The organism is Nocardiopsis ganjiahuensis DSM 45031, from assembly GCF_000341085.1.
Taxonomy (GTDB): Bacteria; Actinomycetota; Actinomycetes; order Streptosporangiales; family Streptosporangiaceae; genus Nocardiopsis; species Nocardiopsis ganjiahuensis.
In genome coordinates this window covers 1-57,671 of the sequence record NZ_ANBA01000004.1, presented here as the reverse complement: position 1 = coordinate 57,671, position 57,671 = coordinate 1, and the positions used below count along the sequence as shown (strand labels likewise).

General features: G+C 68.7%; 48 protein-coding genes and 1 pseudogene (1 of these 49 running past the window's edge). 26 read left to right on the top strand and 23 right to left on the bottom strand.

The annotated features are described in order from the left end of the window. The 3 genes from D458_RS0105015 to D458_RS0105005 all read right to left on the bottom strand — a co-directional run. On the bottom strand, positions 1-101 hold the beginning of the coding sequence (locus D458_RS0105015; protein ID WP_017585632.1) for a DUF6518 family protein. It extends 571 nt beyond the left edge of the window; the window shows 101 of its 672 coding nt (coding positions 1-101); the start codon lies at positions 99-101; its stop codon lies off the left edge, out of view. Between the two features lie 65 nt (positions 102-166). Continuing rightward, positions 167-1,663, bottom strand: coding sequence for a DUF7059 domain-containing protein (locus tag D458_RS0105010; RefSeq protein ID WP_017585631.1), 1,497 nt, complete (start codon positions 1,661-1,663; stop codon positions 167-169). Positions 1,664-1,713: 50 nt separating this feature from the next. Further along, positions 1,714-2,001: a DUF2530 domain-containing protein gene (locus tag D458_RS0105005; RefSeq protein WP_017585630.1), complete on the bottom strand. Its 288-nt coding sequence runs from the start codon at positions 1,999-2,001 to the stop codon at positions 1,714-1,716. Between the two features lie 220 nt (positions 2,002-2,221). Between D458_RS0105005 and D458_RS0105000 the strand changes: the two genes are divergently transcribed. Both D458_RS0105000 and D458_RS0104995 read left to right on the top strand, forming a co-directional pair. Then, positions 2,222-3,673, top strand: coding sequence for an NCS2 family permease (locus D458_RS0105000; RefSeq protein WP_017585629.1), 1,452 nt, complete (start codon positions 2,222-2,224; stop codon positions 3,671-3,673). Positions 3,674-3,842: 169 nt separating this feature from the next. Next, positions 3,843-5,279 carry an MFS transporter gene (locus D458_RS0104995; protein WP_017585628.1) on the top strand — a complete coding sequence of 479 codons (1,437 nt, stop codon included), beginning with the start codon at positions 3,843-3,845 and terminating at the stop codon, positions 5,277-5,279. Here D458_RS0104995 and D458_RS37355 read toward each other — a convergent pair. Continuing rightward, a pseudogene (locus D458_RS37355) lies at positions 5,193-5,804 on the bottom strand (sulfite exporter TauE/SafE family protein); the annotation flags it as partial. The gene D458_RS0104995 and the pseudogene D458_RS37355 sit on opposite strands and share 87 nt — an antisense overlap. Before the next feature lie 121 nt (positions 5,805-5,925). Here D458_RS37355 and thpR point away from each other — a divergent pair. The 4 genes from thpR (at position 5,926) to D458_RS0104965 (ending at position 8,792) form a co-directional block, all read left to right on the top strand. Then, positions 5,926-6,519: an RNA 2',3'-cyclic phosphodiesterase gene (thpR, locus tag D458_RS0104985; protein ID WP_017585626.1), complete on the top strand. Its 594-nt coding sequence runs from the start codon at positions 5,926-5,928 to the stop codon at positions 6,517-6,519. 208 nt (positions 6,520-6,727) lie between these two features. Beyond that, a complete protein-coding gene (locus D458_RS0104975) occupies positions 6,728-7,945 on the top strand; it encodes an MFS transporter (RefSeq protein WP_040702191.1) in 1,218 nt (405 codons plus the stop codon). Positions 7,946-8,015: 70 nt separating this feature from the next. Further along, positions 8,016-8,369: a MerR family transcriptional regulator gene (locus tag D458_RS0104970; protein ID WP_017585623.1), complete on the top strand. Its 354-nt coding sequence runs from the start codon at positions 8,016-8,018 to the stop codon at positions 8,367-8,369. Between the two features lie 36 nt (positions 8,370-8,405). Continuing rightward, complete coding sequence (locus D458_RS0104965) at positions 8,406-8,792, top strand: PPOX class F420-dependent oxidoreductase (RefSeq protein ID WP_017585622.1); 387 nt, start codon at positions 8,406-8,408, stop codon at positions 8,790-8,792. 5 nt (positions 8,793-8,797) lie between these two features. On the opposite strand, the gene D458_RS0104960 is transcribed toward D458_RS0104965, so the two are convergent. Then, complete coding sequence (locus D458_RS0104960) at positions 8,798-9,523, bottom strand: 3-keto-5-aminohexanoate cleavage protein (RefSeq protein WP_017585621.1); 726 nt, start codon at positions 9,521-9,523, stop codon at positions 8,798-8,800. Positions 9,524-9,614: 91 nt separating this feature from the next. Here D458_RS0104960 and D458_RS0104955 point away from each other — a divergent pair, with 91 nt between their 5' ends. The 3 genes from D458_RS0104955 (at position 9,615) to D458_RS34740 (ending at position 15,406) form a co-directional block, all read left to right on the top strand. Further along, positions 9,615-10,694: a hypothetical protein gene (locus D458_RS0104955; protein WP_017585620.1), complete on the top strand. Its 1,080-nt coding sequence runs from the start codon at positions 9,615-9,617 to the stop codon at positions 10,692-10,694. A gap of 2,227 nt (positions 10,695-12,921) precedes the next feature. Next, positions 12,922-13,701 carry a MinD/ParA family ATP-binding protein gene (locus D458_RS0104950; protein WP_017585619.1) on the top strand — a complete coding sequence of 260 codons (780 nt, stop codon included), beginning with the start codon at positions 12,922-12,924 and terminating at the stop codon, positions 13,699-13,701. Between the two features lie 73 nt (positions 13,702-13,774). Continuing rightward, on the top strand, positions 13,775-15,406 hold the full coding sequence (locus D458_RS34740; RefSeq protein ID WP_017585618.1) for a hypothetical protein: 1,632 nt from the start codon (positions 13,775-13,777) through the stop codon (positions 15,404-15,406). 52 nt (positions 15,407-15,458) lie between these two features. Here the strand turns inward: D458_RS34740 and D458_RS0104940 are convergent, their stop codons facing one another. From D458_RS0104940 to D458_RS36680, 9 genes are all read right to left on the bottom strand, one after another. Then, the gene (locus D458_RS0104940; RefSeq protein WP_017585617.1) at positions 15,459-15,821 is read right to left on the bottom strand and encodes a DUF4913 domain-containing protein; all 363 of its coding nucleotides are present in this window, start codon (positions 15,819-15,821) and stop codon (positions 15,459-15,461) included. A gap of 33 nt (positions 15,822-15,854) precedes the next feature. Further along, positions 15,855-16,961, bottom strand: a complete 1,107-nt coding sequence (locus D458_RS0104935; RefSeq protein WP_017585616.1) for a hypothetical protein — start codon at positions 16,959-16,961, stop codon at positions 15,855-15,857. 253 nt (positions 16,962-17,214) lie between these two features. Then, complete coding sequence (locus D458_RS0104930) at positions 17,215-18,924, bottom strand: type IV secretory system conjugative DNA transfer family protein (RefSeq protein ID WP_026119006.1); 1,710 nt, start codon at positions 18,922-18,924, stop codon at positions 17,215-17,217. Then, the gene (locus tag D458_RS32955) at positions 18,921-20,390 is read right to left on the bottom strand and encodes an ATP/GTP-binding protein (RefSeq protein WP_239647888.1); all 1,470 of its coding nucleotides are present in this window, start codon (positions 20,388-20,390) and stop codon (positions 18,921-18,923) included. The genes D458_RS0104930 and D458_RS32955 overlap by 4 nt, the downstream gene beginning before the upstream one ends. A 128-nt stretch (positions 20,391-20,518) precedes the next feature. Continuing rightward, complete coding sequence (locus D458_RS0104920; RefSeq protein ID WP_017585613.1) at positions 20,519-22,021, bottom strand: SCO6880 family protein; 1,503 nt, start codon at positions 22,019-22,021, stop codon at positions 20,519-20,521. Further along, positions 22,005-23,645 (bottom strand): hypothetical protein, encoded by a 1,641-nt coding sequence (locus D458_RS37845; protein WP_275042276.1) that lies wholly within the window; start codon positions 23,643-23,645, stop codon positions 22,005-22,007. The genes D458_RS0104920 and D458_RS37845 overlap by 17 nt, the downstream gene beginning before the upstream one ends. Beyond that, a complete protein-coding gene (locus D458_RS0104910; RefSeq protein WP_017585611.1) occupies positions 23,645-24,433 on the bottom strand; it encodes a hypothetical protein in 789 nt (262 codons plus the stop codon). Before D458_RS0104910 ends, D458_RS37845 begins: the two co-directional genes overlap by 1 nt. 35 nt (positions 24,434-24,468) lie before the next feature. After that, complete coding sequence (locus D458_RS0104905) at positions 24,469-24,768, bottom strand: hypothetical protein (protein WP_017585610.1); 300 nt, start codon at positions 24,766-24,768, stop codon at positions 24,469-24,471. A 24-nt stretch (positions 24,769-24,792) separates the two neighbouring features. Beyond that, a complete protein-coding gene (locus D458_RS36680) occupies positions 24,793-25,416 on the bottom strand; it encodes a DUF6668 family protein (RefSeq protein WP_063825702.1) in 624 nt (207 codons plus the stop codon). Positions 25,417-25,754: 338 nt separating this feature from the next. Here D458_RS36680 and D458_RS0104895 point away from each other — a divergent pair, with 338 nt between their 5' ends. The 3 genes from D458_RS0104895 (at position 25,755) to D458_RS36215 (ending at position 29,030) form a co-directional block, all read left to right on the top strand. Beyond that, entirely contained in the window at positions 25,755-26,945 is a 1,191-nt protein-coding gene (locus tag D458_RS0104895) for a lytic transglycosylase domain-containing protein (protein ID WP_017585608.1), read from the top strand. Between the two features lie 221 nt (positions 26,946-27,166). Beyond that, positions 27,167-27,832, top strand: a complete 666-nt coding sequence (locus D458_RS36220) for a hypothetical protein (protein WP_152521051.1) — start codon at positions 27,167-27,169, stop codon at positions 27,830-27,832. Between the two features lie 16 nt (positions 27,833-27,848). Beyond that, on the top strand, positions 27,849-29,030 hold the full coding sequence (locus tag D458_RS36215; RefSeq protein ID WP_152521050.1) for a hypothetical protein: 1,182 nt from the start codon (positions 27,849-27,851) through the stop codon (positions 29,028-29,030). A gap of 42 nt (positions 29,031-29,072) precedes the next feature. Here the strand turns inward: D458_RS36215 and D458_RS0104890 are convergent, their stop codons facing one another. Beyond that, positions 29,073-30,080: a glycerophosphodiester phosphodiesterase family protein gene (locus D458_RS0104890; protein WP_017585607.1), complete on the bottom strand. Its 1,008-nt coding sequence runs from the start codon at positions 30,078-30,080 to the stop codon at positions 29,073-29,075. A 406-nt stretch (positions 30,081-30,486) separates the two neighbouring features. Between D458_RS0104890 and D458_RS0104885 the strand changes: the two genes are divergently transcribed. Continuing rightward, positions 30,487-30,759 (top strand): hypothetical protein, encoded by a 273-nt coding sequence (locus D458_RS0104885; protein WP_017585606.1) that lies wholly within the window; start codon positions 30,487-30,489, stop codon positions 30,757-30,759. 60 nt (positions 30,760-30,819) lie between these two features. Beyond that, positions 30,820-31,440, top strand: a complete 621-nt coding sequence (locus D458_RS34730; protein WP_160168040.1) for a hypothetical protein — start codon at positions 30,820-30,822, stop codon at positions 31,438-31,440. A 70-nt stretch (positions 31,441-31,510) separates the two neighbouring features. Here the strand turns inward: D458_RS34730 and serC are convergent, their stop codons facing one another. Continuing rightward, entirely contained in the window at positions 31,511-32,632 is a 1,122-nt protein-coding gene (gene serC, locus D458_RS0104875; RefSeq protein WP_017585604.1) for a phosphoserine transaminase, read from the bottom strand. Between the two features lie 226 nt (positions 32,633-32,858). Here serC and D458_RS0104870 point away from each other — a divergent pair, with 226 nt between their 5' ends. Then, complete coding sequence (locus tag D458_RS0104870) at positions 32,859-36,566, top strand: ABC transporter substrate-binding protein (RefSeq protein ID WP_020480265.1); 3,708 nt, start codon at positions 32,859-32,861, stop codon at positions 36,564-36,566. A 12-nt stretch (positions 36,567-36,578) separates the two neighbouring features. After that, positions 36,579-37,229, top strand: a complete 651-nt coding sequence (pdxH, locus tag D458_RS0104865; RefSeq protein WP_026119004.1) for a pyridoxamine 5'-phosphate oxidase — start codon at positions 36,579-36,581, stop codon at positions 37,227-37,229. 63 nt (positions 37,230-37,292) lie between these two features. On the opposite strand, the gene D458_RS0104860 is transcribed toward pdxH, so the two are convergent. Next, positions 37,293-37,826 (bottom strand): hypothetical protein, encoded by a 534-nt coding sequence (locus tag D458_RS0104860; RefSeq protein ID WP_152521048.1) that lies wholly within the window; start codon positions 37,824-37,826, stop codon positions 37,293-37,295. Between the two features lie 378 nt (positions 37,827-38,204). Between D458_RS0104860 and D458_RS0104855 the strand changes: the two genes are divergently transcribed. From D458_RS0104855 to D458_RS0104830, 6 genes are all read left to right on the top strand, one after another. Then, positions 38,205-38,903, top strand: coding sequence for a metal-dependent transcriptional regulator (locus tag D458_RS0104855; RefSeq protein WP_017585601.1), 699 nt, complete (start codon positions 38,205-38,207; stop codon positions 38,901-38,903). A gap of 152 nt (positions 38,904-39,055) precedes the next feature. Next, positions 39,056-41,344, top strand: coding sequence for a SpoIIE family protein phosphatase (locus D458_RS0104850; protein WP_017585600.1), 2,289 nt, complete (start codon positions 39,056-39,058; stop codon positions 41,342-41,344). 106 nt (positions 41,345-41,450) lie between these two features. Next, positions 41,451-42,344 carry an ABC transporter substrate-binding protein gene (locus tag D458_RS0104845; RefSeq protein WP_017585599.1) on the top strand — a complete coding sequence of 298 codons (894 nt, stop codon included), beginning with the start codon at positions 41,451-41,453 and terminating at the stop codon, positions 42,342-42,344. Beyond that, complete coding sequence (locus D458_RS0104840; protein ID WP_017585598.1) at positions 42,341-43,201, top strand: amino acid ABC transporter permease; 861 nt, start codon at positions 42,341-42,343, stop codon at positions 43,199-43,201. The genes D458_RS0104845 and D458_RS0104840 overlap by 4 nt, the downstream gene beginning before the upstream one ends. Positions 43,202-43,221: 20 nt before the next feature. Beyond that, positions 43,222-44,010, top strand: coding sequence for an amino acid ABC transporter ATP-binding protein (locus D458_RS0104835; protein WP_051049592.1), 789 nt, complete (start codon positions 43,222-43,224; stop codon positions 44,008-44,010). A gap of 245 nt (positions 44,011-44,255) precedes the next feature. Further along, positions 44,256-45,026 (top strand): NPP1 family protein, encoded by a 771-nt coding sequence (locus D458_RS0104830; protein WP_017585596.1) that lies wholly within the window; start codon positions 44,256-44,258, stop codon positions 45,024-45,026. 227 nt (positions 45,027-45,253) lie between these two features. Here the strand turns inward: D458_RS0104830 and D458_RS36895 are convergent, their stop codons facing one another. Further along, the gene (locus D458_RS36895; protein ID WP_017585595.1) at positions 45,254-45,421 is read right to left on the bottom strand and encodes a hypothetical protein; all 168 of its coding nucleotides are present in this window, start codon (positions 45,419-45,421) and stop codon (positions 45,254-45,256) included. Between the two features lie 81 nt (positions 45,422-45,502). Further along, complete coding sequence (locus D458_RS0104820) at positions 45,503-46,645, bottom strand: acyl-CoA dehydrogenase family protein (protein ID WP_026119002.1); 1,143 nt, start codon at positions 46,643-46,645, stop codon at positions 45,503-45,505. Positions 46,646-46,882: 237 nt separating this feature from the next. Between D458_RS0104820 and D458_RS0104815 the strand changes: the two genes are divergently transcribed. Next, the gene (locus tag D458_RS0104815) at positions 46,883-48,925 is read left to right on the top strand and encodes an MDR family MFS transporter (protein WP_017585593.1); all 2,043 of its coding nucleotides are present in this window, start codon (positions 46,883-46,885) and stop codon (positions 48,923-48,925) included. A 151-nt stretch (positions 48,926-49,076) separates the two neighbouring features. On the opposite strand, the gene D458_RS0104810 is transcribed toward D458_RS0104815, so the two are convergent. Next, on the bottom strand, positions 49,077-49,724 hold the full coding sequence (locus D458_RS0104810) for a DUF6928 family protein (protein WP_017585592.1): 648 nt from the start codon (positions 49,722-49,724) through the stop codon (positions 49,077-49,079). Positions 49,725-49,911: 187 nt separating this feature from the next. Between D458_RS0104810 and D458_RS0104805 the strand changes: the two genes are divergently transcribed. From D458_RS0104805 to D458_RS0104800, 3 genes are all read left to right on the top strand, one after another. Beyond that, complete coding sequence (locus tag D458_RS0104805; RefSeq protein ID WP_017585591.1) at positions 49,912-51,054, top strand: acetyl-CoA C-acetyltransferase; 1,143 nt, start codon at positions 49,912-49,914, stop codon at positions 51,052-51,054. Between the two features lie 113 nt (positions 51,055-51,167). After that, the gene (locus tag D458_RS35250; RefSeq protein WP_083936238.1) at positions 51,168-51,476 is read left to right on the top strand and encodes a toxin-antitoxin system HicB family antitoxin; all 309 of its coding nucleotides are present in this window, start codon (positions 51,168-51,170) and stop codon (positions 51,474-51,476) included. Between the two features lie 10 nt (positions 51,477-51,486). Further along, the gene (locus D458_RS0104800; RefSeq protein WP_239647887.1) at positions 51,487-51,996 is read left to right on the top strand and encodes a type II toxin-antitoxin system VapC family toxin; all 510 of its coding nucleotides are present in this window, start codon (positions 51,487-51,489) and stop codon (positions 51,994-51,996) included. Positions 51,997-52,000: 4 nt separating this feature from the next. Here the strand turns inward: D458_RS0104800 and D458_RS0104795 are convergent, their stop codons facing one another. The 3 genes from D458_RS0104795 to D458_RS0104785 all read right to left on the bottom strand — a co-directional run bounded on the left by D458_RS0104795 (position 52,001) and on the right by D458_RS0104785 (position 57,628). After that, on the bottom strand, positions 52,001-53,233 hold the full coding sequence (locus D458_RS0104795) for a winged helix-turn-helix domain-containing protein (RefSeq protein WP_026119001.1): 1,233 nt from the start codon (positions 53,231-53,233) through the stop codon (positions 52,001-52,003). An 87-nt stretch (positions 53,234-53,320) separates the two neighbouring features. Continuing rightward, complete coding sequence (locus D458_RS0104790) at positions 53,321-55,261, bottom strand: acyl-CoA dehydrogenase family protein (RefSeq protein WP_017585588.1); 1,941 nt, start codon at positions 55,259-55,261, stop codon at positions 53,321-53,323. Positions 55,262-55,642: 381 nt separating this feature from the next. After that, positions 55,643-57,628, bottom strand: a complete 1,986-nt coding sequence (locus D458_RS0104785; protein WP_017585587.1) for a zinc ribbon domain-containing protein — start codon at positions 57,626-57,628, stop codon at positions 55,643-55,645. Positions 57,629-57,671 lie beyond the last annotated feature (43 nt).

The following is a 57,671-nucleotide window of genomic DNA, read 5'->3' as shown; positions in this document are numbered from 1 at the left end:
CCCACCCCCACGGAGGCGCCCAGGTGGACCCAGGGTGAGCGGCCCCGGCTCGGATCCTCCTCGGGCCCGCCGGCGGGACGGACGGTCGGCTCGGTGGACACGGTAGGACTCCTCGGTGGCGGCGCTGTTCTCCTCGGCTATCGCCGCAGTGGGCCGAGGGGGTTCGCTAGCGCGCGACGCGGAAGAACCCCTCGGAGATCAGGGTGCGCAGGGCCTCCGGGGTGCGTTCGCGGATCATGACCGGGTCCTCGCCCATGAGTTCGGCGATGGCGTCCAGCAGCGGGCCGACCGGCATGGTGCCGTCGCAGACACTGGCCAGGGCCGCCTCCACGGTGCCGATGCGGGCCACCCGGCGCAGCCCTTCGCGCTGGCGCAGCACGATCTTCTCCGGGTCGGGCGCCCCGGGCACGGCCACGCGCTCCTCGACCACGTTCGGCGCCAGCGCCACGTGGGCGGCCAGCAGCGCGGCGTCGGTGAGGCGGTGGGCGGTCATCGCCCCGTCCACCACGTCCGGCAGGTAGGGGCCGACCGGCTGCTGGACGTCGTGCCGCAGCTCCTCCACCTTCACGGTGGCGTCCTGGGCGACGTCGTTGCGCAGGCTGATCCAGCCGAAGCCGATGCCCCTGATGCCCTCACGGTCGAAGTAGTCCAACCAGGCGTCGTAGCGCCGGTTGTACTCGGGGGTGCCGTGCTCGCAGGAGTCGCGCAGCCACAGCTCCACGTACTCGGCGGGGTCCTGGACGTCGCGCTGCACGACCCAGCCGGAGCAGCCGGTGCCGGTGATCCAGCCGCCGACCCGGTCCTCCCAGTCGTCGCTGTCGGTGTGCGTCCAGTTGGCGAGGAACTGCCCCCAGCCGCCCTCGGTGAGGTAGGTGGGCGCCTGCCGGACCAGTTCGGCGCACACGGTGTCGCCGGGCAGGTCGGACTCACGGTAGGTGTAGCGGGCCGCCTCGGGGGTGATGACGAACGGCGGGTTGGACACGATCAGGTCGAAGCGCTCACCCTTGACCGGCTCGAACAGCGAACCCTGGGCCAGCCGCGCGTCCGTGACCCCGGACAGCGCCAGGCTGATTCCGGCCAGGTGCACGGCGCGCGGGTTGAGGTCGGTGGCGACCACCTCGCGGGCCCGCGAGGCCAGGTGCAGGGCCTGCACGCCGCAGCCCGTGCCGAGGTCCAGGGCGCGCTCGAAGGGCCCGTCGACGATCAGCCGGGAGAGGTTGGCGGAGGCGCCGCCCGCACCGACCACGTGGTCGTGGCCGGGGACGGCCCCGCTGCCGGGGCGCACCTTGGGGTCGGAGACGACGAACCCGGGGCGGTCGTCCTCCAGTTCCCAGGGGCCCAGGTGGACGAGGGCGCGCACGACGGGGCCGTCGGCGCCCTCCTCGACGGTGACCAGCCCGGCCTCGGCGAGTTCGTCGACGGGGAGGATGGATCGGGCCGCCCGTGCCGGAATGGGGGTCTGGAGCCACCAAAGGCGCAGGAGCAGTCCGAGGCGTTCCTCCCCGCCCGTGGCGCGGAGTGCGGGCACGAGCTGCTCGCGGGCCAGGGCTTTGGCTGCGGCGTCGCCGAGTCGGTCGCGCACCCCGGACACCGTGTAGTCGGCGTCGATGAGGATGCCGCGGAGGCGGTCGGCGAGTCCGCGCGGGAATTCTGTCTCAGACACCCGCCCATTATCGGTCAGGTGACGAAGTGCCCCGGTGTGGCGGGGCCGACTCAGCGGGTCCCGGGGTCGGGGACACCCCGGCCGGCGGTCCGGTCGGCGGCGCGATCCGCCGCCTCGTCGCGCTTGCGGAACAGGTACGGGATGTAGAGGAAACCGAAGACGCCGAGGGCGATCCCGGTCACACACACGCCGATCCACCACTGTTCCGACGCGGGCAGGCCGTCTCCCATGGCGAGGAGCACCACGAGCGCGATCGCCCACGCGACCGTGCCGATGGCGGCCGGGACTCGGTAGTCGCTCTCGTGGACTTCGGGGTCTGGCTGGCGAGGTTTGGGCACGGATCCAGGCTATCCGGTGGTCCGTCGGCGGGGGGAGCGGCTGGTGTCGCCCGTGGTCAGGGGCGGGATGCGTTGGTCACATCCGACCGAAGGATCATCCCACCACATGGTGTTTTCTATGAAGCGAACGTGAAACACGTGACTGTTGTTGTACGAAGATGCAACTAATCTGGCGCAGAATCCTTGTTGTCCAGTAACACGACCAGGTCAGGCTGACGACGTGAACGCATCAAAATCCTCCCCCACTGATCAGTCCAGGCAGCCCAAGGGCGCCCTGGACCGCTTCTTCCGCATCTCCGAGCGCGGCTCCACCGTCGGCACGGAGATCCGCGGCGGCATGGCGACCTTCTTCGCCATGGCCTACATCGTCGTCCTCAACCCGCTGATCATCGGTACCGCCGAGGATGTCAACGGTGAGACCCTGGGCATCCCCGGCGTCGCCGCGATGACAGCCCTGGTCGCAGCCCTCTCCTGTGTCCTCATGGGCGTGGTCAGCCGTTACCCGTTCGCCATCGCGGCGGGTATGGGCCTGAACGCCGTCGTCGCCTACGGCATCGCGCCGCTGATGTCCTGGGCCGACGTCTTCCTGCTGATCATCATCGAGGGCGTCCTGCTCCTCATCCTGGTGCTGACCGGCTTCCGTACCGCGGTCTTCTCCGCCATCCCGCCCGGCCTGAAGGTCGCCATCGCCGTCGGTGTCGGCCTCTTCCTGGCCTTCATCGGCCTGGTCAACGCGGGCTTCGTGCAGGCCGGCGAGGGCACCCCGGTCCAGCTCGGCAACGGCGGCCTCAACGGCTGGCCGATCCTGATCTTCGTCGTCGGCCTGCTCCTGAGCATCGCCCTCTACGTGCGCAACGTGCGCGGTGCGCTCCTCATCGGCATCGTGGTCACCACCGTGATCGCGATCGTGGTCGAGACCCTTCTGGGCGACGGCGGAGAGGGCCTCGGCTGGGGCCTGACCGTCCCGAGCCTTCCCACGAGCCTGGGCGACGTGGTCGCGGTGCCCGACATCTCGCTCCTGGGCCTGTTCGCCGAGGGCGGTCTCTCCGGACGCTTCGCGGACGTCGGTGTCGCCACCGTCGTGATGCTGGCCTTCACGCTGCTCCTGGCCGACTTCTTCGACACCATGGGGACCATGGTGGGTGTCGCCCAGCAGGGCGGCCTCGCTGACGAGGACGGCAACATCGAGGGCAGCCGCGGAGTCCTGGCCGCCGACGCCATCGGTACCGTCCTGGGCGGTGTGGGCTCGGCCTCCGTGGCGACTGTCTACGCCGAGTCCGCCGCCGGTGTCGGTGAGGGCGCCCGGACGGGTATCGCCCCGATCGTCACCGGAGCGATGTTCGTGGTGGCGACCCTGTTCACCCCGCTGGTCACCCTGGTGCCCTTCGAGGCGGCCACCCCGGTGCTGGTCATCGTCGGTTTCATGATGATGACCCAGGTGACCAACATCGACTTCAAGGACCCGGCCATCGGCATCGGCTCCTTCCTGGCGATCATCATGATGCCGTTCACCTACTCGATCGCGAACGGGATCGGGTTCGGCCTGCTCGCCTACGCCTTCGTCATGCTGGTCACGGGGCGGGCCCGCCGGGTCCACCCCCTCCTCTGGCTGATCTCGGTGGTCTTCCTGATCCACTTCGCCGAGGCGCCGATCTACGCGCTGATCGGCTGATCCCTCCCCGCCACGGCGGTTGACACCCCGCTCGCGGGGAATGCGCGGCACGGTGAACGGCGTTGGCTCAGATGATGAGTCAACGCCGTTTACTTCTCCGTCTCCGTAGCCACGTTCCGGTGGCCGTTTCAGTCCTTCCCCGGTACCCACTCCCCACGGGGAGGGACTGATGCGCCGTATCGCGATGTTCCGTTCCCTGGCCGTCCGCAACTACCGGATCTACGCCCTCGGCCAGCTGATCTCCAACCCCGGCACCTGGATGCAGCGCATCGCCCAGGACTGGCTGGTCCTCCAGCTCAGCGGCGGCAGCGGCATCGCGCTGGGGATGACCACCGCGCTCCAGTTCCTGCCCATGCTCTTCTTCGGGCTCTGGGGCGGCGCCATGGTCGACCGCTTCGACAAACGCAAGCTGCTGATCCTCACCCAGGCCGGCATGGGCGTGCTCGCCGTCGCCCTGGGCGTCCTGGCCACACTCGGCGCCGCCGAGGTCTGGCACGTCTACGTGTTCGCCTTCGGCCTGGGCATGATCACCGTGCTCGACAACCCGGGACGCCAGGCGTTCGTCCCGGAGATGGTCGACCGGGACCTGCTCCCCAACGCGATCGCCCTGAACAGCGCCAGCTTCCAGCTGGGCCGGGTCACCGGTCCCGCCATCGCCGGCCTGCTCATCGGCCTGATCGGCAGCGGGCCCGTGTTCATGATCAACGGGCTCTCGTTCGCCTTCACGATCGCCGCGCTGCTGATGGTCCGCACCGCCGACCTCAACCCCACCGAACGCATGCCGCGCGGCAAGGGGCAGATCCGGGCGGGGCTGAGCTACATCGGGGGCAGGCGCGACCTGGTGCTGCTCCTGGTCCTCGCGGGATCGGTGCAGTTCTTCGGCGCCAACGGGCAGAACCAGATCGCCCTCATGGTCAACAACGTGTTCGAGGCCGGCGCCGAGGCCTTCGGAGTGGCGGCCGCGGCGCTCGCGGTGGGCGCGCTGATCGGCGCCCTGCTGGCCGCGCGGCGCGACCGCCCGCGCCTCAAACTGGTGCTGATCGGCTCGATGGGGTTCGGCGTCACCCAGCTCCTGGCGGGGCTGATGCCGGGCTACGTGGCGTTCGTACTGGTCCTGGTCCCGATGGGCGTGCTCTTCATGACCTTCGTGACCACGCTCAACGCCACCTTCCAGATGAGCGTCGATCCGCAGATGCGCGGCCGTGTGATGAGCATGTTCCTGCTGGTGTTCATGGGCGTGGCCCCGATCGGCGCCCCGGTGGTGGGCCTGATCGCCGACGCCTTCGGACCGCAGGCCAGCCTGTTCACGGGCGGCGCGGTGACCGTCGTGGTGGTCAGCGTGCTCTCCGTGCTGCTGATGCGCACCAAGGGTGTCGCTGTCCGCGACCTCCTGCCCCGGCGGTGGCGCAGGGCCGAGACCGCTCCGGCGGGTTCAGGCCGTGACCACGCGGGTGACCACGGAGACGGAGCTGACCGCCAGCAGCACCAGCACGGCGCGGCGGAACAGCTCGGCGTCGAGCCTGAGGAAGAGGCGTTCACCGACGAGGGTCCCGATCAGCAGGGCCGGGGCGCCGAGCAGCAGCAGAACGCCGATCTGCGGGGTTAGCTGCTCCCCGGCCCCGAACCCCACCAGCGTCGCCACGCTCGTCGCGGAGAACGTCACGGCGAGTGTGGCCCGCTGGACCCGGGGTTCCAGCTCGGCCAGCCTCGACCCCTGGAGTCCGGCCACCATGAGCGGGCCGTCGATGGCGGTCGAGGCGAACGCCGCGCCCGAGAGCGCACTCATCCCGGCGACCGCGTACATCCCGCCGGGGACGCGGACGCGCCGCCACACCAGGACCGTGCCGAGGACCACCGTGACCGCGATCAGTACCAGCAGGGTCTGCTCGGACAGGACGTTGAGCGCCCACAGACCGAAGGGCACCCCGGACAGGGCGCACACGAGCAGCAGCGGGGCGGCCCTCCGGTCCACGTGCGCCCGGTCCCGCAGCGCGACCCACAGGTTCAGCGGAACCGCCAGGGTCGCCGAGACCACCACGGCCGTCACCGGGTCCAGGAGCAGCGCCAGCGGTGGCACGGCGACGAGGGAGAACCCGAACCCCGCGGTGATCCGGACCAGGGCGGCCAGCACCAGGACCGCGAACACGCAGACGAGAAGGGACACGGAGGCGGCTCACAGGGCGAAGGCGGGAAGGGACCCGGTGACACTAACGGTTCCGACGCCTGTCGGGTACCGGAGAAAGGATGACCCCATGAGTCTGTTCGTCGCGATCCGGCCGTCCGAGGGGGTCCGCGACCGGTTGGCGGAGTCGGTACGCGCCGCCCGCCCCACGGCGCGGGGACTGCGCTGGACCCGACCGGAGGAGTGGCACCTCACGCTGGTCTTCCTCGGCGGGGCCGGGGCGCGGCTCCCCGAACTCTCCGCCGCGCTGGAGCGTGCGCTGGACGGGCACCCCGCACCGGACCTGGTCCTCGGCAACTGGGGCACCTTCCCCCGGCGCTCCGGTCCGGGGCCGCACCGGGCCTCGGTGCTGTGGGTCGGCGCGGCCGGGGACGGACTCCACGACCTCGCCGACGCCCTGGCCGCTGCCGCACGCGGTGCGGGGGTGCCCGTCCCGTCACGCCCCTTCGTGCCGCACGTCACCCTGGCCCGCGCCCGGCCGCCCCGGGACGTCGCCGACACCCTCCGCGTACTCGGCTCCGCGCCCTCCGCGGGCTGGCGGGCCGACCGTGTCCACCTCATGGAGAGCGGTGCCTCGGGGCGGGACCGCTACCGGACCGTCCGGACCTGGGGACTACCCTGGGGTAGCGAATCCCAACGAGACCCGGAGCGGGGCACGTCATGAGCATGCTCACCAACAACCGCAAGCAGCGCTGGCTGCTGCCAGTGGTGCTCGGCTCGATCATGCTCATCGTGGTCCTGGGCGCCCTCCTGGGCTGATCGGCGCCTTCGCGCCCGCGTCTCCCGCGCGACCGTCCTCGCACCCTCCGCGCGTCCGCCCCCGCGGTCCCGGTTTGACCCTGACACCGGTGTCAGGCTTCTACCGTGCCGCCATGTCCACTCACACGCTCCGCTCGGGCTGGCTGGTGTGCCTGGCCCTGACCGCCTTCGCCGTCGGGACCGACGACCTCGTCATCGCCGGGCTCCTCCCGGTCATCGCCCGCGACCTCGACGTCGGCGTCGCCGCCGCCGGCCAGCTCGTCACCGCCTTCTCCCTCACCTACGCCGTCGCGGCCCCGCCGTTGGCCGTGGCCACCGCGCGGGTGCCCCGTCGCACCCTCCTCCTCTGCGGACTCGCGCTGTTCGCCCTCACCAACCTGCTCACCGCCCTCGTGCCCACCTACGCCCTCCTGATGGCGATGCGGGTGATCGCCGCGCTGATCGCCGCCGCCCTCACCCCGGCCGCCTTCTCCATGGCGGCCGGGCTCGCCCCGCCCGGCCGGACCGGGCGCGCGGTCGGGGCGGTCGCGGCCGGGCTGACCGTCGCCCTCTTCCTCGGCGTGCCGATCGGAGCACTCCTGGGAGCCGCCTTCGGCTGGCGCTCGGCCTTCGTCGCCGTGGCGCTGCTGACCTGCGCGGTTCTCGCCGCCTCGGCCCTGCGCCTGCCCCAGCTCCCCGGGGCGCCGGACACCGGCGTCCGCGAGCAGCTGCGCCACCTGGGCCGACCGGCCGTCCTGATGTGCGTCACCGGCACGGTGGCGGGCGCCACCTGCGGTTTCATGACCTACACCTATGTCGCCCCGATCACCCGCGACCTCACCGGTGCCGGCGGGGCCGCCCTCGCCCCGCTGATCGCCGTGGTGGGCGCCGCCGGGGCCGTGGGCACCCTCCTGTGCGGCCGGGCCACCGACCGCTGGGGCGCCGACCGCGTCCTGATCGCCGCCTTCGCGGGGATGGTCGGGACCAGCCTGCTCCTGGCCGTGCTCGGGTACCTGGGCGGCGGAACCGCGCCGGTGTGGGTTCTGGGCTGTGTGCTGGCACTGTGGGGTTTCGCGGCCTGGGGCTTCGCCGCCCCGATGAACGCCCGCATCCTCCACCTGGCGGGGGACGGGGGCACCGAGGCCCTGGCCCTGAACACCGGCGGGCTGTACGTGGGCACGGCGCTGGCGGGTGCCGCTGGCGGCGCGGTCGTCGCCGGGTACGGAGGAGCCGGTGTGCCGGTCGCGGCCACCGCGGTCGGTCTGGCGGCCCTCGTGTTCATGGCGTTCTCGGTCCGGTGGTTCCCCGCCTCCGCGCCGTCGGCGCGGGAGAGCCGCGCCGACGCGGCCTGAGCGGCGGTTCGTAGGATGTGGAAGGGGTCCGGGCCACCGGAACGCACCCCCCATCGAGGACGGAGTCGGTATGCGGATCGGAGAACTCGCCGAACGCACGGGCGCCAGCCCGCGGTCCCTGCGGTACTACGAACAACGCGGCCTGCTCGCCTCCGAGCGGGCGGCCAACGGCTACCGCGAGTACGGGACGGAGGCCGTCGAGCGGGTGCGCAACATCCGGCTCCTCCTCGAGTCCGGGCTGACCTCCGAGGACATCCAGGAGCTGCGGAACTGCCTCGAACTCGACCTCGTCCGCGAGCCCGAGTGCGCGGAGGCGGTCGCCCTCTACGAACAGCGCCTCCAGGCGGTCCGGGAACGCATCGACGCGCTCACCGCCACCGAGCGGCGGCTCGAACGCCACCTGGCCGAAAGCGCCGAGGCGTAGAATCGCCGCACGTTCAGCCATCCCCAGGGAGCGAACATGAGCGTTTTCAGCGGCCCCGAACTCGCCTACCTCAGCGGGGGCGAGCGCAGGCTCGCCCGGGTGGCCACCGTCGGACCCGACGGCGACATCCACGTCACACCCGTCGGCTGGTCCCTCGCCGACGACGACACGGTCGTGGAGATCAGCGGCCACTCCTTCGAGCGCACCAAGAAGTTCCGCGACGTCCGGCGCACCGGGCGCGCCTCCCTGGTCATCGACGACGTCCTGCCGCCCTGGCAGCCGCGCGGCATCGAGATCCGGGGCCGGGCCGAAGCCGTCGAGGGGGACAACCCCCGTATCCGCGTCCATCCGAAGCGCATCGTCAGCTGGGGCATGGAAGCGGACGGCGAACCCGTGCCGCGCAGCGCCCGCGACGTCGGGTAGGACCGTCAGGCGGCCGCGGAGGCCAGGGTGACCGCGTGCTCCACGAGCGCCGCGTTGTCGTGCGCCTCCGTGCCGTCGGGCAGCCGCATCGTGTCCTCCAACCCGATCCGGATGTCCAGCCCGTCCTCCAGGGCCTGCTCCAGCATCGGCCAGGCCGTCGCGTCCGCGCCGTGCAGCATGCGCGGGACCCTCACCCCGGCCCGGTTCAGCACGGTGGTGATCGCCGCCGTGTTGCGCAGGGCGTCCTCCACCGACACCTGGGTCGGCTCCACCAGAACCGACGCCACCTCCACCCGGGTGGCGGCCAGGATGCGGGCCGCGTCCACCGTCCACACCCCCGCCTCCACCTCCACCCGGCGGTCGCCCAGCAGATGGACCAGGTCCACCGACCCCGCCTCGTGCAGGTTCACCGACACCGAGTCGGGCAACAGCGGCGAGGCCCATCTCTGCACGAGGTCGTAGCGACGCCAGGGGTCGGACTCCGCCGACAGGGAGGTGGTCAGCGACACCGGCACGTCGGGTCCGTCCGAGCGCATCCGCTCCATCAGCGCCGCCACCACCTGGGGTTCCAGGGACTCCGCGCCCCGGGAGTCGCGCGGGTGTATGTGGAGGCCGGTGGCGCCCGCGGCCACCACGGCGTGGGCATCGGTGACGAGTTGGTCGACGGACACGGGCAGGGCTGGGTGCGCACCCGGTCGGCGATCACCGTTGAGACAGGCGACGATCCTCATGGGCATCTCCTTACGGCGCTCTGTAAGCCGAATGTGCCCGCTCGCACCCGGGTGCAAGCCCCCCGGTGCTCCCCCTGGCAGGATGGCGGGCATGAGAAGAGCTCTGGCCCTCGCCGCGGCCGCCCTGTTCGCGCTCGGTCCGGCGGTACCCGCCACGGCGGCCCCCGTGGACCCCGAGGACGGGACGGGGGGATTCGACTACCCGCGCGGGAGCGAGGGCCCCGAGGGTTCGGAGATCGCCTTCGAGTTCCAGGACGACCGCATCTCCGAGTCCAGCGGGCTGGCGCCCTCGCTGAGGCACGAGGGCGTGTGGTGGACGCACAACGACAGCGGCGACCACCTGGCCGAGGTGTACGCGGTGAACGAGGAGGGCGAGACGCTCGCGACCGTCACCCTGAACGTGGAGCGCCGCGACTGGGAGGCGGTCAGCGTCGCCCAGGGACCCGAAGGCGAACCCGCGGTGTTCGTCGGCGACATCGGCGACAACTTCGGCGGCGGCTGGCCGAACGTCCGCGTCTACCACTTCACCGAACCCGAGGTCCTGGGCGACCTGGTCCTGGACCCGTCGGTGCTCACCTTCACCTACGAGGACGGGGGCCGCGACGCCGAGGGGATGATGATCGACCCGCGCGACGGCCGCCTGTACGTGGTGTCCAAGGAGTTCGCGGGCAGTGTGTACGCCGCCCCCGAGAACCTGGACCCGGACGGCGAGAACGTCCTGAGCAGGGTTGACTCCGCGCCGTTGTTCTCCACCGACGCCGCGTTCAGCCCGGACGGGACCCGCTACGCCATCCGCACCTACTGGGGCGTGACCCTCTACGACGCCACCGACGGGGTGCCGGGCGCCTCGGTGGGCTCCTTCGACCTGCCGGAGATGGACCAGGGCGAGTCGGTGGCCTTCACCCCGGACGGCACCGCTCTGATGGCCGGGACCGAGGGCATGAACTCCCGGGTCTGGAGGATCCCGCTGGAGGGCGACCAGCGCCCCGACGCCGCGGCCGAGACCGGTGACGAGAGCGCGGACGAGGAGGGCGCGGACGCCTCCCCGGTCGTGGACAGGGAGGACGCCGAGGAGGGAAGCTCCTTCGGCGCCACACCGCTCATCCTGGGCGGCATCGCCGTCGCCGCCGTCCTGATCGGCGGCATCGTCCTCCTGGTCCGCCGCACCTGACCGCCCCCGGGAGCCCGAACCAGCAGACCTCCCGGTGCGTCCCACCCCGGTGATCCGGGCGGCGGCCGCCCGGCGGCTAAGGGCAGGTGGGCTGGTGACCGCGCCTCGCGAGACAGCGGCACTCCGGAACACGGACGGGTGTTGCCCCGGAGATCTCTCCGATCCTTCCCCCTGGCGGCCCTGGCAGCGGCAGCCGTGGCCCTGGCGGTGGCGGTCGGGACCGCGGAGGGCGGCCGGTTCGTCCACCTCGAACACCGGGAGAAGCCGGAGAACACGCCGTCCACGCCGTCCTCGAAGAAGGCCTCGTGCTCGGCGCAGGCGCGGGGAACAGGAGAAGGAACGCTCTGTGGTCAGGATTCTCCCAGCTCGTACGGACCTCGATCCGCACATCGAAGATCAGTGCTGCGTACAGGCCATCGCTCTCCCGGTCAACGCGCGGTGCCCTCTTCCTCCAGGTGATGGCCCAGAGAAACGTCCTGAACCACTTGTTGGCCATATGGGGGTGTTGTCCCTGCTCCGTGCGCATAGGGATAGAAAAAGCAGCCGTGTGCGCCGACGAGTGATTTATCGAATATGTGGCGAACCAACTACCGTGCAGGACGGTCACAGTAGTGCGACCGTGTGCTCAGGAGCCACCTGAGTGGCACGGCGGGCTCTCTGTGGAGCTTTGCGCCCCGACGCGTGAATCCAGAGCACTGCCCTTCGGATGGACCTGTGTAGTTGCGCTCACCCGAGGAGAGAGGTCATGAGAACAGATCACGGACAGGTGCCGGATTTTCCGAGGATTACCGCAGAGATCGTCGACGACACACGGGCCAGGGTGATGGTCAACGGTGTGGCGCACGCTGTGTCCCACGAGGATGTTTCCAAACTGAGGGTCGAAGTCGTGGCCGTGATCGCGGATACCGCGAGGAAACTGAAGCGCCCTGTTCGCGCTCGAACAATCGACGCCTCGGGTGAGTGGCCCCTGATCGTCTACGAAGACGGGGCTGTCGAGAGCGATACGTCCGTTGAACTGCCCAAACAGAAGAAAGAGAAGCCGGCCAAGAAGACCCAGAGGGTTGAGCCGACCTCTGATTCCAAGCCCCAGAAGAAGCGCCGCTTTCGCCTGAGAGGGGGAGGCAGGACCGCGTCGGAGGGCATCAGCGAGTCCACCGGTGGAGTACTTCCATCTGAGTCGCACTCACCAGCCGCCGCCGACCCTCACGAGGCTTTCGACCGGCCGCAGGGAACGGTGGGTCACCTTCCTGAACCCCAGGGAACAGTAGGCCAGGGCCCCGAACCCCAGTCCCGGCCTCCGGCACCGTTCACGAGGTCTCCGGAGCCGGTCTCCTCGGCGGGGGAGGGAAACGACCGGGCCGAACCGGAGACGAACGCGCCACGGCCCGAGGCCGATGCGGCGCCAGCTCCCCAGATCCCTGTCGGCGGGACCGCCCCTGGAGCCGAACCCTCCGGACCGTCATCCGGACCGCTGACGGCCGCGTTGCCTGCGGACGAGAAGCCCTCGGTGAAGAGCCCGGCGCCTTCGGTGGCGGAGGGCGGACCCAGTGTCGAGCCGAGCCCGGGCCAGGCAGCCGGACAGGTGTCGGTGGAGGCCGTTCAACCGGAGCCCGAACGGATCGAGCGCACGGAGGACGAGATCGTAGACGTCTCTTCGAGTCTGGGGGAATCCTTCGGGCCGCTCACGGAGGCGAGGACTCCTCCTGACACTCCTTCGAAGGAGGCCGTTCCTGGGCCCCGAGCCGCTCGTGCTGACCATGCTCCTCCCAACTCCGCCCCCGTCCCTGGGCTGGGTTCGCTGCATGGACAACCGGTGTCTCCTCCCGGGGGCCCCGGTTCCGACAGCTCCGGAGGAGGTCCGTCGGCAGGAAGGTCCGCTGTGCCCGGGGTGCCGCCGGGGCCCTCCGCTCACCCGGGTTTCGCAGACGCTCCACCGCGACAGCGCCCCGCAGCGTCCTCTGAGCCTGCTGCGCCGGCCAGCCCTGACGGTATGCCGCCGACGTCGGGTATCAGTCCAGCGGAAGCCGTGAACGCCTGGCAGAGCGCAATGAACGAGCTCAACAGGGAACGGGTGCCCACCGGGCCGCAGCCCACGGCCGGGGCGGCGAATACCGCGACCGGTCCACTCGTGTCGTTGAGGCCCCGTTCGGGTGGGCTTCGTCGCTTCCTGCCCGGACTCGGAGACAAAGCCCAGCGAGCCGGTGACCAGCTCAGCCACGCTGACTTCATGAGCGGCATCCAGATCCCGCTCCCCGTGCACCGCAGGATCACCGTACTCAGCCTCAAGGGGGGTGTCGGCAAGACCACCGCCTCCGTACTGCTCGGATCCTTCCTCGCCTCCGCCAGGGAGAGCAGGGTGGTCGTTGTGGACGCCAACCCCGACCGGGGCACGTTGCGTGATCGGATCCTGCTTCAGAACAAGCAGACCCTGCATGACCTGAGCTCCCGAGCCGAGCAGATCGGCAGCTACACCGAACTCCGTCAGTACGTGTCCGTGAATGATGCCAGGCTGCACGCCCTGGTCGCCCCAGCGGTGCCCACCACGCATGGTGGCATCGACGAGAAGCGTTACCGCGCGGTGGCGGACCTCCTGGGCAGGTACTACGACCTTGTCCTCAACGACTGCGGAACCGGCCTGTACCGGCCCGGAATGTCCGAAGTGCTGGGGATGACGGATCAGGTGATCGTCGTGCTCGAACCCTCCCTGGACTCGGTGAGATCAGCCGAATCGACCTTCTCCTGGTTGGCGCAGAACGGATATCAGGATCTGGCGAACCGGGCGATCGTCGTCATCACCCGCGTGGATCGCAAGGCTGCGCCCAGCCAGGAGATCAAGGATCTGGAGAGCCGGATCGATCGGTCCACCGGCGGGGTCGTGCGCATTCCCTACGACGAACACCTGGCCGACGGCGGGGTCATCCACCTGGAACGCCTCCAGGAACCCACCCGCTCCGCCTGCCGACGTATGGCCCTCTTGACTGTGGAAGGGCTTGCGAGGATGCGTTGAGTTCTCCGAGCCTCTCGGTTCCGCTTCAGCCCGCACGCCCCATGGATGGGCTTCCCCCGAACGAGGATGACGGATGTACGTCGAACAGCCGAACGACGGTGTCGATGAGATGCTCCAGCAGGTGTTCCAGACCGGAATGAGTCTGGCCCGCCACACAGGCGCTCGAAGCGCGCGCAAGTTCATGAGACAGAACTACGCAGCCGGGCGTACGGGGGTGAAGGACGTACCGCGGCACAACCGGTCACCGAAGGAGAACCGGCAGCACCGCCGGCAGAGCATCAGGAACATGCGGGGCATGGGCCGAGACGGGTGGTGGCGGGACGCCAACCCCGAGAAGATCGCGACCGCCTCCGCCAACCTGCGCGAACATGCCGGCGGCAGCTTGCTGGCACGCTTGCTCTACCGGAGGTTCCGGCGCCAGTGCGAGAAGCGCTGGGGTATCGATCCGGAACGTGTGCACCAGACCTACGGGCAGCAGGTTCCCGACCGGCAGGCGGCTTTCAGCGGTTTCCGACAGGACTCCCAGAATCTCCGCGCGAACAATGCTCGAGAGGCTGAGGGGCTGGCCGGGTTCCACGAGAACCAGAGGCATGTGTTCGCGAACCGTCAGTTCCAGCAGGAGCAGTTCCAGGCGGACTACATGGTCGTGCTGGTTCCGACCTCCGTGATCAACGACCCGTGGGTCGCGGCCGGTAGAGAGCATCAGGAGCGGCAGGCCGCAGAGCGTAGCGCCCTGGCCGAATCGAAGGATGACCAGGAGACCGTTTCCGAGGCGGAGAAAGCAGTCGAAGAGCCGTCTCAGGACGAGGCGGTTTCCCAGGAGGCGCCTGAAGCCGAGGAGGGGGTCGAGCAGGACAGTCTTGTCGAGGAGGCCCCCGAGGCCGAGGAGAGCGTGGAGGCCGAGGAGCGTGCCGAAGCCGAAGAAGCCACTGAGTCCGAGGCCGGCGCTGAGGCCGAGGAAGGCACTGAGGTAGAGGAAGGCGTCGCGGAGGAGGGGCCTGAGGTCGAGGGGGCCGAGGCTGAGGAGCGCTCTGACGCCGAGCAAGGTGCTGGGGCCGAGGAGGGAACCGAGGCCGAGGAGCGCTCTGAGATTGAGGAGAGCGTCGCGGAGGAGGGGCCTGAGGCCGAGGGAGCCCAGGTTGAGGAGCGCTCTGACGCCGAGCAAGGTGCTGAGACCGAGGCCGGCGCTGAGGCCGGGGAGGGGACCGAGGCCGAGGAGCGCTCTGAGGTCGAGGGGAGCGTCGCGGAGGAGGAGACCGAGGCCGAGGAAGGCGCCGAGGCAGGGGAAAGCGCCCAAGCTGAGGATCAGTCTCAGGATGAGGCAGTTTCACAGGAGACGCCTGAGGCCGAGGAGGGGGTCGAGCAGGACAGCGCTGCTCAGGAGGGCCCGGAAGCTGAGGGCCAGGGTGTGTCAGCCTCGAAGACCGGTCAGGGCCGGGAGGCCGACAACGGGCAGTCCACTGAGTCGGCTCCCCAGGAAAGCGGGGGAGCTTCCAGCCCCGGTCCTTCCACAGGACCGGAGCCGGGTCAGCAGGCCCCGCCCCAGCCGTCCTCGAACGAGCTGCTCGATGCGTCCGCGCAGAGGGCCGGAGGAGCCACACGAAAGGCTCCGGCCCAGCAGAGCGAAGGCGTCGGCCGCACCGGTCCTCAGGGCCCCAACCGCACTGTCGACCAGACGAGAAGCGGTCAGGGGACAGGTCGCTGAGTGTCTTCTCCAGGGGCGGTGCGTGGGGTTGCTCCCACGCACCGCCCCCGGCTCAGTACTCGGGTGGTGCTTCGTGCGGTAGCGGTTCGCCGTGTTGGTTGCTGTCCTCCGCGTTCGCCATCGGGCCGTCGGGGGACAGGAGGATACTCATGTGGTAATCGGCGTGGTCCCGGAGCCAGGTGCTCATCCCCACCGTGGGGTCGCTGCTCAGACTCTCCCAGGCCCGCCAGATGGCGTCCATGCGAATGACGACTTCCGGGATGTCCCACCAGCGTGCTGACCAGCGGTGCTGGTTGCGGACACCCACCCTGCGCTTGTAGACGTGGCGGAAGTAGCGGTCGAAGAAGTCGACGGCGTCCGTGTGCAGGGGTTCGGACGACCCGTTGTTGTCCGCTGTCTCGGATGTGTCGCTCATGTACTGCTGTCTCTCCTGAACCGAACCGAAGCGTCAGAACCAGTGGATGGGGACCATGGTGGCGTGTTCTCCCTCGGCGGCCCCGATCTCCTGAGGATCTCCGCCGCTGACGGGCACGGTGAACCAGGAGACGTTGCCGGTCGCGTCGGAGGAGCGGAAGAGGATCTGGTCCCGCTCCCCGGAGAGGACCGGGTGCTCGTTGACGCGGTCGCTCCCGGGCAGGATCTCCCGGTCCGCGGTCTCCTCGCTGAATTCGTCGTCGAAGGCGCGAACGGTGAAGGAGTTGTCGCTGAGCATCAGCTCGTTGTCGCCCACGGTGAACACGGGAAGACCGCCGGCATAGGTGGCGCCCGCACTGTTCTCGGGGGCGACGTAGGTCAGATCGTGCTTGCCGACGGCTTCGCTGTAGTTCACGGGCCATCTTCCCCTGCTGAACACCGGAGACTCGTCACCGGCGCGGTGATGGAGGTGCAGACCGCCGTTCGCCATCTTGGTGTAGAAGCCGACCATGCTTCCGTCGTGGTTGGAGAAGTACCGGGCGAGGTTGTTGTCAATGCCGTTGGCCTCGGGCTCGTCGGGGCCGATCGTTCCGTAGACGAGTTCGGAGTAGGGGTCGACGATGACCCTCCCGCACTCGGTGTCACACGGGCCGAGCTCCTGATTCTGTCCGCTGTCGACGGAGAGGGACATCACCGTCTTGGCCTCATCGGAGGGGTTCGCCTCGAGGTAGGTGAGGGTTCCGTCCGAGTGGCGGTAGCGGGCGGACGTCCGGACGGGGGCCCCGCTGAAACCGTCGGCGTCGTCCGCGGGCAGAAGGGCTTCGACCTCGCCGGAGGACGTCATGGCGCCGATGGTCCGCACGTCCGAGCCGTCCACCTCCTCGACGATGTCCACCAGGAGCAGCGAACCGTCCGGGACGACGAGGCCGGACAGTTCGTGCGCCTGGTTGCGAGTCAGTGCCTGGTCCTCGTAGTACCAGGTCTCGTCGGACTCGATCACGCAGTCCGGGAGCTCCACGCTCTTGAGGGTTTCGACGACCCGGCTGTTCGGGAGCCGGGGTTCGTCCGCGGACGTGACTTCGGCGGCGGAGTAGACGTGTTCGGCCTGGAGGGAACCGTCGTCGTCGGAGAACCGGGACACGGTGATCGATCCCTCGCCGCAAGCCAGCGCGAGGAAACCGTCTCCGGCGAGTGGGGCGGACGCTTCGGAGGATTCCCCTTCGCCGCCTTCCTCAGCATCGCCTTCGGAACCCCCGCCCCCGCCGCACGCGGTGGCGAGCAGGAGAACCGAAAGCGCGATACCGGATGCTTTCGAGGCTTTTCCTGGCAAGAAGGTCATAGTCTCGTGTCCTTGTTCTTTGGGCTGTGAATGCGAATACGACATGGGTGGGGGGTCAGGGCTCGTATCGCTGCAGCGACTCGACCACGGCTTCCTTCATCGGCCCGGACATCCAGGGCACCGTCTCCACGAGCGTCGGCGGGGTGCCCGAGGCGATGACCACCGCCCTCCCCGGAGGCATGGAGCCCAGCGCGGCGACGTCCATGGTGCGTTCCTGATCGACCTGCCACGACACCGAGCGCCCCCCCTGAGCGCCTGCGGAGGAGGAGATGGAGGCTCGCTCCACGTCGTGGTCGCCGATCAGCTGGGAGAGCTCGTTGAGGAACTCCACCTCGGAGACGCCGCCGCCGTACATCTTGATGTTCGAGGCCGACCAGAGCTTGCGCATGCCGCTCTGCCCCCACACGTCCACGCCCTGGGACCAGGACTGGAGGATGGTCATCAGCACGATGCCCCTGGACCCGTAGTGGGAGTAGAGCGAGGGAAGCTCGTTCCACCGGCACACGTTCGCGGCCTCGTCCAGCACACCCAGCAGCGGGGTCGCGAGACGGCCGCCCTTCTGCGTCGTCGCCAGCTCCTCCGCGGCCTCCACGACGGCCACCGTCAACGCGGTGACCAGGGGCCCGGCGCTGCCCTTGCCCTCCTTGGACAGGGAGTAGAGGGTGCCGCCCCTGGCGGTGAACTCCTTCGGATCGAAGTGCTTGCGCGTGTCGGGGCCGCCGTCACCCTGCGGGGTGATCCAGGGCGAGATCTGGCGGCTCATCAGGCAGGAGACCATCTGCATCGCGGTTCCGTACACACCACCGCGCTGTTTCTCCGGTGAGTTCACCACGCCGGACACGTTGTCGGCCACCAGCTCGTAGCGGTGCCGGGACAGGATGCCAACGGCCTCGTCGTCGTGGGGGCGTGTCAGCCACGTGTAGACCTGCAGGATCGAACGGTCGTCCAGAGCCGCGGCCAGGATCAGCCCGGCGAGCAGGTCCTGGGCCGCACCGTCGAAGAAGGCGTCGGTCTTGGCGTCGGAGTCCCTGGAACCGGCGACGAAGTGCCCGGCGAGTTTGGCCGCCTTCACCTCGTCGGTGACGTAGCTCAGCGGATTCCACCACCAGTTCGGTTCCTCGAGGGCGATGCCCTGCGGGTCGAAGACCCACACGTCCCCGGAGAGCTCCCGGACACCGCGGGTGGCGTCGACGACGTCGCGCTTGTTACTGGTGACGAGGACGGGACCGGGGGCCTGCAGGATCGCGGGGATCGCGCGGGAGGTGGTCTTACCGGTACGCGGTCCCCAGATGTCGACGTGCATGTCCTCCCACGAGCCGTACAGCATCTTCCGGCTCCGGAGGGTGCGACCGATCGGGACGCCGGGTGACCCCTTCACTCCCAGTCGCTCGGCCTTGGCCAGGGCCCCCTTCTCCGTCAGCTTCTCGAGGTCGTCACCGCTCCCCATGTGCGCGGCCGAATCGTCGACCCTGGCCCTGCCCCCCTTCCGATAGGTGAACACGAGCAGCAGCAGGCCCAGGATGAGCAGCCACTGGAGCACCAGCGCGACCGTGTGAGCCGGTGTCCAGGCGATGTCTCCCCCGAGAACCCCGAAGACCTGGTCGAACGGGTTGTACGGGGCGGGCGCCGTGGTGCCGGTCCACCAGGCGCCGGCCTGGACGGCCACGCACACGGTGGAGACCAGGAGCACCACGGAGATGATCGCCACCCAGATGACGACGGCTTCGGTGTTCATCCCGGTGGGTGCCTTGGTTGCTCGGCTCATGCCTCGATCTCCTCGGAAGGGCTCGTCAGGGGGGAGTCCGTGGCACCGGAGTCCCTCTGGTCTGCGCTCTCCGGCTCTGCGGCCTTGCTGCCGATACGGGACTGCGTGTGCCAGAGCTTGTTGGTGTCGTTGATGCCCTTCTCCGCTTCGGTGAGCTGGACCTGGACGGGGATACCCGGACGCCCGCCGACCTTGATGAGGAACTTGCCTCGTCCGGGCGGGGCCGTCTCCGTGCCCGAGCGGGAGTCCCAGGCCGGTGGGTCCTGCCAGGAACCGAGCATCTCCTGCTCGATCTGGGAGAAGGGGATGACCTCGGAGAGCATGGGCATCTCGGCCCGGGGCAATCCTCCGCAGACGACCATCCCGGAACGCTCGACGAATCCCTTCGCCTTGTTCCGGTCCTCGACGTTGGGCAGTGACATGAGGTCGCTCATCGTGTGGGAGATCATCGCCATGCCCACGCCGCGCTGACGGTTGAGCCTGGTCAGAGCGTCCACACGGTCCACCATGCCGTGCCCGGCCCTGAGCGCGCGCCAGAGCTCGTCCAGGATCACGAAGTAGTGCCGGCGGGGCTCCAGCCCGGCGTCGGCGAGCGCGTGGGAGAGGTTGATGGTGGCGAAGCCGGTGGACCAGCAGGCCAGGAGAACCGCTGCCTGGAGGTCCATCTCGGAGTCGTCGATGTTCGACACGTCGAACACCACGGGCCGGTCGCGGAGCATGGGGGTGGTGGTCGGTTCGGAGAAGATCTCGCCGAGACGGCCACCGCCGACCAGACCGATGAGGGACGCTTCCAGGTGATCGGTGATCTCCCGGTACCGGTTCATGTCGCCCCGGTCGAGGGCCACCTGGCGTACGGGCTCGGGGGCGTCCTGGATGCACTGGAGCAGGTCCTTGAGGACCGGCGTCCCCTCGTGGCGTTCGTCCAGGACCTTCAGGGCACGGTCGAGGATGGTCTCCTCACGGTCGGTGACGGGCGCGGACCGCATGATGGTCAGGAGCGCCGTCACCATGGTGAGACGTCGTCCGTGCACGTCCGCCAGCACCGTGGCCCTGGCGGCTGGGGGGAGGCGGTCGATGACCGCGCCGGCCTGCCCGGGATCCAGGACGTTGATGTGCCCGCGGCCGCGCCCCAGGGTGATGACCTGTCCGCCGAGGGCCTCGACCAGGTCCACGTAGTCGGGCTTGAGGTCGCCGAGGATGAAGGGCTGAACCCCGTACCCGGTCAGGCCTGTGGCCATACGCCGGGTGATCGTCGACTTGCCCAGGCCGGGTTTGCCGAGCACGAACATCGAGGGGTTCGAGATCAGGTTGGCCCTCTGGAACCAGGAGATCGGATCACAGCACAGCGTCGCACCGGACATGATGTTGCGGCCGATCGGCACACCCACCATAGGGGTGCCCGTTCCCACGGCGAACGGCCAGAGGCCGCAGACCTGAACGGTCGTTCCGCGCCACTCGTCAGCCATCTCGACGACCGTCGACTCGCCACCTCCGAAGTTGGCCCAACCGCGTGGACCCGGACGTTTGGGGCGGATCTCCCGGGGTGCCTTGTCTGCGCTCTTCTGGGTGGTTTTCCCACCCTTCTTCCTCGGGCTCACATCTGCTCCCTGATCTCGACGGGGATCCTGAGGTGTGCGGGCAACACGATGCCCAGGGGAAGGCTCGCCGCGAAGGTGGAGTCCTGCGCGCCGTACGCGGGACGGAGGCGCAGCCGCGAGGCCGCGGCGAGATTCATGATGGCCGCGCGCGCGTCCGCTTCCTTGTCCAGGTCGTCCACGGTGGCCGTGACGATCATGCCGAAGTTCACCAGGCCGGCACCGGCCGCCTCCTCCGAAGCTGTCGCCTGAGCCGAACGGGACTCCATGAGGTCTCGCGCGGTGGGCTTGGCATTGGAGGTCGCCCTGAACTGCGCGGCCCGCAGGTCCGCCTCGACGATGGCGGCGGTTCGTGCGGGGTCGAGCGGTCGGTACAGCATCGTCACCCGTTTGCGCGCGATGTCCCCGTGGGGCGTGAGCAGGCGGGTCAGAATGCTCGACTGGACGTTTCCGCGGGGGGCGCTGGTCATCGTCCAGGAGACGGACAGGGCGCTGTCATGCCGAAGCTTGTCCCACCCCGCCTGATGAGCTGTGGGGCCCACGTCGGCCCAGGAGATCTCAGGTGTCTCTCCGACAGCCTTGGCCTCCTCGATGAGGACCGCGGCGGCCGGGTCGTAGGCGGTGAGGACGACCTCGCAGAGTTCCTGGGCGTCCATGGGCCGAGCCGCGCCGGCACCGGTCCCGGCGAGGCTCTGGGTCAGACCGGGGATGTGGGTGGCGATCTCCCGTCCCATCTCCTCCGGGGTGGACTTCTTCTCCTTGCCCGGGCTGAAGGTCAGTGCGACGAAGGCCCGGACGGTGGAGGAGCCGTGGGGATAGGCCTCGACCGTCTCCAGAAGAACCCGCTGAGCGAACTCCGGAGCCTCCTCGTCGATCTGCCCCATGACCTCCCGGGTCAACCTGGTGCCGGTGTCCGGCGCTGTCTCCACGGTCACGGAGGCCGCGACCATACCCGCCTCGTCCCCCAGGTTGGCCAGCCAGTGGCCCCACTCGGCCACCCAGGAGTCGACCTGTTCCATGTCGACCAGGGCCGCGCCGTCGGGTTCGGAAGCGATGACACAGGTGAAGTGATTCGCCGAGGGCATGTGCAGGAGGGCGAACGGACGCCCGTAGGAGTCCTTGTGCTCACTCAGGCGCAGGGGAGCGGCGATACCGGGGAGCTGGTAGCGGCCCCAGGCCGCCCGGCCGAGCGGGCCCGACCTGTAGAGGTGCGCGCCCAGCATCCGGGCCTTCCACCAGAGCATGCGTACTCCGATCTTCGACATGGCGCTTTTGCCGTGTTTGTCCTTGGTGAGCACGCCTACCAAGACGATTCCGAGGAAGGCGGCCGCGATGGCGCCGCGCAGCATTCCCCCGATCATGACCACGAACACGATGATGATCAGGCTGCCGAGGAGGAACATGGTGCCCAGAGTCCCGAGCCCCATGATCCCCGCGGAGGCGGGTCGCCTCCAGTTGCCGTAGGTCCGGACTGTGCGGGCGAGGTCAGCGTTGGCTGCCACTGGGTCCCTCCCCGCCTTCGACTGCGTCGTTCATCGTCTGCTGGGTCTTGCTCGCCACTTGCTGGGCGGCCTTGGCCGCGGCGTAGATGGCCGCGGTCTTGGGGTTGGACTTCATCGCCGCACTGCCGGCCGCGCCGCCGCCCGCTGCCGCGCCGCCGCCTGCCGCCGCGCCGCCGCCTGCCGCTCCGCCGCCCGCCGCGCCACCGCCCGCTCCGGCCCCAGCGCCCGAACCGCCGCCTCCGGGAGTGCCACCGCCAGGTGCGCTGGACTTGGAAGCAGAACCCGAATTGCCGGACGGCTGACCGCCGCCTCCGCCGCCTCCGCCGCCACCGCCGCTACGGCCGCCGCCACCTCCGCCACTGGCTCCGGAGGGCATGTCCTGAGAGCCGGAGCCGGAAGAGGACACGGTGGTCGCCGCGGATCCACCCGCGGCCGCGCCCACCGCGGGAGCGACGAACTTCATGAGCGCGGGAAGCGCGAAGACCGCGACGAGCATCATGGTGAGCCCGATGATGATGTTCGTGAGGTTGTCCACGATTTCCGTGCCGGTGTCGGCGTTGCCGTCGAATTGCAGCATGACGAACACCAGCGCGTAGACGATCGCTGCCACCGGCTTGTACAACAGAAAGGCGACCAGCCAACCCACGGCCTTCTGGAACCACTGTTTCCCCATCTGGGTGTTGGTGAAGGAGGCAGTGAGGGGGAGGACGCCCGCAAGGAGGATGAGCATCCCGTCGCGGACGATCATCATGATGAACTGGATCAGGCCGACGAGGATGATGAACAGAGCGAGCAGGATGATCAGTACGAGACCGCCGCCCATGCCGGCCATCGCGGCCATACCGGTGGCGGCCAGGAAAGCCGTAGCGATCGCTCCGGCATCGGTTTCGGCGACGGCTTCCTTGATGATCCAGAGTGAGAACTCGTCGGCAAGGAGGATCGCGGTGTTGATGAAGGTCACCGAGGCCATCGCGACGATCAGCAGCGTCAGCAATGACTTGAGGAGCTCCTTGCCGGGGTCGGCTCGTTGCTCCCAAGCCATTTTGACTCCGGCGAAAATGACCGAGGCGATGGCTGCGACACCGACATAGAAGTGGAGTCGGCTCTGGAGGAAGCCGACTCCGCTTCCTGGAATTGGCCGGTCCCCCATCAGGGTCATGAAACCGCCGATGAACGAAGTCGCACCTGAAATGAGAATGACAGATCCCAGGACCACTGTGATCTTCGTCAGGTGCTGGCCTCCCTCACCCCTTGATCTGGCGATCCCCATCATCGCGCCGAGTAAGATGATGGACAGAACGGCGACAGCTAATCCGACCCAGGTCATGAGGCCCAGGATTTCAGCGAAATGCCCGGTGGTGTCCGGCGCCACATTGCTGTAGACACTGGGATCGTCCGAGCTGGAGCCGGGGTAGACGATATCCGCGTTCGTGTTGAACCCGTCGCTCGCCACCTCCCCTCCGTCATCGATTCTTCTGGTCGGCTTGTCCAGCCAGAAGGTGAGCATTGTTTCGACGACGCTGTTGGTAGCGTCTGCGAAATCCTCTTTCCATCTATCGGTTACGCTCACGATGATGCTCTCTATGCCACACTTGATGTCCCATCCGCAGTCTTCATCGCTCATCAGATCGCCGCCCAGGGGGTGAACCCTGTGAGTTGGTTGAGCACGGTCATGTTCGGATCAGCTGTGCCGTCGTCGTTCACAGCGATTTTCCAGTCCCCTTCGACCCAGTCCAGGTCGAAGGACATACTCACGTTCATGCCGTCAGTGGAGGTGATCGCAATGCTCACCCGCGCGGAGTCCTCGGTGTAGGAAACGATCTTCGCGCCGATGATCTGTGCCGGAGCGGCATCTGTCTCCGGCTCCTCTTCGAGCCCCGAAATGAAGTCGTCCCGCCCCGGTCCGGGCGCGATGAGTCTTTCCCAGTTGCTGTCCATCTGGTCGGGGTACATGTTGACCAGAACGAGGAAGTTGGCCGCGGCCAGGGCGGCACCGTCAGCCGTTCGCGAATAGCAGTAGCGGACTGCGCCGTCTTCCACCCCGGGGCCGTCCTCCGCGCTGCTCGGGGCACGCATACCGTTGACGTCGTCCCATTCGGTGTGCTGGTCCATGAGGTACTCGAAGCCCGTCTCGTGCGGCTCGAGCCCGCAGAGGCTGCCGCTCGCGGAGGCGGTGAAGGAAGGATCCGCCGACGGAGGGCTGGACGGGACAGGGGCCGCGTCCTCCTCCGCGTCCTCCTCCGCGTCCTCCTCCGGGCCCTTCTCGCCACCCTCGGTTGCTGTGGACCCGTCTTCGGCCGGGGTTTCGTCCTGGGGCCACAAAATCGTGATGAGACCCCCGATGACGACCACGGCGAGGAAGACCCCGGAGACGATGGTCGCAACAGAGACCTGCGGCTTCTTCTCACTCATTCACGCCTCGCTTAAGACACGACGATGACAGGCCCTCAGGCGTCGATGAGGAAGGAAACCAGGCTTGTGGCGGCCGAGATGATGATGACTCCGGCCAGCACCATTCCGATCTTGCTCATGTGTTCGCCGCCCTCACCCCGACGGGACTGAATGGCCATGAGGGCCCCGGCGATGATCAGGCCCAGGACACAGACAGCGAGGGCGAGCCACTTGGCCCAGCCGAGGATGGTGGTGAAGCCGGAGTCCAGCCCCGGGGGAGCCTGGGTGTCGACGTTGTCGATGAACATGGGGGCGCTGGCCAGGGCCGTAGAAGCGAACTCGATGGTTTCGAACATGGGGGTGTTTCTTCTTTCGGTGGGTCAGGTGATGAGGTGTTCGGCGCTTCTGATGAAGCGGCGGAGCTTTCGGTTCGAGCTTCGTAGGTCCGAATTCGTGGCGGGTGAGTCGGTACGCCACTCTTCGACCCAAGGGAGGTCCCAGGTGCGCGGTGCTCCTCCGCCGACCAGCTTGGAGTACTCCTTGAGGGCCTTGGGCAGTTTGGTCGGCGCATCCGCGATCAGGACCAGCCCGAGCAGCTGAACACCGGGCACGGCCCCCGAGGCCCATTGGGTCAGGGCTTCCTGAGCTGCCTGAAGTCCTGCCGCGTTGGTTCGACAGCAGAGAACGACAGCGGAAGAACCGAGCTCGGGATTGGCCGGAACCGGCCATGCATGATGTGCGTCACGTGATCCATTCAGGAGCTTCGAGAGCGTGGTCTCCCCAGCTCCTCCATGTGCTCCCACCCACCACAACCTGGCCTTTTCTGCTGTTGTTCGGACAGGTAGTCCGCCGTTGGCGGTGATGCCATTGCCTGGCTGAGGGGCTACTGGTCCGGTCGTTTCCACCTTGATGTCATGTAGACCGTCCTCGACCGGACGGCTCGCCGGCTCGTCTTCGTTTGGCCTCTCATCAGGGGAAATCCATGGATTGTGAGAATCGGACACACGTTCTCCACATATTTAGGCAGCTTGTAATCGGGCCAGAGTCATCGGAATGCTACAGAGGGCATCGAAGAGGAGGGGGTGCCGGCTGGGATGCTCCCCGGGGGAGGACAGAAGGAAGGCCGAAGTCGTTATGAGGAAGATGTTGATTCGATTGGGGTCGAATGATATTGGAGCTCGTCGAGGGTTCTGGCGGGGCTGAGCCAAGCGTTTGGGACTTGAGTCGACGGATCCCGTCGAAGCAGGCCTCTTTTGTGAGAGTGGAGCGCTTGGTCACGCGAAGACGGTCGAAACATCGATTTTTTGCTGCGTGATGGAATCGGAGTGAATTTTTGAGGGCATTGCTGGTACTGCTCCCGGTCGGTTTCTTTGTCATTCCGCTCGTGTTCGTGATGATATTCGTGATGATGTTTACCGACGAGATGGATGGATTCGCCCACGCGGCTGGATTTCCTGCGGAGGTTGAGGGTATCGATCCCACCCTGCTGCAGGCCTACTTCATGGCCACCCAGCGCGCCGAAGAAATCTCTCCAGGTTGCCAGGGAATGACGTGGACCCTGGTGGCCGCTATCGGGTGGGTGGAGACCAAGCACGCAACCTACAGTTCCTCCGACGGTGGCTCGAACACCGGCCGGGCCATTGACGCGAACGGGAAGGTCAGCCCTCCGATCATCGGAATCGCACTCAATGGAAGCAACAACACCCAGGCCATCCGAGACACGGATGAGGGTGAGTACGACGGTGACACGGACTGGGACCGCGCTGTTGGCCCCATGCAGTTCATCCCTGGGTCATGGGAGATCTACGGGGAGGACGGGAATGACGATGGGGAAAAGGACCCGCAGAACGTCTTCGATGCGGCGGCGGCCGCAGTGGGTCACCTGTGTGAGAGCGGTAACAACGACCTCACCACTGACAGCGGCCTGAGGAGCGCGATCGGCGGATACAACGCGGGGCAAGAATATTATGACAAAGTCATCGAGCGCAAAGAGCACTATGACTCCCTGGCGTTCACGGAGTTGGCGGTCGACCCAAATGCGGAATGTGGCGGAAGGCCCGATCGAGTTCCCACTTCCAGATGGTCGCCCACCCTCCATCCCGAGATGTGTGAGCTCTATATCGTCATGGCCACTACCTTTGGTGATCAGGGGGTTTGGTTGGCCAATATGACACCGGGTGGAAATATCGGGGAAAACCAGGAAAACTATCACTGCATTCGACCTGGAGATGACGGAAAGCATGGCAGTGGAAATGCTTGCGACTTCTATGTCGGGTATCCTGAACACAATGCTTCCATTGTGCATCAGGAGTCTCACGCCAAGGCGCGTCAGGTGATCAATGCCCTGATCATGAACAATGATAAATACACGAATCTGTGTGTCATCTACGAGCAGAGGATTTGGTGGGGGAAGAACGGTCACGTCGGTGATTGGCTGAGTGTTTCCACGCCGATGGAGGACAGAGGCAACAACACCGAGAACCACTACGACCACATCCACTTGTCGGTCGGAGGATCCGAGAATATGTGCTGACAAGGGCAGGGGTACGGGCCGGCACAGCAGGTCTACGCCATGACGGGTGTGGCCGTCGAGCGGGCCGAGGCCGTCGGCGGGTGGGCCCGGGGAAGCCGAGGCCCTTGCTGACCTGTCGGACAAGATGAGCCAGATCGTCAACGCCTCTATGTGGGTCGGGCGTTGTGTGGTGTGGTGGATACTTCAACAAATGCCTCCAGGGCTTACCCGGAGTGCAAGGGATGTTCGGTGTTGTCTTGCTGGTGCCGGAAATGAAAAGGAGCAGTTCTGTGCAGGTGGAGTTTGGTATGTCGAGTGAGTCATTGCTGCTGGAGCTTGAGGATTTGGCCCGGGTGGGTTGGGCGGATATTTGGAAGGGTCCTCCGCTTCCTGGTCACCCAGGTTTTGACGAGTGGTGCGCTCGGTACGAGTGGAAGCCACAAACGGTTGAGCGTGACCTCAAGGTGCTCACACGGCACGGGAACGTCATCAAGCTTGCCGCCAACGGGCACTGGGATCCTGTGGTGTCGCTGAAGTTTTTCGATCCGCAGTGGCGGGCTGAGACTTCGGTGGTTGAGGAGAAGATGGCTGTGGTCGAGGAGGGTGTGGCTGCTTGGCAGCGATACACAGAGCTTGTGTCAGGAGTTTGGGGGGAGCTGACCTGGTCTGGGGCTGCTGGTGACAGCGATTTCCCGGAGTCGCCCGTCGATGGTTTCTGGTGGAAGCCGGAGACCGCCAAGGGAAATCCTTTCAGACTTTCCTTGTGGGAGCCGTCTCGAGGGGTCGACGGGCCGGTTGTGCTGCTCACTTTGGGCGTAGCTGGGTTTACTTGGGACGCCGAGGGCGGGGCAGCATCTGTCCTGAAGATCGCTTTCTGTCCACCGGCGGAGGCGGCAAGTCGTGGCTAGTCCCAGAGGAAAGGGGATGACGCCCGCGGAGTGGGTGGAATCCTGGAAGATTCAAGAGGACTACAAATACCTTTCGCCTGGCGATGTTGAGCGCAGTGCGAGAAGGCTTATTGACGACTGCAGGAGTTCCGGCTATATCTCAGGGGGGAAGCCAGATGTACTCGGGTACCTGAGTGACTACACCTCTAATAATCCAGTGGACAGGGTCGACCACAAGAGCTTTGCTTTTTGGTCGTTTCAATCTTCCCCGGACTCCTCGACAGCTCCCGTTGAGAGTCACTTCCAAGCAAAAGCGTGCGCCAAGACTCGAAACTATCAAGTGCTCTCCGAAACTCCAGTCGGTGAAAAACTTGACTCGTACAGGCTGTTTGATGAGCCTATTATCGAACATTTGGAAGAATTTTATGATGTCTCCCCGTCGGTTGTGGAGCAGGGGCGGGACGCGGCATGGGCCGACCTCTCCGAGTCTTTTGTCGAGGCTGCGCGCGGGGAGGTCCAAGTATTTGTTCCTGACGTGCATCCGGAATCCATTCTTGGGAAGAATGAACTCCCTGCTCTGGTGAAGCATCCGGACGTCGGGGCCGAGAACATCAAGTTCGTGACCGATTTTCCTGAGCACGCGCATCTTCCAGGCAGTGTGGACCGGTTCCTGGCGCATGACCAGGTTCGTGCGCAGGTGTCGATGGACTACTACGACGAGAAGGGCCCGTCCGCGGATGTGTTGGCACGGGAAGGGCTTCCTCCGAGCACCCCGCCTCCGCATGCTCTCGCGCACAAGCTCGACGGCATCAAGCTACCGCCGGGATTGCAGGACGAACGGGACCGGGCATCGGAGCTGTTGCGGAGCGGTGACTCCTACAAGGACCTGAAAGGGCCCGGTACGGGTGTGGCGGCGACTGTGGGGCCTTCGGGTCCCCCAACGGCGACCAGGACTGTTCCTGCGGTTGCGGATCCCACGCCTGCAACGTCCACTTCGCCCACCACCAGCCACCTCCTGCACCGGGGCAGTCGAGGCGCTCCCACAGCGGCGCGTTCGGCTGGGGCGGGGACCAGATCGGCCTCCGTGGGTCCTGACGTCACCAAGGCCCATGAGCACGCTGGGCCTGCGGTGAGGGGCGCTGCGTCCAAGGCCAGGCCGGCACAGCCGAGGAGTCCACGTCAGGACGGCCCGGGCAAGGGGCACGGGCGCGGCGATTGAGCAAGTCCCCGGACCCGTGTCCGCGGGTCCGGGAACGGGGTGCTACTTCTCGGGCTGCGGGTCCAGAAAGTGCTCGCGGCACAGGAAGGCGTGCCTGGAGAAGTCGGAGAACACGCCGTCCACGCCGGCCTCGAAGAAGGCCTCGTACTCCGCGGCGAAGCCCCCGTAGTCCTTGGGGTCGCCGTCCGAGCGCAGGTCGGTCGGCAGGAAGTGGTTCTCGCTGCGGAACGTGTAGGGGTGCACGGCCAGCCCGGCCTCGTGAGCCTTCTCGACCAGGTCGGTGGGCTCGCCCAGGGAGCCGTCCTCGTCGGTGGGGATGACCAGGCTCTTGTGCGGGCCGATCGCGTGCGCGAACGTCGCCACCTCGGCCAGGCCGTCCGGAGTCGTGTAGTGCAGCCAGTGCTCCTCGGTGCCCATCAGGTACACGAGGGGCAGCCCGGTCTCGGCGAGCTTGCGCAGGCTCTCGGCCTCGAAGGACTGGAGGAACACGGGGACCTTCGGCTCCTCGCCGACCAGCTCGGCCTCGCGCAGCGCGGCGATCAGCGGCGGCTCCAGGTCCAGGCCCTGCTCCACGTGGTAGGCCGGGTGCTTGGTCTCCGGGTAGATCCCGATCGGGCGGCCCAGCTGCTGGGTGAGGGACAGGGCCAGTTCGATGACCTCCTGCAGGGTCGGGATCTCGTAGGTCCCGTCCATCACCGCGTTGTCCGGACGCACCTCGGCCATGCGCTCCCGGGCGCGCAGGGTCTTGATCTCGGCGAGGGTGAAGTCCTGCGCGAAGAACCCCTCGGCCTCGCGGCCGTCGATGGTCCGCGTGGTGCGCCGGTCCGCGAACTCGGGGCGGTCGGCCACGTCCGTGGTCCCGCCGATCTCCTGCTCGTGGCGGCAGATCAGGTGCCCGTCGCTGGTGGCGACCAGGTCCATCTCGATGAAGTCCCCGCCGTGGCGGGCGCCCAGTTCGTACGAGGCCAGGGTGTGTTCGGGCCGGTGACCGGAAGCCCCGCGGTGGGAAATGATCTTGATGGGGACTTCAGTCTTCTTGTTCCTGCGCACAGTGGGACCGTCCTGAAAAGCGATGAGCGGAAGTAGGAGGAGGAGGCCGACCCACACGCGGCGGGTCGGCTTCCATTCTCCACGAGGCGGCGGTGTGGCTTCACCGACCTGGGACGCTCCGGCGGGGAGCGTGGCGGAGGAGGCCGGACCGGTGCGGTGGCGGTGTCGGGACATCATGGATGGGTCAGAGGATACGCAGGACTGCCGGTCTCGAGGTAGGCCATGCGGATCGGTCTGTTGCGTAACCCGAGGCAGCCATATTCCTGAGTGCGCGCTCGGCACATTCATGTTCGGTGAGGGCTTCGCGCCGGTTCGGTTGTCCAATGTTCAGGGTGGCTGGAGAGACCCTCTCTCGGGTACGGTTTATCCAGGCTCATTCGGAAGTCGTTGGGAAAAGAGGAAGTCGATGGTTGACGAAGCCGCCCTGGAGCAGTGGATTTCCGAGCGTATGCCTGAAGGTGCTCGGTTCAGGCTGGAGGTATTTCCTTCGGGAGCGGTCACGGTCGATCTTTGGTTCGGTAATGATTTTGCCGTGATCCAGGGATCCGAGTCGGAAGGTGAGTGGGGCTTCGACGTGAACCCGAATCAGGACGAAGCCTTCGTTGGTTTTCGGAATGTCGCCGGTTCCCTTGATGAGGCGCTGGCCACCGTGACCGGGCGTCTGCGAGGGAGTGCCTGATGAGGGCCTTCTCGGTGTTCGCCGCCAGCGGGTGTTGCCATGGCGGATGAGCCTCAAGAGGTGTCGGACAAGAAATCTATTCGTGAACGCATCTCGATCTTCTATGATCGGCTTCGTGAACTTCCTCCCGCGGAAAACGCACAGGATGCCATGAAGCAGGTCAGCGACACCATGAACGGGGTCGAGGACGACTTCAGCGGTGTGCCGAAGAACCCTGACCCCGGGTTGGAATTCGACGGGCGAATGTATCCGCCGCGGTCGGACTATACAAAGGAGACCCAGGAAGGTGGCCTGAGGGCCGGCACCCGCGGACACGTCATTCACGCGGGCGCGGACGGTTCGCTGCGGATGGAGAGCCGTAAGTCCGGCGCGGTCGAGTTCGAGAAGGCCGGTGCGGGGCAGGAGGGGCAGTCGGCCTCGGCGGAGCGGTCCCGGGCACAGGCTCAGGGTGCGGAGGCCGAGGCCAAGGACGGCACGGGGACCGAGACCGGCAAGGCCGGAACGGAAGGGAAGACCGCTTCGGCGGCGCCGACCACCTCATCTCTGCTCAACCGGGCCCAGGCCGGTCCTCCCCGGCCGTCCGCCGGGCAGCAGTCCGACCCCCAGCCGTCCCAGAGCCAGGGAAGAGGGGCGCAAGGACTTCAGAGGCCTCAGCCGAAGGGGCCGGACCTGGGACGGTAATCCCTTGGAACCGGTGAGGGGTCGGTCAGCGCCTGCGCGCGGACCGACCCCTGCGAGTTCGCGGGTCCTCTCAGGACAGCTTGGTGAGCACGTGGTCGATGCACTCGGTGAGCGCGTTGACGTCGCTGGGCTCCACGGCCGGGAACATCGCCACCCGCAGCTGGTTGCGGCCCAGCTTGCGGTAGGGCTCGGTGTCCACGATGCCGTTGGCGCGCAGCACCTTGGCGACCTGGGCGGCGTCGACGTCGTCGGTGAAGTCGATGGTGCCGACCACCTGGGAGCGCTGGGCCGGGTCGGTGACGAACGGCGTCGCGACCGGGGAGCGGTCCGCCCAGTTGTAGAGGATCGAGGAGGACTCGTGGGTGCGCGCCACGGTCCACTTGAGCCCGCCCTGGCCGTTCATCCACTCCAGCTGCTCGGCGAGGAGCAGCAGCGTGGCCACGGCCGGGGTGTTGTAGGTCTGGTCCTTGGCGGAGTTGGCGACCGCGGTGGTCAGCGAGAAGAACTCGGGGATGTAGCGGCCGCTCGCCGCGATCTCCTCGACCCGGGCCAGGGCCTTGGGCGACATGACCGCGATCCACAGGCCGCCGTCGGCGGCGAAGCTCTTCTGCGGGGCGAAGTAGTAGACGTCGGTCTCGGCGATGTCGACCGGGAGGCCGCCCGCACCGCTGGTGGCGTCCACGAGCACGAGCGCGTCCTCGTCGGCGCCGGCGACCCGCTTGATCGGGGCGGCCACACCGGTGGAGGTCTCGTTGTGGGTGAGGGCGTACACGTCCACGCCGGCTTCGGCGACGGCCTCGCCGTGGGTGCCGGGCTCGGTGGTGATGACCGTGGGGGACTCCAGCCAGGGAGCGCCCTCGGCGACCTTCGCGAACTTGCTGGAGAACTCACCGAAGGCGAGGTGCTGCGACTTGGAGCGCAGCAGGCCGTGGGCGGCGATGTCCCAGAAGGCGGTGGTGCCGCCGTTGCCGAGAACCACCTCGTAGCCCTCGGGCAGGGAGAAGAGTTCGCTCACACCGGCGCGGACCCGTCCCACGAGGGACTTGACCGGCTTCTGTCGGTGGGAGGTCCCCATGTAGTGGGAGCCGGACGCGGCGAGGGCGTCGAGTTGGGCGGCGCGGACTTTGGAGGGGCCGCTCCCGAAACGGCCGTCGGCGGGCAGCAGGTTCGCGGGAATCTGAATCTCGGTCACACGGACCAGCGTAGTGGTGGGCCTTGCGACGCCGCCGGTCAGGGCGGCAATTGGCGCCGTGAAAACACGTGAAGGGGACAACGGATTATCACAGGGGGCCAGTTCTGGCCGGTATGGGTCAGCGTTTATTGCGGCAAAAGGGATGTCAGCAGGGTGCCAATTGCTGTCTAATGGGGCAGCTGCCGGGGGGTGACGAGCACGAAACGACCGTGGAGGGATCTTTCGAGTGTCCGACCAGACACCCGGTCACCGATCGGACGGTACCGCTGAGGGGACCGAGGACTCACCCGGTTTCCTCAGGGTCTTCGACCATCTGCGCTCACGTCCGGGGCGGAGCCTGTACCGGCGGCTGCGCCGGATGGAGGCACGCGTGGCCCGGCGGCTCCCGGCGGGCAAGGGCGACCACCAACGCGGTGACCTGGCCGAACCCCCGCCCGTGCTCGACCTGGTCCTCGACCGCCCCGAGGACCGTGCCGAGGTCCGCCGCATGCTCGTCGACCGGTGCGGCGTCGACCCGGTGTGGGTCCTGTCCACGGGAACCACCGACGGGGCCGCGGATTCCGACGGGAGTGCGGGGCACCAGGAAACGGGGGACGACACCGGTTCGGCGAAGGGCACACCCGGCCGGAAACCGCGGTCCGGGCCCGCGGAACGGCTCCTGGGCCGCAGGGCTCGCCTCCTGCGCCTGCTCGCACGCCCGGAGCCGGCCGAGACCGTCCCGCGCGAGCTGCCCCGCCCCCGCTTCAACGCCACCGACTCCGACTCCGACGTCACCACCGACGAGCTCTACGACCTCATCGAACGCCTGGTGGACGGCGGGTTCGCCTGGCAGGACTCCCCGCCGGAACCGCCCCGGGGCCGCAGGCCCCCGCCCCCGCCGCGGCTGCCGCGGCTGCGCTCCCTGCTGTGGCTGCGCCGCTGCGATCTCACCGAGATCCGGAGCCGGACCAGCGGGGACCAGTCGGAGAAGACGTCCGAGCACGGTCGCCTGGAGAACTCCAGCCAGGCACAGATCGAGGTCGTCAACGGGCTGCGCAAGGCGCGGCTGCACAGCGCGGTCCGGCACCGCGACGACCTTCTGGACCGGGCCGGCCAGGCCGCCGACCGGCCCGGCAGCGTGGAACCCCCGCACCGATGGGAGATTCTCCGGGCCCGTGCCGTCGTGTACTGGCGCAGGATCGCGCACAGCGCCGCCGTGACCTCCCGCTGGGTCACCCGGGCCTCCCGGGTGGTCACCTTCGGCCTGGCCGACGAGAAGGTCCTCACCCCGATAGCGTTCATCCTCTCGCTCGTGGTCGCCGTGCTCCCCTTCGCCGCCGTCGGTTGGGCCGCCCAACAACTGAACGAGATCGTCTCGCTCGTGATCGGTCTGCTCCTGGCGGTCGTGTACCTGCTCACGGTTTTCTTCTTCTTCCTGCCCTGGCGGCCCTACCTGTGGCTCAACCACCACCGGTACGTCATGGACCGGGCCGGTATCAGCGGAGACAAGGAAGAGGGCGACGGGGGAGAGGGCGACGACACCGCCCCCGCACAGGGCGACGGGGGCCGGGGGCGTTTCGGCAGGCACCGGGCGCGCGGTGTCCACCTCCTCAACGAACTCCACCACCCCTTCCGCAACAAGGGCCGGATCGGCGGCGCCGACCAGTCGGAGAGGACCCGGCCGCCCGGCACCCACCAGATCGCGGTCAACGCCCTGCTCGACGACCTCCACCGGGACTACGGGGCGAACCGCAGGCGGGGCCGCTCCCGCCCCTCCCGGCCGGTGCTCGTCTACGACCAGCGGCGCCTGGACCGGGTCGGCCGCTACCTCATCCGGCTGATCGAGGACGAACGGCTGCGGCGGGCCGTCCCCGACCCCCTCCTGTTGGTACAGGTCCGCGACGACGGCAAGCAGGAACCGATCGTCGGCGGGCCGACCCCCGTCACCAGGCACGACCACCTGCCCGAGTTCGACGGAACCGACCGCCTCCCCACGACCGTTCGCAACTGGCTGCGCGAACGCCACCTCGCCGGGGCGCTGGGCGTCCGCCGGAACCTCACGCTGCGGGTCACCGAGCTGACGCCAGCCTGGAAGGAGAGGAGCTGGCGCTCCCAACCCACATGGGTGCTGACCCGACCCATGCGGGCCGGGGTCCTGACAGGCGCCGGAGCGGCGTCCACCGCCCTCCTCGTCCTGGTCGGCCTGATCATGGTCCCCGCACAGGTGCAGGCGCTCCGCCCCTGCGTGCAGGACGGGGTCCTCGAACCACCGGGCATCACCAGGATCGGGCGCGAGTGCGTCGGGGTGACCTTCGGCGACTTCGTGTTCAACGAACGCCTGGAGGAGGTCACCGACCTCATCCGGACGCAGAACGAGGCCGTCGACGCCTCGGGCGACCCCTACGTCACCGTCGCCCACATCGCCGAACTGGGCATCGCCGACCCCGAGGACCCCTCGCTGGCCGGGGTCCAGGGCGAGCTGATCGGCCTCGCCTACCAGCAGCGCGAGCACAATCGGCACCGGGACGCCAACCGGCCCGCCATCAAGCTCCTCATCGGCAACGCCGGCGAGGGCTGGGCGCACGCCATGACCACCGCGGAGGAGATCGTCGCCCGGGCGGAGAACAAGCGCCTCGGCATGGACCGCCCCATCGCCGCCGTCGGTTTCGGGCACAGCGTGGTCAACAACAGCCGCGCCGTCCAGAAGGTCGGCGAGGCGGCCCTGACGATGGTGGGCACCACGGCGACCTTCGACGACGTCGCCCAGTACGGCGACCGGGAACACAGCGAGTTCTACTTCCCGGTGGCCCCCTCCAACAGCCGGATCGCCGACCAGGCCGCCCACTGGGCGCGGAACGGCGTTCCCTGGAGCGACGCGGACGGCCGGGAGGCGGGGCTGCCCGCGCACGACACCGCGGTGGCGATCGCCAGCGCCGAGACGGACGCCGAAGGCGCCGAACACGAGCAGTACGGGCCGGACCTGGCCCGCAAGTTCATGTCGGCCTTCGTGGAAGGCGGTGGTGAGGTCTGGGCGGGCGCCGAGGACCTCGGCTCCGACAAGTACGACGACCAGGGGGTGCTGCTCTACCAGAGCGGCCACCTGGACACCGACACCACCTACAAGGAGCACCTGAACCGCCTGTGCTCGGACGACGACCCGCCCGACCTGCTGTACTACGCCGGCCGTTCGGACGACTTCACCCGGTTCTACCGTGACTTCATGCGGTCGGGCGGCGAGGAGTGCAACGGTGGCGGGACGACCATTCTCGGCGGTGACGACATCTCCAAGTTCGTCTCCGACTCCGAGGTGCTCATCGAGCGCAATTCCGTCCACCACCCGGTGTTCTACACCCCGCTCGCGCCCAGCGGCCCCTGGGGCGTCGAGGAGGGCGCTTCCGGAGGCAGCGACCAGGGGTTCTACGACGACATCGACGAACTCCTGACCGACCTCTACCAGGAGGACGAGGACGAAGGGGCGCCGGCGGCCGACGAGGGCGGCTCCGGCATGCCGCCCGCGGACCGGCTGCCCTCCATCGCCCACGCCGCGGTCGGCAACGACGCCCTGCTGGTGGTCTCCAACGCCCTTCCGGCCGTCGGGCTGACCCGGGAGGAACTGGCGGGCCGGAACCCCCTGCGGCGGCTCGGCCTGGTGCCGCTGCCCTTCCTGCACACCCAGGAGGACTACGAGGAGAAGCGGGACGCGCTGTTCGGCGCGGTCAAGACCTCCGGCACGTTCACCGGGGTCTCCGGGTACATCTCCTTCGACGCGGCCAACGACGGCAACTGGTTCGGAGGACGCATGGTGCAGCTGGTGCTCGTCGGGCCGCAGGTCCGCAACGACGAGACCGGGCGGACACAGCGTCAGCACGTCCTCCAGCGCTGCGGAATGCGCAACTCCGCCACCGCCGAGCCGGGACCGCAGTGCCTGCCCGTCAGCACGGAGGGGCAGGGGTGAGAGTATGCCCCTGTGGACCACCAGAACCCAGCCGATCTGCGGAAACCGTACATGGGTGAACCTCTGCGCCGCTCCGCTCTGGACGAGCATCCGATGACGCAGTTCCACCTGTGGTTCGGCGAGGCCTACGACTCCGGCCTCGCCGAGCCCAACGCCATGGTGCTGTCGTCGGTGGAGCCCTCCGGCATGCCCCGTTCGCGCACGGTGCTGATGAAGGGCTACGACCGCTCCGGCCTGCGCTTCTTCACCAACTACACCTCGCGCAAGGGACAGGCCCTGGAGGCCGACCGCCGCGCCTGCGTGGTGTTCCCCTGGCACGCGATCCGCCGCCAGGTCCTGATCGCGGGGTACGTGGAACGGCTCAGCGACGAGGAGAACGACCGCTACTTCGCCTCCCGTCCGCGCGGTTCCCAACTGGGCGCGTGGGCGAGCGAGCGCCAGTCCCAGCCGGTGTCCGACCGGACCGAGCTGGACCGCCTCTTCCACGAGTTCGACTCGGTGTGGCGGGCGGACGAGCCCATCCCCAGGCCCGCCTACTGGGGCGGTTTCCGGCTGATCCCCCGGGAGGTGGAGTTCTGGCAGGGCGGCGAGGACCGCATGCACGACCGGTTCCGCTACCTGTGGAGCGAGGGCGAGTGGGAGATCGAGCGCCTCGCCCCCTGAACGCCTCCGGGGAGCCCGGGAGTACCCGGGGTCCGGGCACTCCCGGCGGCGCGGCCGGAACTCCTAGGGAGCCCAGCGGACCTCGCGCAGGTGACGCTGGTGGACGGAGAACCTGTTCGCGTACCAGCGCTCGAAGTCGCCTCGGCGGCCCAGCTCCAGACCGCCCCACGTCAGGGGGTCGAGGAACAGGGTGGTGTAGGCGCCGAGGGAGAGTTCGAGGGCGGCCACCGTGCCCTTCCCGGGGTCGGAACGCGGGTCGAGGTAGTAGCGGGCCCCGGTGAGCGGACCCGCGCTCTCGAGCGCGGGGAAGTACAGGTCGGTCAGGTGCACGAGGGTGAACTCCTCACCCTCGTCGAGGAACTCGGTGACGTCGCGTTCGGCGTCGGACACGGAGTCGACCACCGACAACCGCACCACCACGTCATCGAGCGGCTGGTGGGCGCACAGGTAGGGGCCGGCCGCGGTGGACAGGTACACCCAGCGGTTGCGCAGGTGTGTCGCGGGGTGCTCGTCGCGGTTGACGTATCCGGGCACGAGGAGGCCCTCCACGGTCTGCTGGGAGAGCCAGTCCAAAACCTCGTCAACGGATGGTCCCATGAATCCGCGCTCCTGATCAGGGGTGGTGTTGGTCGCGTCGTACGTGCGTCCGGGAGGTGTCGGGGTCTCCGAGAGTTTTCCGCAAGGGTCTTTCGGATACTTCATGTTTCAACCAGCCAGCCTGTAGGCCTGTGACCTCGGACCCTTGACCGTCCCGGCGTGCACGGGCCGCTTGTGTCCACATCGTGAGACAGTGCCGAAATCCACGGTCGGTGCGCCACGATATGCTTGACGTATCGGTGGTCGCTCCCGCGGTCCTGCGGACGCCCCGGTCCCCACTCGGCCCCAGGGAATCACGTGGTCCCGGCCTGTGTTGTGAGAGACCTGCCGTGCCCGCACGTGACCGCGCGTCGGGCGCAGAGCCTTGGGAGGGGAGTCTTGACCGCACACGGGCTGATCGACACCACGGAGATGTACCTCCGTACGGTCTTCGAGCTCGAAGAGGAGGGCATCGTCCCGCTTCGGGCCCGGATCGCCGAGCGCCTGCACCAGAGTGGACCGACGGTGAGCCAGACCGTCGCCCGCATGGAGCGTGACGGCCTGCTGAGGGTCGAGAACGACCGACACCTCGTGATGACCGCTGAGGGGCGCAGGCTGGCCACTCACGTCATGCGCAAGCACCGGCTCGCCGAGCGCCTGCTCGTCGACGTCATCGGGCTGCCGTGGGAGGACGTCCACATCGAGGCCTGCCGCTGGGAGCACGTCATCTCGGAGGCGGTGGAGGAGCGTCTGGTGACGCTGCTCAACGCCCCGTCGGTGTGCCCGCACGGCAACCCGATCCCCGGCCTCGAGGAGCTCGGCCTGGAGGGTTACTCCCCCGAGCCGTTCACCGACGACTCCATCGTCCCGATGATCGACGCCGCCTCCAACACGGAGACCACCGTCACCGTGCGCCGCATCAGCGAACAGCTTCAGCCGGACGCGGACATCATGCTCACCTTGCGCAAATCCGGGGTACAACCGGGACAGGAAGTTGTACTTCGGGCTTCGGACGACGGAGTACGCGTCATCGGCGAGGACGGGAACACCGAACTCCCCGCCGACGTCGCCGGGCACATCTTCGTCGCCAAGCCGTGACGCGTCCGTACACGTTGATTGGTTGCTCATCGGGATTGTCTCATTGCGCTGCGGGAACGTTGACGGTGTTGCTACGCTCGCCCCAAGGTGCGGTCGTTCGGGGTACCCGGAGCGGGCATGTGTGCAGCTCATGACGGCGAGGTGGCGGCTAGATGACACGGTGGGGTGAGCCCTTCCGGGAGAGCGACGCGCTCGCCACGGCCGAGGTCGTCGACCAGGCCCAGATCGCCATCGTCGTCATCGACCGGTTCAGCCTCCTTCGCTACTGGAACCCGTACGCCCGCGAGCTCTTCGGGTTCGTCGGCGGGCGCGACTACGTCGGCCTGTCCCTGCTGGACATCGGCATCCACGAGTCCGACCGCGAACACGCCTCCCAGCTGGCCCGCCGCGTCCTGCGCGGTGAGCCGTGGGAGGGTACGTTCGCCGTGCTCAAGGGCGATTCCACCTGGATCCACGTGCGCGCCCAGGCCGTGCCCATGCGCGACGACACCGGCGAGATCGACGGCATCACCCTGATCGCCCGCGAGGCACTGCGCAGCGGCCGGGTCGAGGAGCAGTACGGCCTGCTCGAACGCATCGGCAGCCGCCTGGCCAGCTCGCTGGAGTTCGACTCCACCGTCAAGGGCGTGGCCGGGATCCTGGTGCCGCAGTTCGCCGACCACTGCTTCATCGACCTCTACGACCACGACCTGCTGGTCAGACAGGTCTCCGTGCACGCCGAGGGCTGGAGCCCGCCGCAGAACACCTGGTTCGACGTCGGTGACGAGGTCCGCTACCCCGAACGCCACTTCATCACCCAGGCACTGCGCCGGCTGGAGACGGTCGTCAGCAGCGACTACCTCTTCGAGAACTCACCCAACGACCGCTCCGACCGGGTCTCCCGCCAGGTCGGCGTCACCTCGGCCATCGCCGCCCCGCTGCGGGCCCGCGGGGAGGTCCTCGGTGTACTCACCCTGGCCCTGTCCGGCCTCTCACCGCGGCAGAAGAGCAGCTACGGCGGCTTCGACCGGGACCTGGTCGGCGCCATCGCCTCCCGGGTCGCCCTGGCCATCGACAACGCCCGCCTGTTCGAGGAGGAGCGCAGCACCGCGCTCGCCTTCCAGAACAGCTTGCTGCCCAGCGGTTTCCCGCCCCTGGACGGGCTGACCATGGCCCACCGCTACCTGCCCGCCGGGCCGCTCCAGGCACACGGGCACGGCGTCCAGACCCAGGTCGGCGGCGACTTCTACGACGCCATCCCGCTCTCCGCCGGACGGGTCGGGCTGGTCATCGGTGACGTCGAGGGCCGCGGCCCGCACGCCGCCGCCGTCATGGGCCAGCTGCGCGCCGCGCTGCGCGCCTTCGCCCAGGCCGACCGGGAACCCGCGGACATCCTGCGCGAACTCGACGAGTGGGTGCGCCAGCTCGGCACCCCCGACGGCAAGGGCGGCGTCTGGATCCCCAGCGTCAGCTGCCTCTACATGGTCTACGACGCCTGGTCCCGGGAGCTGTCCTACGCCAACGCCGGGCACGCCTCCCCGCTGCTCATCACCTCGGAGTCGGTCGAGGCCCTCGACCTGGAGGTCACCGACCGCATGCTGGGCGTCCGCGCCAAGGGCGGTTCCGGCGAGGACATCGTCTACCACCAGGCCCACCTGCGCCTGCCCCTCGGCGCCACCCTGGTCATGTACACCGACGGCCTGGTGGACCGGCGTCCGGTCGGCGGCCTGGCCGACCCCGAGCGCGCCCTGGAGCGGCTGACCGAACGGGTCTCCGAGGTCGCCGACAAGGACGTGGAACAGATCGCCGAGGCCGCCGTGCACAGCGTGCCCGGCGAGCTGGACGACGACACCGCGCTGCTGGTCGTGCGCACCCACTCCGAGGAGCTGGCGCTGCGCGAGGGCTGGTTCCCCTCGGAGGCCTCCACCGTGGGTGCCGCCCGCCACCTGGCGGCCGACACCTTCAAGGAGTGGGGGGTCGACCGCGACCAGGCCGAACTCGCCTGCCTGCTGGTCTCGGAGATCGTCACCAACGTGGTCATCCACGCCACCCCGCACCCGGTGCACCGAGAGTTCACCGGCAGCGGCGTCCTGGACTCGGAGACACCGCTCGACTCGGGCGGCGCCGACGAGTTCGACGAGGACTGGAGCGACCTGCTGGAGGCGGTCGCCGAGGAGGACGAGTCCACCGACGACCCCGGTGAGAAGGAGTTCCTGCTCCGCTTGCGCCGCGGCGCCAACGCCGTGTGGGTGGAGGTCTTCGACCACGACCTGCGCCTGCCCCGCATCCGCAGCGCCGCCGCCGACGACGAGGGCGGCCGCGGCCTGTACCTGGTCGAGCAGCTGGCCAGCCGCTGGGGTTCGCGCCCCACACCGGACGGCAAGGCGGTCTGGTTCGAGATGCCCATGCACGGCGAGGACGAGGTCGAGGTCGAAGAGGCCGAGAAGGACGACGAGGAGTGAGCGCGGCGCCCCGCTCCGGGGCGTGACGTAAACGACCTGGTTATGCACCGTTTTGGTCGCTAATGTGGGGAAATCATCGTCCCCCGCATGATCCCCGGAGTCCTCCATGCCCCTGCCCCCGCAGTTCGTCCGACCCTCCGCCTGGCTGGGCGCGGTCGCCGCCTCGGCCGTGCTGCTGGCCACCGCCTGCTCCCCCGAGGAGGAGGCGGCCGCCCCCGGGGGTGAGGACTCCGGCAGCGCCGCCTGCGAGCCCGGATCCCTGCCCACACTGGCCGAGGGAACGCTCACCGTCGGCACGGACAGCCCGGCCTACCCGCCGTGGTTCGTCGACGACGACCCCGCCAACGGGGAGGGGTTCGAATCAGCAGTGGCCTACGCGGTGGCCGAGGAGCTGGGGTACACCGCGGACCAGGTCGAGTGGACCGTGGTGACGTTCAACAACGCCATCGCCCCGGGGCCCAAGGACTACGACTTCGACATCAACCAGTTCTCCATCACCGAGGAGCGCCGCGCCGCGGTCGACTTCTCCCCGGCGTACTACGACGTCCGGCAGACGGTGGTGGCGCTCTCCGACGGCGAGGCCGCCGAAGCCGAGAGCCTGGCCGATCTCCAGGGCCTGGTGATCGGCGCCCAGGTGGGCACCACCAGCTACGACGCCCTGGTCGAGAGCATCGACCCGGACCAGGAGCCCCTGGTCTTCAACAACAACGACGACGCCAAGCAGGCCCTGGAGAACGGCCAGGTGGACGCGATCGTCTTCGACCTGCCCACCGCCTTCTACATCACGTCGGCGGAGCTGGAGGACGCGGAGATCGTCGGTCAGCTGCCGCTGACCGGCGCGGAGGACGAGGAGGAGCAGTTCGGGCTGGTCCTGGACCTCGACTCGCCCTTGACGGACTGCGTCGGCGCGGCCGTGGACACCCTGCGGGAGGACGGCACCCTCGCCGACCTCGAACAGGAGTGGCTGGCCGAGGCCGCCGACGTCCCCGAACTGTCGTGATCGGCCCGGGAGAGCCGTACGTCCCCAGCGTCCTGGAGAACGAACGCACCGCGTTCCGCCGCCGCCAGAGTGTGCGTTCGGTCCTGGTCGGCGCTCTGTCCACCGCGCTGCTGGGCGCCGTGCTCATCACCGTGGTGGTCGGCTCACCCGGCTGGGAGCGGGTCCGGGAGACCTTCTTCGACCTGGGTGTGGCCCGCGACGCCCTTCCGGCGGTCCTCACCGGGCTCTGGCTCAACGTGCGCGTCCTGGTGTTCTGTGCGCTGGGCTCACTCGCGCTGGGGCTGGTCGTGGCGATCATGCGGACCCTGCGCGGTCCCGTGTTCTTCCCGCTGCGCGCGCTGGCCACCTCGTACACGTACGGGTTCCGGGGCGCCCCGCTGATCATCGTGCTGTACCTGATGACCTTCGGTGTGCCCGGGCTCCGGCTGGAGGGCACCCCCAGCGTGCTCGTGCTCGGCGGGATCGCCCTGGTCATCACCTACGGCGCCTACATCGCCGAGGTGTTCCGGGCGGGTATCGAGTCCGTCCACCCCAGCCAGATCGCCGCGGCCCGCTCGCTCGGGCTCACCTACCCCCAGACCATGCGCTGGGTGGTGCTGCCGCAGGCGGTGCGCCGGGTCTCACCGCCCCTGCTCAACGACATGGTGGCTCTGCAGAAGGACGTCGGGCTGATCTCCCTGGCCGGGCCGATCGACGCCATCCGGGCCGCGCAGATCGCCACCGCGCAGACCTACAACTTCACCCCGTACGTGGTGGCCGGGGTGCTGTTCGTGCTGATGGCGATCCCGTTGGTGGCGGTGACCGACTGGGTCACCGTGCGGGCCGCCCGCAGACAGTCCTCGGAAGGGGCCCGATGAGCCAGGTCGAAGGCGGCGCGATGAGTGAGCTGGAGCGGCTCTCACGGCTGGAGGACGGCGGTGGCGTCCCGGTGCTGCGGGCGCGCGGGGTCCGCAAGGAGTTCCGCGGGAACGTGGTGCTGGACGGGCTCGACCTCGACGTGCCCGAACACGGAGTGGTGGTGCTCATCGGCGCCTCCGGCTCCGGCAAGTCCACCCTGCTGCGCTGCGCCAACCTGCTGGAACCGATCAGCGACGGCTCGATCCACCTGGACGGCGAGCACGTCACCGACCCGAGGGTCGACCCGGACCGGGTGCGCCGACGGATCGGGATGGTCTTCCAGTCGTTCAACCTGTTCCCGCACATGACCGTGCTGGACAACGTCACCCTCGCCCCGCGCCGGGTGCACCGCCGACAGCGCGCGGAGGCCGAGGAACGGGGGCGCGCCCTCCTGGACCGGGTCGGCCTCCTGGACAAGGCCGCGGAGTACCCGGACCGGCTCTCGGGCGGGCAGCAGCAGCGGGTGGCGATCGTCCGCGCACTGGTCAACTCCCCGCGACTGCTCCTGCTGGACGAGGTCACCAGCGCCCTGGACCCCGAGCTGGTCGGTGAGGTGCTGGACCTGGTCCGCGGGCTCCGCGAGGACGGGATGACCATGCTCCTGGCCACGCACGAGATGGGGTTCGCCCGGCAGGTGGCCGACACCGTGTGCTTCCTCGAGGGTGGACGCATCCTCGAACAGGGGCCGCCGGAGCGGGTCCTGGGTGACCCGACCGAGCCGCGCACCCGTCAGTTCCTCCAGCGGATCATTGATGCCGGGCGGCTCTGATCCGACCTCGGGGTCCTTTTCCGCTGGTCGGGGACAGTGTCGCGGCAAACCTGTTTTCGGCTGTGAAAAAAATGCTCCTTACCCTCCTTGATTGTCTGTAGTCGGCTCGTTACTTTATTGGACAGTAAAGGATCGGACCGGCTTCGGTAATGGTGGTGCGCGCATTGTCCTTCGGGGAAGTGGAAACGGTTCAGGGTTCCCCGGGGGGCCTCATGGAACAAAGTCCCAATAGGTTCTCGGGGTCCGTGTCGCGTTCGCTGGGGCGCGGTCTGCGCGGCGGGGCGACGCTCCTCGGGGCACTGGGTCTGGTGGTCGCGCTCGCCGCTCCGGCCTTCGCCGAACCGCCGGACGCGCTTCCGGCTCATTCCTCCGAGGCCGAGGCGAAATGGCAGCCGGCCTTCGACTACGACACGGACGGCTGTTATTCCACCCCCGCCATCGGCCCGGACGGAAGTATCAACGGGGGGCTCAAGACCTCGGGGGCGCTGAACGGGAACTGCCGGGACAGGTCCGACCTGGACAACACCAATTCCTATTCCCGTGCCAGCTGCGACGGCAGCGGGTGGTGCGCCTACATGTACGCGCTCTACTTCGAGAAGGACCAGACCGTGCACGGTTGCTGCGGCCACCGGCACGACCTGGAACACGTCGTGGTGTGGGTGCTGGACGACGAGGCCCGGTACGTGTCCGCCTCCGCCCACGGGGACTACGACACCCGTGCCGCCGGGGACATCCTGTGGGAGGGCAGCCACCCCAAGATCGTCTACCACAAGGACGGCGCCTCGACTCACGCCTTCCGGTTCGCCGCCGGTCACGACGACCCGCCGGAGAACCACTACGGCGAGTGGCAGTACCCGGACCTGGTGGGTTGGGACGGGTACCCGGAGGGCATCCGGGACCTCTTCGTGGCGGCCGACTTCGGAGCCGCCCAGCTCGACCTGAAGGACGACCGGTTCGGTGACTCCCTGGCCAAGGCGCTCCCCGACGGGATCGACTTCGACCCGTACGCCCCCTGATCCCAGGCCCGCCGGCTCTCCGCCCCGTTCCCCGATCCGCCCCTGACCCGCCGGACCACCACGGTCGGGCACGGTCGTACGGTCCTTACCCGCCTTCGGACCGTCCGGCGCCCCGGCCTTCCCCCCGGACGCCGAAGGGCCCGCCGCTCCCGGATGAGGTGCTGGGAGCGGCGGGCCCTCGGTGCGTCCGGGCCCGGGGAGCCGTCAGGACCGGCCCCGGGCCGGGTTCAGCGATAGGAGTTGGCCCACAGCAGCAGGCACACGAAGACGAAGAACACCACGATGCCGCTGGTTGCCCAGGGGATGTGGATCCTGGGCCGGAGCTTGCGCACGAGGATGACGAGCAGTACCACCAGCAGCCCCATCACGATGAGGCCGTCCCACGATCCGCTCATGACCGGACCCTTCCGAACGGGGGTTGGGGCGTGTTCGACGGACACACGCCCTGGGGCGTGCCCGGCGGACGCGCACCCGGGCTACAGGCCCAGGCCCCTGCCCACGATCTCCTTCATGATCTCGGTGGTGCCACCGTAGATCGTCTGAACGCGGGTGTCCTGCCAGGCCCGTGCCACGGGGTATTCCATCATGTACCCGTACCCGCCGTGAAGCTGGAGGCAACGGTCCATGACCCGGTTGCACATCTCGGTGGTCCACCACTTGGCCTTGGCGGCGTCCTCGACGGTCAGCTCACCCTTGTTGAGCAGCTCGACGCCCCGGTCGACGTAGGTACGGCCCAGGTCCACCTCGGTCGCCAACTCGGCCAGGACGAAACGGGTGTTCTGGAAGCGCCCGATCGAACGGCCGAAGGCGGTGCGCTCACGGCAGTAGTCGATGGTGTGCTGGAGCATGTAGTCGGCCGAGGCGACCGCGCAGGTGGCGATCGACAGCCGCTCCTGGGGAAGGTTCTGGAGCAGGTGGATGAAGCCCTGGCCCTCGGTGCCGATCAGGTTGGCGGCCGGGACGCGCACGTTGTCGAAGAACAGTTCGGCGGTGTCCTGCGCCTTCATGCCGATCTTGTCGAGGTTGCGGCCCCGCTCGAAACCGGCCATGCCCCGCTCCACGGCGATCAGGGAGAAGCCCTGTGCTCCGGCCTCGGGGTCGGTCTGGCAGACCACGACGACCAGGTCGGCGTTGATGCCGTTGGTGATGAAGGTCTTGCTGCCGTTGACGACGTACTCGTCCCCGTCGCGCACGGCGGAGGTCTTGATCCCCTGGAGGTCGCTGCCGGTACCGGGCTCGGTCATGGCGATCGCGGTGATCAGCTCGCCGCCGGCGAAGCCGGGCAGCCAGCGCTTCTTCTGCTCGTCGGTGGTCAGCCCCACCATGTAGGGCGCCATGACGTCGTTCTGGAGGGTGACGCCCAGGCCGCTGCCGTGAGCCCGGCAGATCTCCTCGTTGACGATCTGGTTGTACCGGTAGTCGTTCAGCCCGGTGCCCCCGTACTCCTCGGGGACGCCGTGGCCGAGGAGGCCGACCTCGCCGGCCTTCACCCACACCTCGCGGGGCACGATGCCGTCCTTCTCCCACTGGTCGTGGAAGGGGACGACCTCCCTCTTGAGGAACTCGGCCACCGATTCGCGGAAGAGGTCGTGGTCGGCGTCGAAGAGTTCCCGCTGCATGCTCTGCTCCGGAAGGGTGTCGGGGATCACTGGTGTTCCCACACGGTAACCGAATCGCGTTCGGTTTTGAAGGGCAGGGGGCAAGCCGGGGCAAAGTTACGGGCCGGGCGGGCGGTTCCTGATGGTTTGGCGGGGTTGGCTTCCTAGGGTGGCCGCAGCAGGGTAGTGGAGGCAGTAGGCCTGCCGCCGCAGCAGGGCCACGGCGTGCGCGGTGGCTTCGATCCGGGAGGCGAACCGATGTCACAGAGCACCGCCGACCAGCGCGAGCACCATGAACGGGGCGAACCCCACGGGGGGCGGATCGCGCTCATCATGACCGCTCTCATGCTCGCCGTCCTGCTCTCGGCGCTGGACCAGACCATCGTCTCCACCGCCCTGCCGACGATCGTCTCCGACCTCGGCGGCCTCAACCACCTGTCCTGGGTGATCACCGCCTACCTGCTGGCCGTCACCGCCAGCACCCCGCTCTGGGGCAAGCTCGGCGACCAGTTCGGCCGCAAGAAGCTGTTCCTGTGGTGCATCGCGATCTTCCTCGTGAGCTCGGCGCTGTGCGGCATGGCGCAGGACATGCTCCAGCTGGTTCTGGCGAGAGGGCTCCAGGGGATCGGCGGCGGCGGTCTCATGGTGCTGGCCTCGGCGATCATCGGCGACGTCGTCTCACCCAGGGAACGCGGCAAGTACCAGGGCCTGTTCGGCGCGGTCTTCGGCGTCTCCAGCGTGGCCGGGCCCCTGCTGGGCGGCCTGTTCGTGGACCACCTGTCCTGGCGGTGGGTGTTCTACGTGAACCTCCCGCTGGGGCTGGTCGCCTTCCTCACCGTCCTGGCCGTGCTGCCCCGCCAGACCCCGGCGGGCCGCCAGAGCATCGACTACGCGGGCATCGTGCTGCTCGCCGCCACCGCGGTCTGCCTCACCCTCGTGGCCTCCTGGGGCGGCAGCCTCTACGCCTGGCTGTCCTGGCAGATCATCACCCTGGCCGTGGCCGCCGCGGTCCTGGGCGTGGGCTGGTGGCTGACCGCCCGCCGGGCCGACGACCCGGTCATGCCGCTCAGCCTGTTCCGCAACCGGACCATCGTCGTCGCCATGTCCATCGGCTTCTGCGTGGGCTTCGCGATGATGGGTTCGATGGCGTTCCTGCCGCTGTTCCTCCAGGTCGTCCACGGGCTCTCACCGACCGCGTCGGGCCTGCACCTGCTCCCGATGGTGGTGGGCATGCTCATCACCTCCATCACCAGCGGCCGCCTGGTGACGAGGACCGGCCGCTACAAGGTCTACCCGATCGCGGGGATGGCGCTCACGGCGATCGGCCTCTACCTGATGTCCGGCATGGGCGCGGACAGCTCCCTGGTGGAGATGGGGGCCTACTTCTTCGTCCTGGGCGCCGGGCTGGGCCTGGTGATGCAGGTGGTGGTGCTGGTGGTGCAGAACGCCGCCTCCTACGACGACCTGGGTGTGTCGACCTCCGCGGCGACCTTCTTCCGGTCCATCGGCGGGTCCTTCGGTACGGCGGTGTTCGGTGCGGTGTTCGCCGGACAGCTCGCCTCGAACCTGGCGGCCCGGGCCGGGCAGGCCGACATGCCGCCGGGGGTGGACGCGGCCTCGCTGGAGAGCGACCCGAGCGCCATCGACCGGCTGCCGCCGCAGGTCCAGGCAGGCTTCCTGGACGCCTACGCCGACGCCATCGACATGGTGTTCCTGTGGGCGGTCCCGGTCGCCCTGGTCGGCTTCGTGCTGGCCCTGTTCCTGCGCCAGGACCGGCTCCGCACCACCATCAGGGCCGCGAACCTCGACGAGTCGGTGTCCCCGGTGGCGTCGCCCAGCCGTTCCGCGATGGCCGAGGTGGAGCGTGAGATCTACGCGGCCTGCGGGGCCGAGGGCGCGGAGACGATGTACGCGCGGCTGCGCGAGGCGGGCGGGCTGGAGGTCTCCACGGAGGCCTGCTGGGCGCTCAGCCACATCGGGGTCAGGGGGCCGATGAGCGCGGCGGACCTGAACCGGATGTCCGGGTTGGACGCCTCCCGGTGGGAGGACGTCCACCAGGAGCTGCTGGACGCCGGATACCTCGCCAACCAGGACGAGCCCTGGGAGCTCAACTGGCGGGGCGAGGACGCCGTGCGGAACCTCTACGAGGCGCAGCGGACGGCGCTGCGCTCGCTGCTCGCCGACTTCGGTCCGGACGAGCACCCGGACGTGTTCGACGTCCTGGAGCGGGTCACCGGCAACACCCTGGGCGACGAGGGCGACGCCGCCCGCCTGCGCCACCACGAGCGCGGAGAGGGCTAGGTCCTGTTTTTCTGGATGCTTTCGCTCGTGTCGGCGGAGCCGACATCGGCGCGGGGAGAGGCCGCCTGGTTCCGCGAAGGCACTGCGCCGTAGGCGTCCGTCGAGGGTGGTGGCGGGCGACGGGTGGGCGGAATGATCCAAAAAACAGGGCCTAGCGCGGCCGGGGACAGGAGGAGGTGCGGAAACCGTCCAGAGCGACCCGTTCCGGTGCGAAGCCGTCCCCGGGCGGAAGGCCCTCGAACCAGAAGCCGAGCAGTGCCTCCGCCACGTCCCGGGCCATCTCCAGGGGATGGAAGGGCAACGGGTAGGGCGCTCCGCCGGGGAACCCGGGTTCGAGGCGGCGTTCGCCCGCCCAGTAGGGGGCTTCGCAGGGCAGCGGCTCCCCGATGTCCTCGGTGACCCCGTCTTCGGGGCAGACACTGAGCGAGCGCACCAGTCGGCCGTCGTCCCAGACCGCGAAGGCCAGCAGATCCACCACGCTGTGCACGCAGAGCGAGACGACGCGGCGGCCCCGGCCCGCCGTCACCAGGTGCGGAGGCAGCTTCGACCCCGGCAGGAACAGGTCCTGGGCGCAGACGATCTCCAGCCCCGGGAAGCGGGCGGCGTAGGTGATTCCCTCGGGCGGGTAGCCGACCCCGTCCAGCGACCCGGCCCCCACCGGTTCGGGCTCCCCGACCCGGTCCGGGAAGGTGCTCCGGACCAGATCGGCCGAGCCCTGGGGCAGGACGTCCATCGCGTGCCGCAGGGCAGCGGTGGTGTCGCCGTCGGAACGGAGGAGCATGCTGGCCTTGGCGCCCACGGTCGCTCGCCTCTCTTCGTCACTGTGGTCCGTCTTCCGGAAGGCTCGGAACTCTAGCCGACAGCACCGACCTTCGGTTGCTGAGCTGGGCGGGAACCGGGAAAACGGGGGGCGGGGTCTTGCCAGGAACCCAAAACCGAATACAGTTCGGTTCAGACGTCACATTCCACGCCCCTTGGAGGACCCAGTGGCTGAGGCCTACATCGTCGGTGCGGTACGCACCCCCGTCGGCACGAAGAAGGGCGCCCTGGCCGCCGTGCACCCGGCGGACCTGGGGGCGCACGTCCTCAAGGAGCTCGTCGAGCGCACCGGGGTCGACCCCGGTGCGGTCGAGGACGTCATCATGGGCGTGGTCAGCCAGGCCGGTCCGCAGGCCCTGGACCTGGCCCGCACCGCGTGGCTGTCCGCCGGTCTGCCCGAGACCGTGCCCGGGGTGACCATCGACCGCCAGTGCGGCTCCTCGCAGCAGTCCATCCACTTCGCCGCCCAGGGCGTCATGTCCGGCACCCAGGACCTGGTCGTGGCGACCGGCGTGGAGAACATGGGCATGGTCCCCATGGGCGCCAACGTCCAGTTCGCCATCGACAACGACCTCCCGCTGTACGGCGAGGGCTGGATCGAGCGGTACGGCTTCCAGGAGATCTCCCAGTTCCGCGGCGCCCAGCTCATGTGTGAGAAGTGGGGCTACAAGCGCGAGCAGCTGGAGGAGTTCGCGCTGGAGAGCCACAAGCGCGCCGCCGCCGCCCAGGAGGCCGGTTACTTCGACTCCCAGATCGCTCCGATCGCCGGGGTGGCCAAGGACGAGGGCATCCGCCCCGACACCACCATGGAGAAGATGGCCGGGCTCAAGCCGCTGCGTGAGGACTGGGAGCTCACGGCCGCGGTCGCCAGCCAGATCTCCGTGGGCGCCGGGGCGCTGCTCATCGCCTCCGAGAAGGCCGTCGAGCGGCACAACCTGACCCCGCTGGCCCGCATCGTCCAGCTGTCGCTGGTCGGCGACGACCCGGTCTACATGCTCACCGCGCCGATCCCGGCGACCAAGATCGCCCTGGAGAAGGCCGGTCTGAGCATCGACGACATCGACGTCACCGAGATCAACGAGGCCTTCGCCCCGGTCCCGATGTCCTGGATCGACGAGCTCGGCGCCGACCCGGCCAAGGTCAACCCGAACGGCGGTGCCATCGCCCTGGGCCACCCCCTGGGCGCCACCGGCTCCGTTCTGATGACCAAGCTGGTCAACGAGCTGCAGCGCACCGGCGGCCGCTACGGCCTCCAGACCATGTGCGAGGGCGGCGGCCAGGCCAACGTCACCATCATCGAACGCGTCTGACCCAGGCACGAACACGACGGGCCGCGCACCGGCACCAGGGTGCGCGGCCCGCTCTCGTATCCGATTCGGAAAAGACCTTTGATAGCAGGCATGCATGCATCTAGCATGCAGTCATGAGCCAGATGACGTGGAGAACAGAAGAAGAGCTGATGCACAGAGTCAAGTGCTCGGCGGAACGACGCGGTGTCAGTCTGAACGAGTACGTCACCCGAGTGATGCGTGCGGCTACCGATCCTGACCTGGAGAGTGACGAGGCCCAAGCCGTCCGGGCCAAACTCGCGCAGGCCGGGCTGCTGGATGTCTCCGGGGCCCCGCGTTCCCGACCGAGCCGTGAGGCCGTCGAGAAGGCCCGCCGCGCGGCAGCAGGGGGAACTCCGTTGGAGGATCTTGTGGCGGAAGGGCGCGATGAGCGTTTTCGCTGACACATCCGCTGTGGTCAAGCTCTACGCGGATGAACACGCCAGTAGCGAGGTCCGTGACTTGGCGGGTCCTCTGGTGGTATCACAGATGACCAGGGTTGAGCTTCCAGCCGCCCTTTGGCGCAAGCACCGGATGGGGGAACTGGGTGTTGAGGACACCCGGATCCTGATTGCTGACTTCGAGGCCGACTACTTCGGTACGCCCGGTGAGGAGCGACGTTTCTCCGCTGTCAGGATCACGGCCGAGATCCTCGAGGAAGCAGTCCGGCTGACGGCGGTGCACGGTCTGAGAGCGTACGGCGCGGTGCAGCTCGCCTCCGCGAAAGCCGTCCGGTCGGCTGACCCGAGCTGTACTTCATGTGCGGTGTTCGACAAGAACCTGCGTGCGGCCGCCGCGATGGAGGGGTTCACCCCGTTGCCCGGAGAGGCTTCCCGAGGACAAAACCTTGTCGAACGGCTGCGAGGGAAGAGCGACACCGGGATGACCACCGACGAGATCATGGACCTCACCCGCGGGGAGTGAGGCGTCAGCGGACAGGGTCGGTCAGCCCTTCGCCGGCCACTCCGTTCTCCAGGCCGAGCCAGGCGGCCATCTCCTCCAACTGCTCCACCAGTTCGGGCACGGTGTCGGCGGGGGCGTCCTCCTCCAGGGTGACCCGGCGGGCCAGCAGGGTGCCCGAGGCGCGGTCGGCCTTCAGGTCGACGCGGGCGACCAGGTCCTCGCCGAGCAGGAACGGCAGCACGTAGTAGCCGTGCACGCGTTTGGCGGCGGGCACGTAGATCTCCAGGCGGTACCGGAAGCCGAACAGCTCCTCGGCGCGGTCGCGGGTCCACACCAGGGAGTCGAAGGGGCTCAGCAGGGCCCGGGCGTCCACCTTGCGCGGGACGCGGGCGTCCTTGTGCAGGTAGGCGGGGCGGTCCCAGCCGCGCACCGTGACCGGGACCAGCTCACCGGAGTCCACGAGGTCGGCGACGGCGGCTCTGGACTCGCTGCCCTTGAGCCGGAAGTAGTCGCGCAGGTCGGGTTCGGTGGCGATCCCGTGGGCGCGGGCGGCCACGGCCACCAGCTCGCGGTGGGCCTCCTCCGGGGTGGGGTGCGGCAGCGCGTGGACGTCGGCGGGCAGGACGCGCTCGGGAAGGTCGTAGCGGCGCTCGAACTGGGTGTTGCGGCCGTTGGAGGTGAGGTCGCCGATCCAGAACAGGTACTCCAGGCACTTCTTGACCTCGGACCAGTTCCAGCCCCAGTGGTCCTTGGCGCGCGGCACGTCGTGGGCCAGGGCGGCCTCGACCTCTCGGGCGGTCGCCGGGCCGATCCGGGCCACCTCCTCGTGCACCGCCTTGACCAGCTCGGGGCTCTTCTCCCGGATGCCGTTCATCCACCCCACGTGCTCCTGGGCGCGGTTGCGTTCCATCCGGTACCGCATGAGGCGGTGGGTGGCAGGCGGCACCAGGCTCGCCTCGTGCGCCCAGCACTCGACCAGCCGGGCCGGGCTGTTGCCCGCGGCGGTGGTGGTGGCCCGGTCCAGCAGGGCGGTCGAGTAGCCGCCCAGCCGCGCGAAGACCGGTAGGTACTGGCTGCGGGCCAGCACGTTCACGCTGTCGATCTGCAGCAGGCCCACCCGGCGCACGACGCGCGCCAGGTGGGCGAGGGTGGGTTCGGCGGCGGGCCTGGGGTCCTGGAAGCCCTGGGCGGCCAGGGCGATCCGACGGGCCTGGGGCAGGGAGAACTCCGCGTCGCGGCGGGGGTGCGGTGCAGCCATCTGATCACCGTAGCCCCCGCCCACGACATTTCCCGGGGGACGGACCTCCGGGGCGGTCCTCGCGGAGACGGCCGCCCCGGCCCGGTCTCACCCCATCCGGCGGTGCCGGTTCTCCTTCTCGGACGGCCCGGGGGCGGCGGGGGCGATCAGCGGCCCGGGCAGCGACGGGTCGATGACCCCCTCCTCCAACCAGGTGTAGGAGTCGTCCATCAGGCGGCGGGCGAGCTTGCCGTCCAGGTCGTCGGTGTTGGACCACAGCCCTTCGAAGAGAGCGTCGATCCGCAGCCGGGACTGGTGGCAGAAGACGTCGGCCAGCTCGAGCGGGGTGGTGCCGCGCTCGGGGTGGGCGTCCGCGTCGGAGCGGGCGCGGACCACCACGGCGCTCATCGCGAAGAGTTCGGCGCCGATGTCCACCACCCGGCCGAGGAAGCCCTGCTTGACCTCCATCCTCCCCTGCCAGCGCGACATCGCGTAGAACGTGGACCGGGCCAGCTTGCGCGAGGCGCGCTCGACGAAGCGCAGGTGCGGGGCGAGCGGCCCGAACTCCGCGAAGGCCGAGGGCACCTGGCCCTGCCCGACCACCAGGGTCGGCAGCCACCGGGCGTAGAACCCGCTCGCCCTGGCGGCGGCGCGCGCCTTGTCGGAGCGGCCGGCGTCGGGGTCGATGATGTCCCCGGCCACGGACAGGTGCGCGTCCACCGCCTCACGGGCGATCAGGAGGTGCATGATCTCCGTCGATCCCTCAAAAATTCTGTTGATGCGCAGGTCACGGAGCATCTGTTCGGCGGGCACCCCGCGTTCGCCGCGCGCGGCCAGGGAGTCGGCGGTCTCGAAACCGCGCCCGCCGCGGACCTGGACGAGTTCGTCGGCGACGGTGTACGCCATCTCCGACGCCCACAGCTTGGCGATGGCCGCCTCGATGCGGATGTCGTGGCGCTTGTCGTCGGCCATCTGGCTGGACAGGTCCAGCATGGCCTCCATGGCGTAGGCGGTGGCGGTGATGAAGGACAGCTTCTTGGCCACCTCCTCGTGCCTGCCGACCGGGCGGCCCCACTGCACGCGTTCACGCGCCCATTCGCGGGCGACCTTGGTGGCCCACTTGCCCGCGCCCGCGCACATGGCCGGCAGGGAGAGCCGCCCGGTGTTGAGGGTGGTCAGGGCGATGCGCAGCCCGTGCCCCTCCTCGCCGATCCGGTTGGCGGCGGGCACACGGACCCGGTGCAGGCGGGTGACCCCGTTCTCCAGCCCCTTGAGCCCCATGAAGCGGTTGCGGTGCTCCACGGTGATGCCGGGGGAGTCGCCCTCGACGACGAACGCCGTGATGCCGCCCCGGTGCCCGGGGCCCTCGGGAACGCGTGCCATCACCACGAGGAGCTCGGCGACCACGCCGTTGGTGGTCCACAGCTTGACCCCGTCCAGCACGTACTCCGAACCGTCCTCCGTGGGCGTGGCCGTGGAGTGCAGCCGTGCCGGGTCGCTGCCGACGTCGGGTTCGGTGAGCAGGAAGGCGCTGATGGCGCCGGCGGCGCAGCGGGGGAGGAAGGCGCGCTTCTGCTCGTCGGTGCCGAACATGGAGACCGGCTGGGGCACGCCGATGGACTGGTGGGCGGAGAGCAGGGCGCCGATCGCCGGTGAGACGGAGCCGACCAGCATCAGGGCACGGTTGTAGTAGACCTGTGTGAGGCCGAGACCGCCGTGTTCGGTGGGGATCTTCATCCCGAACGCGCCGATCACCCGCAGGGCCGCGATGGTCTCGTCGGGGATGCGTTCCTCGCGTTCGATTCGCTGCGGGTCGATGCCCTCGCACACCTCCCGGAGCCGGGCGAGGAAGGCCTCGCCCTGCCGGCGGGCGGGTTCGTCGGGGCGGGGGAAGGGGTGGACCAGCTCCAGGCGCAGGCGGCCCAGGTACAGCTCCTTGGCGAAGCTGGGCCGGCTCCACCCGCTCTCACGGGCCTGCTCCGCCACCTGGCGGGCCTGGCGTTCGTCGACTTCGGGTTGGGCCCCGGACTGTGGTTCGACCGTCGACATGGGCGCTTTCACCTCACTGAGGGAAGGGTCGATGTGGTCTGCATCACAGCCTTACCCGGGGGTAGTGGATCTGATGCTCACGACCGCCGGTGAGCCGGCCGGCCCGGCGGCCCGTGGTCTCCGAGGCGCGACGAAGCACCGGTTCGTGGCGGTGGGGGATCTTTCTCCCCTCTTCGGGACAAAAACCTTGCGCGCAATGCGAACCGTTTGCGGGGGTTGGCCGTCCAACGAGACGCGACGGAAACCAACCGAGCATGTGCCGGGAGTCGCCGAACCCCGGTGCGGAGGACGGCCGCACCGGGGTTCCTCATGTCCGCGCGGGCCGGGGTCGGCCCAGGACGTGTTTCCGGCCAGGTCGGGACGGGTCGTCGGTCGGATCCTCTAGCGTCTCTGATCTGCTTGGTGATCCTCGGTAAGACTGATGGTGTCTGAGGGAGGATCTGCCCACCGCGGTGGGGTGGCGTGGGCGTGCAGGTGGAAGCCCGCGCCCAGCGCCGCCCCTCTGGCCCGGTGCGGCCGGGTGGTGGGTGCGCTGATCGTTCTCACACCCTGGTGCCGGTGGGCTGCGCGAGGCAGCCCTGTCCGGCCCGGTGGTGCGTGTCCCTCCGGACGCTGGCCAGCACAACCCGAAGACCGTGTTGGGGAGGGAATCCCGCGTCGCCTGGGCGCGGGACGGTTGGTTCGGGGCCGGGTGGGTCCGGTCTTGGACCGGTCTTTGCGGCTGGCTTTCGGGATGGCTGTGCTGATGAGGGCCTTGGCTTCGAGCTGGTCCACGACCTTGCGGATCACCATGGTGCTGCTGGTTGTGTCCACGACGGTCGTGGTCTGGTGGGCGAGGCCGCGTGCGGCGATGCGTCGCCAGGCTCCTTGGTCGCGGTCGCCCTGCCACCCGCATTCAGGGTTGGGGCAGAGGGCCCATTTCCAGCCCGGCTCGGTGGGGCGGTCGGGAGCTTTGCGGTGCCTGAGTGGGACCAGGCAGTTCGGGCAGTGCTTGGAGGTGTTCGTGGGCGGCACGGTGACCACGGCGATGCCGATCTCGGCGGCCAGGTGGCGCATGCGCTCCGCGATGCGTCCACGCACGGTCTGGGACAGGCGGGTGTTGTGCGTGCGGCCCATGCCGCCGGCTTCCATCGATCGCAGGTCTTCGAGGTAGATGACCGTGGCCCCGGCGGCGAGGGCTTGGTCCACCGTCCAGCGGGCAGCGCTCCAGGCCAAAGCATGGTTGAGGGTGGAGCGGCGCTTTGAGACCTGCTCGATCTCTTTGGCGAGTACGGCGACCTTGCCCTCCAAGGCAGGGTCGGCCAGCCGTGTGTACTGGTCGGTCTTGGCGTGCAGTCGCTCGGACTGCTTGCGGAGTCGGTGCTGCTTGGCGAGCACCCCGGCGGCTCGGAACTGCCCGCCCGTGCCGAGCGCGGTGATGCGCCCGTCGTGGTGGAGTCGGGCCGCGCCCGCGCTGAGCAGGGTGTTCAGGCCCCAGTCCACGCCCAGGGCCACGGTGTGCCCGGAGCCCGACGCCTTGGGCACGGGGTGGGTGTAGGCGAAGTCGGCGCGTACCTTCCCGCCGAGGTTGCGCAGGGCGGGCAGGTGGAGCACGGCGTTGGCCGGGATCGTGGGCGGAAACGTGATCGGGCAGGCGACCCACGTCCAGTCCCGGTAGGAGGCGGGGTCGGGGCGGGTGGGGAGCTGCAACCGCAGCAGGGCCTTGGTCGGCTCGGTGGCGGAGCGTTCGATGGTGGCCTGCTGGGCGTCACAGGCGGACAGCAGCAGCATCCGCGGCACACTGGGCGACGGTTCCAGCTCGAACACATCAGCCGGGAGACGTTCGTGCTTACGCAGGTACGAGGTGATCTGGCGGGTACGGGAGCGGATCACGCTGGAGGGCAGGTACTCACCGCCCGGTATCGCAGCACGTACCGCTTCCCACTCGGCTTCGGTGCGCTTGGTCGGATCAGCGGGCCAGGTGGCCAGGACCCCGGCGACCACATCAGCGCGCCACTTCACCGACCGCACAGCGCGCCCGGCTAGCTCCTGGGCCATGCGCACGATCCGGTCGTTGACCCGCACACCCTGGGGCGGTGCGGTGGTCCAGCCCAGACGGCGCAGCGCCATCCACGCATTCGACGGAAGCTTGCGGCCTCCCGTATCCACCCCAGCGGCCAGCGTGTCCACGTCGGTGGTGTTCCAGCGCTCGCTGAGCAGGGAGGAGGCCATATGGGACACCAGGTCGGTGGCCCAGCCCACCCGCCTGGCCAGCACAGGCGCCGACAGGAGCTCACCGGTGTTCTCGTCCACCCCGGCGCGCAGCGCCGCGGGGGCGCACGCGGTGCGGCAGGTCTCACCCTCGGCGAGTGGGATCTTGCGGCTCACCGGTCGCTACCGGGCACGGTCCGGACCGGCGCACCCGGGCCGG

Excerpts from the sequence above, each read along its gene's own strand:
- D458_RS0104960 (WP_017585621.1), bottom strand. The coding sequence starts at position 9,523 with ATGAGGATCGTCGCCTGTCTCAACGGTGATCGCCGACCGGGTGCGCAC.
- D458_RS36220 (WP_152521051.1), top strand. The coding sequence starts at position 27,167 with ATGTTCGGTGTTGTCTTGCTGGTGCCGGAAATGAAAAGGAGCAGTTCT.
- D458_RS32955 (WP_239647888.1), bottom strand. The coding sequence starts at position 20,390 with ATGGCTGACGAGTGGCGCGGAACGACCGTTCAGGTCTGCGGCCTCTGG.
- D458_RS0104975 (WP_040702191.1), top strand. The coding sequence starts at position 6,728 with ATGTCCACTCACACGCTCCGCTCGGGCTGGCTGGTGTGCCTGGCCCTG.
- D458_RS0104795 (WP_026119001.1), bottom strand. The coding sequence starts at position 53,233 with ATGGCTGCACCGCACCCCCGCCGCGACGCGGAGTTCTCCCTGCCCCAG.
- D458_RS0104790 (WP_017585588.1), bottom strand. The coding sequence starts at position 55,261 with ATGTCGACGGTCGAACCACAGTCCGGGGCCCAACCCGAAGTCGACGAA.
- D458_RS0104940 (WP_017585617.1), bottom strand. The coding sequence starts at position 15,821 with ATGAGCGACACATCCGAGACAGCGGACAACAACGGGTCGTCCGAACCC.
- D458_RS0104850 (WP_017585600.1), top strand. The coding sequence starts at position 39,056 with ATGACACGGTGGGGTGAGCCCTTCCGGGAGAGCGACGCGCTCGCCACG.
- D458_RS0104845 (WP_017585599.1), top strand. The coding sequence starts at position 41,451 with ATGCCCCTGCCCCCGCAGTTCGTCCGACCCTCCGCCTGGCTGGGCGCG.
- D458_RS0104965 (WP_017585622.1), top strand. The coding sequence starts at position 8,406 with ATGAGCGTTTTCAGCGGCCCCGAACTCGCCTACCTCAGCGGGGGCGAG.
- D458_RS36895 (WP_017585595.1), bottom strand. The coding sequence starts at position 45,421 with ATGAGCGGATCGTGGGACGGCCTCATCGTGATGGGGCTGCTGGTGGTA.
- D458_RS35250 (WP_083936238.1), top strand. The coding sequence starts at position 51,168 with ATGAGCCAGATGACGTGGAGAACAGAAGAAGAGCTGATGCACAGAGTC.
- D458_RS0104950 (WP_017585619.1), top strand. The coding sequence starts at position 12,922 with ATGAGCGGCATCCAGATCCCGCTCCCCGTGCACCGCAGGATCACCGTA.
- D458_RS0104930 (WP_026119006.1), bottom strand. The coding sequence starts at position 18,924 with ATGAGCCGAGCAACCAAGGCACCCACCGGGATGAACACCGAAGCCGTC.
- D458_RS37845 (WP_275042276.1), bottom strand. The coding sequence starts at position 23,645 with ATGAGCGATGAAGACTGCGGATGGGACATCAAGTGTGGCATAGAGAGC.
- D458_RS0104905 (WP_017585610.1), bottom strand. The coding sequence starts at position 24,768 with ATGTTCGAAACCATCGAGTTCGCTTCTACGGCCCTGGCCAGCGCCCCC.
- D458_RS0104970 (WP_017585623.1), top strand. The coding sequence starts at position 8,016 with ATGCGGATCGGAGAACTCGCCGAACGCACGGGCGCCAGCCCGCGGTCC.
- D458_RS0104815 (WP_017585593.1), top strand. The coding sequence starts at position 46,883 with ATGTCACAGAGCACCGCCGACCAGCGCGAGCACCATGAACGGGGCGAA.
- D458_RS0104955 (WP_017585620.1), top strand. The coding sequence starts at position 9,615 with ATGAGAAGAGCTCTGGCCCTCGCCGCGGCCGCCCTGTTCGCGCTCGGT.
- D458_RS0104820 (WP_026119002.1), bottom strand. The coding sequence starts at position 46,645 with ATGCAGCGGGAACTCTTCGACGCCGACCACGACCTCTTCCGCGAATCG.
- D458_RS34740 (WP_017585618.1), top strand. The coding sequence starts at position 13,775 with ATGTACGTCGAACAGCCGAACGACGGTGTCGATGAGATGCTCCAGCAG.
- D458_RS0104835 (WP_051049592.1), top strand. The coding sequence starts at position 43,222 with ATGAGTGAGCTGGAGCGGCTCTCACGGCTGGAGGACGGCGGTGGCGTC.
- D458_RS36215 (WP_152521050.1), top strand. The coding sequence starts at position 27,849 with ATGACGCCCGCGGAGTGGGTGGAATCCTGGAAGATTCAAGAGGACTAC.
- D458_RS0104995 (WP_017585628.1), top strand. The coding sequence starts at position 3,843 with ATGCGCCGTATCGCGATGTTCCGTTCCCTGGCCGTCCGCAACTACCGG.
- D458_RS0104885 (WP_017585606.1), top strand. The coding sequence starts at position 30,487 with ATGGTTGACGAAGCCGCCCTGGAGCAGTGGATTTCCGAGCGTATGCCT.
- D458_RS0104910 (WP_017585611.1), bottom strand. The coding sequence starts at position 24,433 with ATGAGTGAGAAGAAGCCGCAGGTCTCTGTTGCGACCATCGTCTCCGGG.
- D458_RS0104860 (WP_152521048.1), bottom strand. The coding sequence starts at position 37,826 with ATGGGACCATCCGTTGACGAGGTTTTGGACTGGCTCTCCCAGCAGACC.
- thpR (WP_017585626.1), top strand. The coding sequence starts at position 5,926 with ATGAGTCTGTTCGTCGCGATCCGGCCGTCCGAGGGGGTCCGCGACCGG.